The following is a 45,771-nucleotide window of genomic DNA, read 5'->3' as shown; positions in this document are numbered from 1 at the left end:
TTCAATAAGTTAATAGCATTACCCCTATATTTTATGGTGTTTCACAGCTAACTAAACTCGCGCAATATGATCCATATCAATTTTCACGCTATACTGCTTTGCTAGTATCTCGTTGTGCTTTATTAACCCTTAAGAGAGAGTTAGTGTGAAAGCTGACAACCCCTTCGATGCATTATTACCTGCGGCAATGGCTAAAGTAGCCGAAGATGCCGGTGTCTATAAAGCCACCAAGCATCCGCTAAAAACCTTTTATTTAGCGATTACTGCTGGTGTGTTTATTTCAATTGCGTTTGTTTTTTATATTACAGCGACTACCGGTACTGCTGGCGTGCCTTTCGGCTTTGCCAAATTGGTTGGTGGTATTTGTTTCTCCCTGGGGCTAATGTTAGTGGTGGTGTGTGGGGGTGATCTCTTCACATCGACCGTACTCACAACTGTCGCTAAAGCCAGCGGCCGTATCACATGGCGTCAATTGGCATGTAACTGGGTTAATGTCTATATTGGGAATCTGTTCGGTGCACTGTTCTTTGTGTGTCTTATTTGGTTCGCAGGCCAACATACTGTGGCGAATGGTCAATGGGGTCTGAATGTTTTGCAAACAGCCGACCATAAATTGCACCATACTTTTATTGAAGCAGTGTGTTTGGGTATTTTAGCTAACCTGATGGTCTGTCTGGCGGTATGGATGAGTTACTCCGGCCGTACCATAATGGATAAAATGTTCGCAATGATCTTACCGGTGGGGATGTTTGTTGCCAGCGGCTTTGAGCATAGCATCGCAAATATGTTTATGATTCCTATGGGCATTGTGATTAAAAATTTCGCTTCGCCTGAGTTTTGGCAATCCATAGGATCAACACCTGAGCAATTTGCTCACTTAACCGTAAGTAACTTTATTATTGATAACCTGATCCCAGTCACCATCGGTAACATCATTGGTGGCGGATTATTGGTTGGGTTGACTTATTGGGTAATTTATCTGCGCGGTGACCAGCAACATTAATATGTGGCCGCTACGTCTGGTTTTCGAAGAAATTAACATTAAAAGGTAGATGCATTATGACCGAACTTAATGAAAAATTGGCCAAAGCATGGCAAGGTTTTACCAAGGGTGACTGGCAGAACGGTGTAAACGTTCGTGACTTCATCCAGAAGAACTATACCCCTTATGAAGGCGATGAGTCCTTCCTTGCCGGCCCTACCGATGCGACCGACAAACTGTGGGCGCAGGTTATGGAAGGCATCAAACTGGAAAACCGCACCCATGCGCCAGTTGATTTCGATACCGACGTAGCTGCAACCATCACATCTCATGATGCTGGCTATATTAATAAAGATCTGGAAACCATCGTTGGCTTGCAGACTGAAAAACCATTGAAACGTGCACTGATCCCATTCGGTGGCATTAAAATGGTAGAAGGCTCTTGCAAAGTTTATGGTCGTGAACTTGACCCACAACTGAAAAAAGTCTTCACCGATTACCGTAAAACACACAACCAAGGTGTGTTCGACGTTTATACCAAAGACATCTTGAACTGCCGTAAATCTGGTGTACTGACTGGTTTGCCAGATGCCTATGGCCGTGGCCGTATCATCGGTGACTATCGTCGTGTAGCCGTTTACGGTATCGACTTCCTGATGAAAGACAAACTGGCTCAGTTCAATTCATTGCAAGATGATTTGGAAAACGGCAAAGACCTGGAAATGACTATCCAGTTGCGCGAAGAAATTGCTGAACAGCATCGTGCTCTGGCTCAAATCAAAGAAATGGCGGCCAAATACGGCTGTGATATCTCAGGTCCGGCAACTAACGCCCGTGAAGCAGTACAGTGGACCTACTTCGGCTATTTAGCTGCGGTTAAATCCCAAAACGGTGCGGCAATGTCCTTCGGTCGTGTATCTACCTTCCTTGACGTGTACATCGAACGTGACATGAAAGAAGGTAAGCTGACTGAAATTGAAGCGCAGGAATTGATTGACCATTTGGTTATGAAACTGCGTATGGTTCGCTTCCTGCGTACCCCTGAGTATGATGAACTGTTCTCTGGTGACCCAATCTGGGCAACTGAGTCTCTGGCCGGTATGGGCGTTGATGGCCGTACTCTGGTGACCAAAACCAGCTTCCGCTTCCTGAACACCCTGTACACCATGGGGCCGTCTCCAGAGCCGAACATGACCATTCTGTGGTCTGAAAAGCTGCCACTGAATTTTAAAAAGTATGCGGCTAAAGTCTCCATCGATACTTCATCTGTGCAATATGAAAACGATGATCTGATGCGCCCTGACTTCAACAACGATGACTATGCTATCGCTTGTTGTGTTAGCCCGATGATTGTCGGTAAACAAATGCAGTTCTTTGGTGCCCGTGCCAACCTGGCGAAAACCATGTTGTACGCAATCAACGGCGGCGTTGATGAAAAAATGAAGATCCAGGTTGGCCCGAAAGAAGCGCCAATGATGGATGACGTGCTGGACTATGACAAAGTCATGGAACGCATGGACCACTTTATGGATTGGCTGGCTAAACAATATGTTACCGCGCTGAACATCATCCATTACATGCATGACAAGTACAGCTATGAAGCTGCGCTAATGGCACTGCATGACCGTGATGTTTACCGTACTATGGCATGTGGTATTGCAGGTCTGTCTGTTGCTGCTGACTCCCTGTCTGCTATCAAGTATGCCAAAGTAAGCACCATCCGTGATGCTGACGGCCTGGCTATCGACTTCAACATCGAAGGCGAATATCCACAGTTTGGTAACAACGATTCACGCGTTGATGATATCGCTTGTGACCTGGTTGAGCGCTTTATGAAGAAAATTCAGAAGCTGCGTACTTACCGTGGTGCAGTGGCAACTCAGTCCGTGCTGACCATCACCTCTAACGTGGTTTATGGTAAGAAAACCGGTAACACCCCAGATGGTCGCCGTGCTGGTGCACCATTCGGTCCAGGTGCTAACCCAATGCATGGCCGTGACCAGAAAGGTGCTGTTGCCTCTCTGACTTCGGTTGCTAAACTGCCGTTTGCTTACGCGAAAGATGGTATCTCTTACACCTTCTCTATCGTGCCAAACGCATTAGGCAAAGATGACGAAGTACGTAAAGCTAACCTGGCCGGTCTGATGGATGGTTACTTCCATCACGAAGCGTCCATCGAAGGTGGTCAACACCTGAACGTGAACGTAATGAACCGTGAAATGCTGTTAGACGCGATGGAAAACCCGGAAAAATATCCGCAGTTGACTATCCGTGTATCGGGTTACGCAGTACGTTTCAACTCGCTGACCAAAGAACAACAGCAGGATGTAATTACTCGTACCTTTACACAGTCGATATAATTCCCTGCCGCAGTAAAATGGCATAAACTTAAAGGCTCCACTTTAGTGGGGCCTTTATTCATCCAGCGTTGGAGAAATCCTGCTATGTCAGTACTTGGTCGTATTCACTCATTCGAATCCTGTGGCACTGTTGACGGCCCGGGTATCCGATTTATCGTATTCTTCCAGGGCTGCTTGATGCGTTGCCTGTATTGCCATAACCGTGATACTTGGGATACCCACGGCGGTAAAGAAGTTACCGTTGAAGAATTAGTCAAAGAAGCCATCACCTATCGCCACTTTATGAATGCATCTGGCGGCGGTGTGACTGCATCAGGTGGCGAAGCTATTTTGCAGGCCGAGTTTGTGCGCGATTGGTTTCGTGCGTGTCATGAAGTTGGTATCCATACGTGTCTGGATACCAATGGTTTTGTACGCCGTTATGATCCGGTCATCGATGAGTTACTTGATGCCACAGATTTAGTGATGCTGGATTTAAAACAGATGGATGACAGTGTGCATCAGAATCTGGTGGGGGTATCGAATCATCGAACACTGGAGTTTGCCCGTTACTTGGCAAAACGTAACCAGAAAACCTGGATCCGCTATGTGGTGGTGCCGGGTTGGTCAGATGATGATAAATCGGCGCACATGTTAGGCGAGTTTACCCAGAACATGACCAATATCGAGAAAATCGAATTACTGCCTTACCATGAGTTGGGTAAGCACAAATGGGTCGCCATGGGTGAAGAATACAAACTGGATGGGGTGAAGCCCCCTACCGCAGAGATCATGGATCGGGTGAAAGGCATTCTCGAAAGCTATGGTCACAAAGTAATATATTAAGTCATTACAGTTGCAAGCAGCTAATGGTGCGGCAACTTCAAACAAGAAGGGGGGCGTAGTCAGTTAATTAACGCATCCCCATAGATACCGCCAAATTGAGTTATGCCACTGGCGGTATTTTTTTGGTTGTTATATGGCAGCGTAAGGGGTCTGTTGTTTACCTGGCTTACGCAGCAACATCATCAAATACACTAAGGCGACAGCGGCTATCATGATAAACAGTAAATTATCGGAATAGCGCTGCATCAGCAGCGAAGTCATGGTTGGGCCGGTCAGGCTGCCGAGGGTATAACTCATCAGTAATGCCTGATTCATCGCCACTAACTCATCAGCACTGGCTTTTTCACACGCCCAGGCCATGGCGACCGGATAAAGGGTAAAACCGGCACATCCCAGAATAAATAATGCCGGAGCCAGGGCATAATTACCTAAAATGGCTACACTGCCGAGGATGACGACAAACACCTGAATACGCAGCACCAGTAAACGACCATAACGGTCCGCCATTTTGCCTATCGGCCATTGACCGATAATGCCTGAGCTAACCAGTAAAGCCATCCACCATCCAACGCTGGCATCACTCATGCCCTGATGTGATAGATAGAGCGGCAACAGGCCATAGAGCGAACCTAACAGTATCCCTGAGATAATGCAGCCATTAATACCCAGGCGAGCGCTACGGCGCTTAAGCATCGGCCAAATGGCAATGTGTGAGGACTCACTGCTACCCTGATGCGAGAAGTGGGCAAACAACAGCGGCAGCATGGCCGTAATGACCAATGTACTGACCCAAGGGATAACATTGAGTAATTGCGTTGACACGACACCTAATAATAATTGCCCGGTGACGGTTCCCAGATAATAGACCATCATATAAGCCGCCAGCAGTTGCCCACGATTGGTTAACGTGCCACTACGCAGTAACGCACTCTCAACAATGACCCAAATCAGAGCGCAGGCGACGCCCGCCAAAAAGCGCCATCCCAGCCAACTCCAGAAATCCACTGATAGCATTAATCCGCAAGTCGCCAACGCAAATAAAAAACAGGCGTAATGGTAGCTGCGATTAAATCCAAATTGCTGGATCAAGCGCCCCGCAATCAATGTCCCAACCAGATTCCCACTAAAATAAGACGAGCTAACCATCCCCACCTGCCAGGTTGGCAATTGTTGATGAGATAACCATAAGGGAACCAATGTATTTAACACCGCGATAGAAATCGTAAACAGCAAAAGCCCACAGAGCAGAAGCAGAACCGGGCGAGAATATGCGGACATAATAAGACAGGAGCCGTCGGGACGATAAAAGTGAGCGCATCATGCCACCGGCGATATAAAAGTCAATTACTGCGCGGGAGGGGATAGCACAATATGTTGGAAGCACCTACTGACAATCTTCAGCCTTTACTCTGGCTATACGCCAAAAAGAAAAAGCGCCCTGAGGCGCTTTCTGCATATTGGATTAGTGATTAATCCGTATGTTATTAACCGATAAAGTCCAGGCCACCCATATATGGGCGTAATACTTCTGGAACCTCAATTCGGCCATCTGCCTGCTGGTAGTTTTCCAGCACTGCAACCAGGGTGCGGCCAACCGCCAAACCAGAACCATTCAGGGTATGAACTAAACGGGTTTTTCTATCGGTTTTATTGCGGCAACGAGCTTGCATACGGCGCGCCTGGAAATCCCACATGTTAGAACAGGAAGAGATTTCACGGTAAGTATCCTGCGCTGGCAGCCATACTTCCAAATCGTAAGTCTTGCTGGAACCAAAGCCCATATCACCAGTACACAGCAGCACTTTGCGGTATGGCAAGTCCAGTAATTGCAGAACTTTCTCTGCATGACCGGTCAACTCTTCCAGTGCCTCCATCGAATCTTCCGGGCGAGTAATCTGCACCATCTCAACTTTGTCGAACTGATGCATACGAATCAAGCCACGGGTATCACGACCATAGGAACCCGCTTCAGAACGGAAGCATGGGGTATGGGCCGTCATTTTCAATGGCAGAGTGTCTTCTTCCAGAATCTCATCGCGTACCAGATTGGTCAGCGGCACTTCAGCGGTCGGAATCAGTGCATAGTTACTGCTATCTGACTCTTCTTCCAGCGGTTTGGTGTGGAATAAATCTTCACCAAACTTAGGTAACTGGCCAGTACCGTACAAAGTGGCATGGTTAACCAGATAAGGAACATAAGCTTCTTGATAACCGTGTTTTTCGGTATGCAGGTCCAGCATAAACTGGGATAACGCACGGTGCATACGGGCTATTTGCCCTTTCATTACCACAAAACGCGCACCGGTCAGCTTCACTGCGGCAGCAAAATCAAGGCCACCGGCCATTTCGCCCAGCGAGACGTGATCTCTCACTTCAAAATCATACTTACGCGGCTCACCCCAACGGCTGACTTCAAGATTGTCTTTCTCATCTCTACCCACAGGGACAGAATCATCCGGCAGGTTAGGAATAGACAACGCCAGTAAGCGGATTTCGTTTTGCAGTTTGTCCAGCTCGGCCTTAGCCGCATCCAGCTTTTCACCCAGCGCATTTACTTCCAGACGTAATGGCTCGATATCTTCGCCACGCGCCTTGGCCGCACCAATCAATTTCGATCGGGAGTTACGTTCTGCTTGCAGACTTTCTGTTTCAACCTGTAAAACTTTGCGGCGCTCTTCTTGTTGGCGCAACATCTGAACATCAAGTTTAAAACCTCTGCGAGCAAGTTTTTCGGCGACTGCGTCTAGCTCATTGCGCAGCATATTGGGATCGAGCATGCTAGTCCTGTGCTTGTAGTTATAGAATGCCTTTCATCTTTGAAGTTGCAGCGGTATTAGCAGCGTTCTCTCACCCGAATCACTTACCTCAGTAAACTCATCGAGACTCGCTTACTTGCTGCCTACCTGCCACTTCAACTATTTTGGGCATAATGGTTATTAAAGGAGAATTTCATGACATAAGCGGTATAAACAGCCACTTACCATATAGCGCTAACCTTACCGCAACAGCAAGACTAGCGGTAGCGTTTTATCGGGCTATTTTGATCCTGCTCAGCCAACCATGCCAGCTTTTCACCGATTTTACCTTCCAGACCACGGGATGAGGGTGAATAGTAGCGAGTCGCGGCCATTTCTGGCGGGAAATAGTTCTCACCCGCAGCATAAGCATGCTGTTCATCATGGGCATATCGGTACTCCGCCCCAAGCCCCATCTCTTTCATCAGTTTGGTCGGTGCGTTACGTAGGTGTTCTGGCACATCAAAGTCAGGCTTATCACGCGCGTCCTGCATCGCTGCTTTAAACGCGGAATAAACCGCATTACTTTTTGGTGCACAAGCCAGATAAACAATGGCCTGAGCAATCGCCCTTTCACCTTCTGCCGGACCGACTCGAGTAAAACAGTCCCACGCTGATATAGCCACTTGCATGGCGCGTGGATCCGCATTACCGACATCTTCCGAGGCAATAGCCAATAAACGGCGGGCGACATAAAGGGGATCCCCCCCTGCGGTGATAATACGCGCATACCAATATAGCGCCGCATCCGGGGCCGAGCCGCGAATGGATTTATGCACCGCCGAGATCAGATCATAATAACGATCACCTTTGTTATCAAAACGGGCGCTCCGCTCGCCAGACACTTCTTTCAGCAAATCAGGGGTTAATACTCGCACCCCGTTGGCATCTATTTCTGCCATATCTGCCATCATCTCAAGGCTGTTTAACGCGCGACGAGCATCACCACCAACCAGCTCCGACATCATGCGGCGGGTCTCGTCCGGCAGTTTGATATTCTGCCCACCGTAGCCACGGCTGCCGTCTGACATCGCTTGATCGATCACTTTCTCGATATCTGCGGCGGTTAATGCCTTAAGCAAATAAACCCGCGCTCTGGAGAGCAATGCCGAATTCAGTTCAAACGAGGGGTTTTCAGTCGTAGCACCGATAAAGGTAATAGTGCCATCCTCAATATGCGGCAAAAAAGCATCCTGCTGGCTTTTATTGAAACGATGGACTTCGTCAACAAACAAGATAGTGCGCCGACCAGCATCACGGTTTTGCCGTGCGCGTTCGATGGCCTCACGAATCTCTTTAATACCGGAGGTCACGGCAGAAATGCGTTCCACATCAGCTTGACCGTAACGACCAATAATTTCGGCCAATGTGGTTTTGCCCGTTCCAGGTGGCCCCCAGAGGATCATGGAGTGTAACTGCCCCGCAACGATTGCCCGTGGTAGCGGTTTACCCGGTGCCAGCAAATGTTGCTGACCAATATATTGATCCAACGTCAAAGGCCGCATCCGCGCGGCCAGTGGCTGAAACTCATTTTGGGAAAAGTCGAGGGACATATTACTCACACAAACCTCACTGCCGCTGGTCGTCCAGCGTCACCCCTTTTGGTAGGGTAAATTTAAATTTGCTGGCGTCAGCCGAGCTATTTTGCTGGCCTTTCAGGGTGTAAGCACTGCGCTGCCCATCTTGCTCAACCGCAGTAAAACTCTTGATAGTCCCCGTTGGCGTAACTGTAATGGCAAATTGCTTCAGATTACCGCTGGCACTTTTAGGTGTCAGTTCAAAATCATCACCTTTCTGCTTAACATTGTACTGTTTCCAGTCATCCGGGTTGTTGCGGGTAATCAGCATAAACGGGGTGTTACCGGTTGCATTCTTCAACCAGGTTGCCGTGGCCTGCTCAACAAAAGGGTTGTAGAACCACAAGGTTTCCCCGTCTGAGATAAGTACGCTTTCATCCGGTGAGGTCATATGCCAGTTAAACAGATTTGGCCGTTTCACCCACAGCTCCCCTTCACCTTCCTGCACCGTCGCGCCATCAGCGCTGGTCACTTTTTGCGAGAAATTAGCATGAAAACTGTTCACCTTACTCAGACGACCTTGCAAATCGGTACTGACATCCGCCAGAACTGAAGCTGAAATTAAACCCGATAACAGACAGCAAGCAACAAGCAGTTTTTTCATTATTCTAAATACCTTATAAAATTCTCTGATAAATACGGGGTTATGCTTCTTTGCATAAGGGCCGCAAAGCGGCCCTGTCTATACTCGTCATCTTTCAAGATGCAGGGGTGTTGGCTGCCATCACTACTCGGCCCGTCCATGGACCTCGCCTCTGCGAGGCCGCGGCAAGCAGCGTTCAAATCTGCTCCTGACAGATTTGTCACCCAACTCATTGAGTTATCTCAACTCCTTGGGTTCATTTCGTTGCCGCCTACCTGCAACTCGAAATCTATTGGGTATATGTTAACTTCCTCAGAGCAAAATATGACTATTCATGTGGCGGCGGGGCCAACACTTCACGATTACCATTATGGCCCGGCGTACTCACAATCTGCTGGGCTTCCATCTGTTCGATAATACGTGCAGCACGGTTATACCCAATACGGAATTGGCGCTGCACGCCAGAAATTGACGCCCGGCGCTTCTCTAACACAAAGTTCACGGCCTGATCAAATAGTGGGTCCAGCTCTTCATCACTGTCCAATCCAAGACTACCGCCTTCCCCTTCTTCACTACCACTAAGAATGCTCTCAATGTATTGAGGACGACCTCGAGCTTTCCAATCATTAACCACGGCATGCACTTCCTGGTCACGGACAAAGGCACCGTGCACACGTACCGGAATCGAAGAGTTTGGAGCCATATACAGCATGTCCCCCATCCCCAGCAGTGATTCCGCGCCGCCCTGATCGAGGATAGTCCGTGAGTCGATTTTACTGGAAACCGTAAATGCGATACGGGTTGGAATGTTAGCTTTTATCAAACCGGTGATGACATCTACCGATGGGCGCTGGGTAGCCAGCACCAGATGGATACCGGCAGCACGGGCTTTCTGTGCCAGACGTGCTATCAGCTCTTCAACTTTTTTGCCCACTGTCATCATTAAATCGGCAAACTCATCCACCATCACCACGATATAAGGCAGTTTCACCAGCATCGGCGGTGAGATGTCCATGCTATCGGATGGCTTCCAGAATGGGTCAGGGATTGGCCGCCCCATAGCTTCAGCCTGAGCTACGCGCTCGTTATAGCCTGCGAGATTACGCACGCCCAGCGCCGACATCAATTTATAGCGCCGTTCCATCTCACCGACACACCAGCGCAATGCATTCGCGGCATCCTTCATATCGGTAACCACTTCGGTTAGCAGATGAGGAATGCCTTCATACACCGATAACTCCAGCATTTTCGGGTCAATCATGATAAAGCGCACCTCATCCGGTGTAGCTTTATACAAGATACTGAGGATCATCGCGTTCACCCCAACCGACTTACCAGAACCGGTAGTACCAGCCACCAGCAAGTGTGGCATTTTGGCTAAGTCTGCCACCACCGGCTGCCCGGCAATATCTTTACCAAGCACAATAGCAAGCGGAGAAGGGTTATCACGGAATTTGGCACAGTCGAGCACTTCCCTCAGGTAGACCGTTTGACGATGCTTATTCGGCAATTCAAGTCCGACATAAGGTTTGCCCGGAATAACTTCCACTACACGCACGGCGATAGCTGATAGAGAACGGGCCAAATCGCGGGAAAGATTGGAAATGCGCGACGCTTTAACACCTGGAGCCAAATCCAACTCAAAGCGAGTAATGACTGGCCCTGGAGAAATACCCACTACTTCCGCTTTTACCCGATAATCACCTAAACGTGCTTCAACCAGACGAGCCGTTTGCTCTAAAGCAAACATATCAACGGGTTCTTCCTCCGCTGGCGGAGAAGAAAGTAAATCAAGCGTAGGCAGTGGTGTGGTCGGTTTAATCAACGGCTGATCATTACGCATCAGGAACGGGTGAATCAAGCTGTCCATTGCTGGCGTTGGTTGCACCGGGGCGACAGGTGGTACCGGTATTGTTGGCTCAACAGCAGACGGGGCTATTACCGGAGCATGTGCTGTTGTCGGTGCATAAGTAGGCGTTGCCGCAGACTGCGTATAGGGTGCTGGCACCGATGTGACTTGCCCTGAATGCGTTTGATGCACTGATGGCTGCTGATATTGCGCTGGTTGCTCAGGCGAAATAGCGTCTGGAGAAGCGGTGGATTCCCCTTCATCGACATAGGGAGAAAGCGTAAACAAGGGCTCACGAGGGCTATCATCAACAAGATCTGCGACCGGCGAGAATGTATAGGCGCGGCGGATATCAACAGGCTGCATTCCTTCTGCGGCACTGTTTTTGTGATGAGTAGCGTCTTGGTGATGAATAGCGTCTTGGTGCTGAACCGCCCCATAACGATGCTGTTGTTGTGCTGCGAATGCCTGCCGTAATGCGGCTTCTTCTAAAGCTTGCTCATCTTCTGGCTCAGGGGCGGTGAACGTATTACCCCCTGCGTCTGATGATTGCTCGTAACGCTCGGACTGCTGGTCGGCAAACGCTTTACGCAATATAGCCTGCTGCAACGCATCATCATCTTCTGATAGCGGCTCGCTGTCGAACGACGCTGCATTAACCTGAGGATTTTGCGCTTCTTGTTCGCGTTGTTCCTGCTCCGCCATACGTTGTGAAGGCAACTTGATACCGTAAGAGGCCAACTCACGCCGCGTTGGAATACGCACTGGGTTAGGCCGTGGTAACTCAGGACCGATGCCCTGTTTTACCTGAGAACCGGTGTCACTAGTAGCAGTAAATGCTGGCATAAACGTCGCTGCTGCACTCGCAGCGGCGATGGCTGTTCCCGACAAACCGTGATGAGACAATGGGTTATTTGACAAGCTGCTATTGATAAACGGGTCACTAATCAGTGGATCACTGGCCGAACTTACTGCGGCCAAACCATCAAGGGCACGGCCAAAACCAGTGTTCGTATTAGGAACGCTATCGACCTGATCACTATGGCGCTGTGCTGTTGAGAAATCGAACGGCGAATGGCTGACAGGTGCAGGTGGTACATCCCATGCCCCCATTTGTGGCTCTGGCCGCTCAACAGGCGTGGCAACACGAGTCTGAACTGGTGATGGCGTCTCTTGCGGAATTTCAAACGAATATAACGGCGGTGTCGCTGTCGAGTTAGCCGTCATCGGTGCCGTGCTATGGCTGCTAACAGACTCGGCTATCGCCCCAGGAGCAGGTTGATAGTCATCATCTGTTGCCCGCAGGCTGCTTAATAGAGGATCATAGTCGCCATTGGACCCAGGCACTGGGGATAAGGCCGGCTCAGGCACATTGGCGATGGCGTCGGTTGCTGATGGCGCGGAGAATAGCACGTCGTCGTCAGCATGAGCCGCAGATGCCGCAAGTGCGGCGCTAGCCGCGCCTACTGCTAGCGCTTTATTTGAAGCCGCCCCCTGCTCTTGTTCAGCAACGTCGGAATCTTCAACCTGATAATCGTCATCTTCATCGTCATAGCGTTCTTCACGACGTGAGCGATTAGTCATAAATGTCAGTGAGCCTAAGACCACCCCGCCAATTTTCTCAGCAATGACCAACCATGACCAGCCGGTAAACAGCGTCAGGCCAACAGCCCAGATACAGAGCAATGTCAGTGTTGCCCCGACACCATTGAACCACGGCAACATGGCATTACTGAACAAGCTGCCAATTACCCCACCAGAGGCAAAGTAATAAAGATCGTCAACATTCAATGCAGCCAGGCCACATGACGTTAAAATCAGGGCTAATGTGCCAATCAGGCGTAAAGAAAGAGCAAAGTAATCGACGTGTTCATTGGCATCGCGCTGACGGAAAGCCGCCCAGCACAACATCACCATAATCACAGGGATTGCGTAAGCCAAAACACCAAAGGTGAAGAACAGTGTATCGGCCATCCAGGCACCAATACCCCCACCAAGATTGTGGATAGGCTCGTGCCATGCAGTCTGGGACCAGCTTGGGTCCGAAGGATTAAAACTGAGCAGCGCCGCCATCAGGTAGGCTGCCAAAATTGTCACCACAATCAAAACCGCCTCAAGTAAACGACGCCCGCTGCTGAGTTTTTTCAGGGTAACTTCTTTATCTTCTGTATATTCCTGGCTCAAGAAAGGCTCTCCAGGTTCCTGTTAACTGGTATGAGTGACAACGCCGAGAACCCTCCCGGCGTTGAAACTGTATGAATAAACAGGAGTGTAACCAAATTACTCAGGTTTTGCACCTGCCTGTTTACCGCGTTTTAATGACTAGGCGGTTACTCTGCTTCACTTCTTCCATGACCACATAGGTACGGGTGTCATTGACGCCCGGCAGGCGAAGCAAGGTCTCACCGAGTAATGTACGGTAAGCAGACATATCAGGTACGCGGGTTTTCAACAAATAGTCGAAATCGCCGGAAACCAGGTGACACTCTTGAATTTCCTCAAGATTTTTAACAGCGGCATTAAATTGCTCAAACACATCCGGAGCGCCACGATTCAGAGTAATCTCAACGATAACCAGCAGCGACGCATCCAAATACTGTGGATTAAGCAGTGCTGTATAACCATGGATGAAGCCCTGACGCTCTAAGCGGCGAACCCGTTCCAAACATGGTGTTGGTGATAATCCTACTCGTTTTGAAAGCTCAACGTTAGAGATACGCCCATCCTTTTGTAATTCATTCAGGATGTTACGATCTATACGATCAAGCTCTTTCCCCGGGCGTTTTTTATTATCTATCATCTTATAGTCTCTCTTAATTTCCTTGAGTCTGTGACATGCTCTCATCGTGCTTATACTTCGAGCCTGCTACAGACAACGACCCGCAGCCTGTTTTATGCAAATATATCAACACGTTGTTATCTCACACCCTGTCTGTCCAACTGTATGCGAGGTACTCGATGATTATTAGCGTTGAGGAAGAGATAGCACATCACGAACCGCCGTAGAAACTCCCCCCTACAGTTGTTCGAGAACTTACTTCACACGCCATCCAGCATTAATCGAAAACGTTCCAGGGTTTTCGCTTGGCATCACTGATACCAAATCTGAAATTTATGGCGCGCAGATAATTTCTTCTTCCACTGATGTTTTCGCAAATGCACAGCCGATTGTCAAAGTAAAAGAAGTTAAATCAGTAGAACGTGCCAGAATTAAAATCCCAGAGTGTTTCCCTTAGCTATTTTTTCGCCCTAAATTTGCTATAAAATGGTGCAAAAAGGTGGTTTAGTGTCATGGCTATTTTTTGCTCAATCGGCTTGCAAGCCACATGTTTTATAGGGTCAAAGCTTTTCAGCGCGAGTTGGCGCGTAACGTAAAAATTAATTTGGGTCCAATTTGCCCGTAGCCTGACGTCGCTTCACCGCTAACTGCCGATTCTTAATACATTTAGTTCATTAAATAGGCATCACCTATCAAACAAATCGCTAACAACATTTTTGTCTGCTTTTTTTAATGCCCAATTTTCCCTACAATCGCTAACATTGTCCGCCATTGTGGGAAAGAGGTATTCATGAGCACGGCTAAACATAGCAAATTGATTATTCTGGGTTCTGGCCCTGCGGGTTACACTGCGGCGGTTTATGCTGCACGCGCCAACCTGAAACCTGTATTGATTACCGGAATGGAGAAAGGCGGTCAGTTAACCACCACCACCGACGTGGAGAACTGGCCTGGTGATCCTGAAGGCTTGACTGGCCCTGCTCTGATGGAGCGGATGCATGAGCATGCAGAAAAATTCCAAACAGAGATTCTATTCGATCATATCAATAGCGTGGATTTGCAAAATCGCCCATTCCGCCTGTTTGGTGATGGTGCTGAGTACACCTGTGACGCGCTGATTATTGCTACAGGGGCTTCTGCCCGCTATCTGGGAATGGCGTCAGAAGAAGCCTTCAAAGGCAAAGGGGTCTCTGCCTGCGCGACTTGTGATGGTTTCTTCTATCGGAATCAGAAAGTGGCGGTAGTCGGTGGCGGTAATACTGCGGTTGAAGAGGCGTTGTATCTGGCGAATATCGCAGCTGAAGTTCATTTAATTCATCGTCGTGATAGCTTCCGCTCAGAGAAAATCCTGATTGATCGCCTGATGGAAAAAGTAAAAAACGGCAACATCGTATTGCACACTGATCGCACCTTGGACGAAGTTTTGGGTGATGACATGGGTGTCACCGGTGTCCGCCTTAAATCCACCAAAAACAGTGAGACAGAAGAGATTGCTGTTGCTGGCGTCTTCATTGCGATTGGCCACAGCCCAAATACCGCCATCTTTGATGGTCAACTGGCACTGGAAAACGGCTACATCAAAGTTCAGTCAGGTCTGCAAGGTAATGCCACACAAACCTCCATTCCGGGTGTGTTCGCTGCAGGCGATGTTATGGACCATATTTACCGCCAGGCAATTACCTCCGCCGGTACCGGCTGTATGGCGGCACTGGATGCAGAACGCTATCTGGATGGGCTAGTAAACGATAAGTAACGATTCCGCATGGGGATCCAAGCGCTATGTGGCGGGTGGTTTACGATAAGTGAACCACCCGTTTTTTATTTTCACTCGCCCGCATCCCAATTAAAAACAGTAAATTACTCCTGTTGTGGAATGCGGCGACTATCACAACCTAATGGTTTCACCTCTCGTCATGACAAGGTAATATTGCCTTTCGCGAGTTTGCCACCGTCAACGGTGACAAACACTTTTTGATATTTTCTAGCTCCCTGCGCAGATAAATTGCCTGATGAATAAAACAAGACAGTATGAGTTGATTCGTTGGCTGAAAAAACAAAGCGCCCCCGCGCAACGTTGGCTCCGCCTGTCCATGTTACTTGGCCTCCTCAGCGGGTTATTGATCATCGCTCAGGCATGGTTACTGGCCACCCTGCTGCAATCTCTGATTATCGACCAACTCCCCCGATCGGCATTGACTGCTGATTTTTGGCTACTGGCCGGAACCTTTGCATTGCGCGCCGTGATCAGTTGGTTGCGCGAACGGGTGGGATTTATCTGCGGAATGAAAGTTCGCCAGCAGATCCGTAATGTCGTTTTAGACCGATTAGAACAGCTCGGCCCTGCGTGGGTGAAAGGTAAGCCCGCGGGCAGTTGGGCAACCATCATTCTGGAACAAATTGAAGATATGCAGGACTACTACTCCCGCTATCTGCCACAGATGTATCTGGCCGTATTCATTCCATTGCTTATCCTGATTGCCGTCTTCCCTATCAACTGGGCGGCAGGTTTGATCTTGTTTGTCACCGCGCCATTGATCCCGCTGTTTATGGCACTGGTCGGGATGGGTGCCGCCGACGCCAATCGGCGTAACTTTGTCGCACTGGCACGGTTGAGTGGCAACTTCCTTGATCGCTTACGCGGATTAGACACGTTACGGTTATTTAACCGCGCTAAAGCAGAAACCGACCAAATTCGTGATGCCTCAGAAGATTTCCGCCGCCGCACCATGGAAGTGCTGCGTATGGCATTCTTATCTTCAGCCGTATTAGAGTTTTTCGCCGCCATCTCTATTGCCGTGGTTGCCGTCTACTTTGGTTTTTCCTATTTGGGTGAACTGAATTTTGGTAGTTATGGTTTTGGCGTCACCCTGTTTGCGGGTTTTCTGGTATTGATCCTGGCCCCTGAATTCTTCCAACCGCTGAGAGATTTAGGCACGTTTTACCACGCAAAAGCTCAGGCAGTTGGCGCAGCAGAATCGCTGGTCACATTTTTGAGTAGTGAAGGCGAAGCGATTGGCCAAGGTGACCAAGTGCTGCCGGGTAACCAAGCTATCACCCTAGAAGCCGACCAACTGGAAATTCTGGCCCCTAATGGCACCCGGTTGGCCGGACCGTTGACGTTCTTATTACCCGCAGGCAAACGCGTTGCCATTGTTGGTCTGAGTGGCGCAGGTAAAAGTTCATTACTCAACCTGCTGCTGGGCTTTTTACCCTATCGCGGCTCACTGAAAGTGAACGGGGTTGAATTACGCGAACTGGAAGCACCAGCGTGGCGTAGGCAATTAAGCTGGGTTGGCCAAAACCCACATTTGCCGGAACAGACGCTGGCGGCCAACATTTTGCTGGGCCAGCCAGATGCGTCACACAGCCAATTGCAACAGGCGGTAGAGCGTGCTTATATCAATGAATTCCTGGCTGATTTGCCACAAGGGCTGAATACTGAAGTCGGCGACCATTCTGCACGTCTCTCCGTTGGGCAGGCGCAACGTGTTGCCGTTGCCCGCGCCTTACTGAATCCGTGCCGCTTATTGCTGCTGGATGAACCCACCGCCAGCCTTGATGCTCACAGTGAACAATTGGTGATGAAAGCACTAGAGGAAGCCTCTCGCAGGCAGACGACGCTACTGGTTACCCATCAGTTAGAAGATACGCTGGGTTATGATCAAATCTGGGTAATGGATAGTGGCCTTCTGATTCAGCAAGGTGATTACTCCACCCTCAGCCAGTCTGACGGTTCATTTGCCAATCTGCTGTCCCATCGCAGTGAGGAGCTTTAATTATGCGCGTACTTCTTCCTTTTTTGGCGTTGTATCGCCGCCATTGGTTCCTGATTTGTCTGGGTATCGTGCTGGCAATTGTCACGCTGCTGGCCAGTATCGGCTTGCTGACATTATCAGGTTGGTTCCTTGCGGGTACCGCCATCGCTGGCCCTGCTGGATTATATACGTTTAACTACTTGCTACCGGCTGCCGGTGTCCGAGGGGCCGCAATTACCCGTACGGCGGGCCGCTACGCAGAGCGAGTTGTCAGCCATGACGCGACATTCCGTGTACTGGCACATCTGCGGGTCTTCGCTTTCCAGAAGATCCTACCACTCTCCCCTGCCGGTATTGCCCGTTTTCGCCAAAGTGAACTGCTGAACCGGTTGGTCGCCGATGTTGATACCCTCGATCATCTCTATCTGCGCGTCATCTCACCGCTGGTGGCCGCCATCGCAATTATTGCTGCCGTGACGTTTGGTTTGAGCTATCTGGATGTCAATCTGGCCCTGACACTCGGTGCAATTCTGCTGGGGTTATTACTACTCGTCCCATTGATCTTCTATCGTGCCGGTAAGCCCATTGGTCGTGACCTGACGGACCTGCGTGGTCTTTATCGTTCGCAACTGACCTCTTGGTTACAGGGGCAGGCAGAGTTATTGGTATTCGGTGCGTTACAGCAATTCCGTGCCTCGTTGCAGGATATTGAACAACGCTGGATGAGACGCCAACAACAGCAAGCATCCTTGGCTGGTTTAGCGCAGGCGCTAATGATTCTGGCTACTGGCCTAACGGTCACGCTAATTTTATGGCTCGCCGCTGGAGGTATTGGCGGGAATAATCAACCAGGCGCATTACTGGCGCTCTTTGTTTTTACCTCTTTAGCCGCATTTGAAGCCTTGCTGCCGGTGGCTGGTGCATTCCAACACTTGGGACAAGTTATCGCTTCTGCGACCCGCGTTGCGCAATTGATGGAACAACAGCCTGAAGTGACATTCCCGACCAATGGTCCAGAGGTGGCCGCACAGGTGGCGCTAGAAGTGACAGGGTTGAGTTTTACCTACCCACAGCAGCCCTTACCCGTTTTGCAGAATATATCGCTGTCACTGGCCGCAGGGGAGCATATTGCGCTACTTGGGCGCACAGGCTGTGGAAAATCCACACTGTTACAATTATTAACCCGGGCCTGGGATGCCAGCCAAGGCAGTATCACGCTTAATGGGGAACCATTGGCCAATTATGACGAAAATACCTTGCGCCAGATGATGACAGTGGTCAGCCAGCGGGTACATGTCTTCAGCAGTACATTACGTGAAAATCTGTTGCTGGCTTGCCCTACGGCGTCTGATGCACAGTTGAAAACAGTTTTGGAACACGTCGGGTTAGCCAACTTACTTGATAATAGTGAGGGACTGAATGCCTGGATGGGGGATGGCGGCCGGCCACTCTCTGGCGGTGAACAGCGTCGTTTAGGAATTGCCCGTGCCTTGCTACATCCTGCGCCTCTTTTGCTACTTGATGAACCTACCGAAGGGTTAGATGCTGAAACAGAACAACAAATTCTGGCTCTGCTGCGCCAACACTGTCAGCACAAGAGCCTGATCATGGTCACTCATCGTTTATACGGTCTGGAATATATGGATCGAATCTGCGTGATGGATGGTGGCAAGATAGTCGAGCAAGGCAATCACCACAGTTTATTGCAACACAAAGGGCGCTATTACCAATTCCATCAACGCCATTGAACACTGGGCTGCGTGAATTGTGAATGAGTCACCTGATGCGAGCAGGTAATTAGCATAATTCGCGCTAATATGAATAAAAACCACTGAAGAAAAAGTGGTATTCATTGTTATTTATTATACCCAGCGAACTTAGCGTAGCAGCTAACAACGCTGTGGCTTCAAGTACGAAGGCTATGAGCCTGAAGATATCATCAGGGGGATTTATGCGCATTACACAGCTATCTTCTCAGTCATTTGCATTCCCCTCACCTGAGCTGGCTCTGCGCGAACCTAATGGTTTGCTGGCTCTTGGGGGCGATTTAGCCGCTCCTCGCCTGCTGGCAGCTTACCAGAAGGGAATTTTTCCTTGGTTTAGCCCCGGAGAGATGATCCTATGGTGGTCGCCGGACCCGCGCGCGGTGTTATTCCCGGAAGATTTGCATATTAGCCGCAGCATGCGCCGCTTTCTGCGCCGTTGTCCTTATCGCCTCACACTTAACCATGCTTTTGCCGATGTGGTCAGCGCTTGTGCTGCGCAACGTGATGAGGGGACGTGGATTGGCGAGGATGTACAGCAAGCTTATTGCCAATTACATGCATTAGGGCACGCGCACTCAGTTGAAGTTTGGTTGGAAAATGAACTGGTTGGCGGATTATATGGCATTGCAGTGGGTAAACTGTTTTGCGGAGAATCGATGTTTAGCCGAGCTGACAATGCTTCAAAAAGCGCATTAATGGTTTTTTGTCATCATTTTACCCGTCAAGGTGGAGAACTGATTGACTGTCAGGTCCTCAACGCTCACACTGCGTCGCTGGGTGCGATTGAGATCCCACGAAACTTTTTTATGCAGCAGTTGAGTCAACTCCAGTTTAGTCCACTACCGGCTGAATGCTGGTTACCGCAATCGTTGAATTTTTCATCCGCGATGCAGTAAAGATCAACCGTTGAGAAAGTACCCCACATTAGGCTTTATCCCCTCTTACCGGCAGACTAATTTTGCTGAAATGGTGCGATGACCGCCAACACTTCTTTACATAATGTGGGTTTTTCGGCATTATCTTGCCGGTTAAAAACTAAGGTAGTAACACCTAGAGGATTCGATGGCCAAAGAAGACAATATTGAAATGCAGGGCACCGTTCTTGATACGCTGCCGAACACCATGTTCCGCGTTGAATTGGAAAACGGGCACGTGGTAACCGCTCATATCTCCGGTAAAATGCGTAAAAACTATATCCGCATCCTGACGGGTGACAAAGTCACTGTAGAGCTGACCCCGTACGACCTGAGCAAAGGCCGCATTGTCTTCCGTAGCCGTTAATCGGCTAATCTGTCGCCAGTTTAAGACTGGCGAGCTCTGAGGATGTAGTCCCCCTCCGGCGCCCTTCCCATTTATGGCAAGGGCGTTTTGCGTTTTCTTTTTTTTATCGATTGAGTAGGTTTATTCATCGTGAAATCAACAGCAAAATGCAAAAGTCACTAATTGTGGAAAACAAAAAGGGCGATAAGTTTATAGCTTATCGCCCTTTTTTATTGCCCGGTATACTTGACACAGTAGCCGTGTAACGCCGATATCCCCCGAATCACTCAATACTCGCTCATCGGGAATCTTTCATTTGCCATCGACTGCAACGCCACTTATTTCGGACATCTTACATTTAATGAACGGCACCTTCAGTTTTGCGTTTCTGCGCACTCTGAAACTCATAAGCCAGTTGTTGTTTTTCTTTATCCAGCCCAACAGTGACCGAGCCACCATCAACCAGAGAACCAAACAACAGCTCGTTTGCCAGTGGTTTCTTCAGATTCTCCTGAATCACCCGCGCCATTGGTCGTGCACCCATCGCTTTGTCATAGCCTTTATCAGATAACCAATTACGGGCTTCTTCACTGACTTCCAGTGATACGCCTTTAGCATCTAACTGCGCCTGCAACTCAACGATAAATTTATCGACCACCTGCTGAATAACGGTAGGTGATAAGTGGTTGAACCAAATAATGTTATCCAACCGGTTACGGAATTCCGGGGTAAACACTTTTTTGATCTCTTCCAGTGCGTCAGTGCTGTTATCTTGCTGTTTAAAACCAATTGAGGTCCGTTGCGTTTCACGCACACCAGCATTGGTGGTCATCACCAGAATGACGTTACGGAAATCAGCTTTACGCCCATTGTTATCCGTCAGAGTGCCGTTATCCATCACCTGTAGTAACAGGTTAAACACATCTGGATGGGCTTTTTCAATTTCATCCAGCAGCAGAACTGCATGAGGATGTTTGATAACCGCATCGGTCAACAGACCACCTTGATCGTAACCTACATAACCCGGAGGCGCACCAATCAGGCGGCTAACAGTATGGCGCTCCATATATTCAGACATATCAAAACGCAGCAGTTCGATATCCAGTGCTTTGGCCAATTGCACCGTAACTTCCGTCTTACCTACCCCTGTTGGGCCAGCAAACAGGAACGATCCGACCGGCTTATGCTCATGCCCTAATCCTGCGCGGCTCATTTTGATCGCCTCGGATAGCGCATCAATAGCTTTATCCTGACCGAATACCAACATATTCAGCCGATCACTCAGATTTCTCAGCACATCGCGATCACTGGCAGAGACGGTCTTCTCAGGAATACGGGCGATACGAGCCACCACGGATTCAATGTCCGACACATTGACAGTTTTCTTACGTTTGTTAAGTGGCATCAGGCGGCTACGAGCACCAGCCTCGTCAATCACATCAATGGCTTTATCCGGTAAATGGCGGTCATTAATATACTTAACCGACAACTCCACCGCTGCGCGTATCGCTTTCGCGGTATAACGCACATCATGATGTGCTTCATATTTCGGTTTCAGGCCGTTAATAATCTGAACGGTCTCTTCCGGTGTCGGCTCAGTAATATCAATTTTCTGGAAACGCCGTGCCAGTGCGCGATCCTTTTCAAAGATATTGCTGAATTCCTGATAAGTGGTAGAGCCAATGACCCGGATCTTGCCACTAGAAAGCAGTGGTTTAATCAGGTTAGCTGCATCCACTTGCCCACCGGAGGCAGCACCTGCGCCGATAATGGTATGAATTTCATCGATAAACAGGATGCTGTCTTTGTCATTTTCTAACTGTTTCAGCAGCGCTTTGAAACGCTTTTCAAAGTCACCACGGTATTTGGTTCCGGCCAGCAGTGAACCGATATCCAGTGAGTACAGAGTGCATTCCGACATCACTTCAGGAACATCGCCCTGCACGATACGCCAGGCCAGGCCTTCCGCGATAGCCGTTTTACCGACACCGGATTCTCCGACCAACAGCGGGTTGTTTTTACGCCGACGGCACAATACCTGAATAGTCCGTTCCAGCTCTTTGTCGCGACCGATAAGTGGGTCAATGCCCCCCACGCGAGCCAGTTGATTCAGATTGGTGGTGAAGTTTTCCATACGGTCTTCCCCTCCTGCCTGCTCTTCATTTACCGGGTTTTCTGCATTCGGTGCTTGACCCGGTTCGTCCTTACGAGCGCCGTGGGAAATAAAGTTCACTACATCCAGACGGCTGACATCATGCTTACGCAGCAGGTAGGCCGCCTGAGACTCTTGTTCACTGAAGATGGCGACCAACACGTTGGCACCCGAGACTTCATTGCGCCCAGAGGACTGGACGTGGAAAACTGCACGTTGTAACACGCGCTGGAAACTGAGCGTAGGCTGGGTGTCACGCTCTTCTTCGCTAACAGGTAATGTTGGTGTGGTTTGTTCGATAAACGCTTCCAGCTCCTGGCGTAACGCTACCAGATCAACCGTACACGCCTCCAGCGCTTCCCGCGCAGCCGGATTGCTTAGCAATGCCAGCAATAGGTGCTCCACGGTCATAAACTCGTGTCTGTGCTCACGCGCTCTGGCGAAAGCCATATTGAGACTGAGTTCAAGTTCTTGATTGAGCATAGGCACCTCCCAATAATTGCCTTAATCAGGCTTTTTCCAGCGTACAAAGCAATGGATGCTCGTTCTCCCTGGCGTATTGATTTACATGTGCGACTTTCGTCTCTGCAACTTCAGCAGTAAAAACACCGCAAATCGCCTTTCCTTGATAATGCACATTGAGCATCAGTTGTGTTGCACGTTCAATATCATAAGAAAAGAACTTTTGCAGAACGTCAATCACAAATTCCATCGGTGTGTAATCGTCGTTGTTAAGTATAACTTTATACATAGACGGCGGTTTGAGCGCCTCTTTCTGTTTATCTTTGACTAAATGTTCAAAATTCAGCCAATCGTTGTTGTTACCCATTGCCTGCCCATCGTTTCACAGAACCATACAGGAGCAATACCTCACTCCGGTTATAAGACCATTTCATGCAGATATCTATTATTATTTTAACATCACTTATGCCATAACGCCGCCAGAGAAAGAAGTCGGTTTTTTTGCGTTAAAAGTGATTAAATTGTAACCAGATAAACACAATAGCGTTAGCTACATCAAACTTTGAATAACTGCCTTGGTCAGACAAAAGCCCTCCCCTTGACGTTAAGGCCATTTCCACTAGAGTGTATTTTCGTGAGCTGTTGGAGTTTTAACCAATTCGCGCTCACTTTAACCAGTTATTACCTCATCTCAAACTAGAATAGCCTTGCGAGGAACGTAGAAGTATGGAGACGGGTACTGTTAAATGGTTCAACAATGCCAAAGGTTTTGGCTTTATTTGCCCTGAGGGCGGCGGCGAAGATATCTTCGCTCACTATTCAACTATTCAGATGGATGGCTACCGCACATTAAAAGCCGGTCAGATGGTTAACTTTGATGTCCATCAGGGACCAAAAGGAAACCATGCCAGCCTAATAGTTCCACTCGGGTTAGATGTCCTATTGCAAGAAGCCATACCGCAGGAGCTCGCTGCAATGGCCTGACACCACGCATTCACTCGCCTGCACCTGCCCATCAGCGAAACAGTCTGGTGCCAACGGTATTTCCCGGGCGGCGTGTTGCTACTAACATCGATTACGTTTCAAAATGCCAGCCAACGATGACTGGCATTTTTATTTCTCATACTTCTAATATGCGGCCATATGAACCAAGTTCAATCCTTTGACTGATCTATTCACCAGCTAATTTATTCTCGAGCTAATGCATCAATCGGATTTAGTCGAGCAGCACTGCGGGCCGGTAGATAACCAAACACCACACCTATCACTGTAGAGCACAAAAATGCGCTGAACAATGCAACCGGCGGGAAAGCTATCTGCCAGTTAGGCAGAAACATCTCTACAACCAGACCGATGGCAAAGGATAGTGTGATACCCAGAGCTCCACCGACCAGGCAAACCAGAATCGCTTCAATTAGGAATTGCTGCATAACATCACTGGATCTCGCCCCTACAGCCATGCGAATACCGATCTCTCGAGTGCGTTCTGTCACCGAAACCAGCATAATATTCATCACCCCAATTCCCCCTACCACTAATGAAATTACTGCCACCAGTGTCAGGAACAATTGCATGGTACGGGTAGTTTTTTCCGCCGTTTGCAACAAACTATCCATGTTATAGGTGAATATGTCTTTCTTGCCGTGGCGCATCGTCAACAACCGCACTAGCTGCTGCTCAGCTTCTTTGCTGCTATACCCCTCTTTAATGCGGATAGTTATCGAATCAAAGTAGGCACGCCCCATCAGACGGCTCGCCATGGTGCTGTAAGGTACCCATATTCGCAGCGCTTTACTGCTACCAAACATAGATTGCTTTTCTTCTACCACCCCAACCACGGTGGCAGGCATATTCCCCACCAAGATGACCTGCCCTACGACGTCTTTCATATGCGGGAACAAGCGGCGCTGGGTATTACGGTCAATAACAGCAACTTGCGACTGGCGTTCAACCTGCTCACGGGTAATGGCCGTTCCCTGTTCGAGTTTCATACCATATACACGGAAATACTGTTCACTGACCCCCGATACGCTGGCGGCAACATCAATATTGCCATAGCGGAGCCGCATACTGCCTGCGATGGTCGGGGATACAGCACTGACGTAGGACTGTGCTTTCAGTGCTGCCATGTCGTCATAAACCAATGCCTGCCGGGTACTGGGGTCGTCATCGCCGAAATCTTTGCCGGGATAAACATCAATAGTATTAGTGCCAATAGCCCGGATATCAGCAAGAACGAGTTGTTTGGCCGCATCCCCAACTACCAAGATAGAGACAACAGAGGCAATACCGATAATGATGCCCAGCATGGTCAAGGCCGTGCGCATTTTATTGGCCGACATCGCACGCCAGGCCATTAATAAAGCCTCGCGGAAACGACCCGCCAGTTGCTGCCATGATGGAGCGGGTGGCGTCAGACTAATTGCCTCAGAAGCGGCCACTGCTTGCACCGTTTTCGAGCCTGAATCCGCCATAATGCGGCCATCTTTTATTTCGATAACCCGCTCAGCTTGAGCCGCAACAGTAGGGTCATGAGTCACAATAATAACCGTGTGCCCCTGCTGCTGTAGCTGTTTCAGAATAGCCATAACTTCAACGCTGGAATGACTATCCAGTGCACCGGTTGGCTCATCAGCCAAAATCACCTGCCCACCATTCATCAGGGCGCGGGCGATACTGACACGCTGCTGCTGCCCACCAGATAGCTGGTTGGGTTGGTACCCGACACGGTCGCCCAGCCCCAGGCGGGTGAGTAACATATTGGCCCGCTCGCGGCGTTCATTTTTACCCAAACCGGCATAGACCGCCGGGACTTCCACATTGTGGGCAGCACTGAGATGCGGCAGCAAATGATAACGCTGGAAAATAAAGCCAAAGTGCTCACGGCGCAGAGCCGCGAGTGCATCATTATCCAATACCGCCACATCCTGCCCTGCGACGCGGTAAACACCAGCACTAGGCTTATCCAGACAGCCCAGAATGTTCATCAGCGTCGATTTACCCGAACCGGAGGCGCCGATAATTGCCACTAACTCACCGGCATTAATTGTCAGTGAGACATCCTGCAATACATCCACGGTCTCTTCACCGGACTGATAGCTACGACGGATGCCTTTTAACTCAAGCAATGCCGTCATTACGTCTCCTCCGTGCCACCGCGGCTAACGATGACCTCATCACCGATATTCAAACCAGAAATCACCTGGGCATCAACGTTATTACGGATACCAATCGTCACTTCACGTTTCTCTTCTTTACCGTCTTTCAGCACCGCGACCTGATAACGGTTAGTCCCTAACTCATCACCCAAGGCCGATAACGGAATAACCATTGCCTGTTTTACGTTGGCAAGTTGAATTGAAACCTGCGCAGTCATTTGCAGGCGCAATAAGCGATCTGGATTCGGCACCTCAAAACGTGCCGAGTAGAAAATGGCATCATTTACTTTTTCTGGTGTTGGTTGAATGTCTTTTAACACCCCATCAAAGTGTTTCCCAGGATCACCCAGCACGGTAAATGAGGCTTTCATCCCCGGTTTAAGATGAATGACATCCGCTTCGGATACCTGCGCATTCACCAACATAGTGCTCATATCCGCCAACGTCAGAATATTAGGCGCTTGTTGCGCGGCGATCACTGTTTGCCCCTGCAAGGTGGTGATTTGCACCACATCGCCATCCATTGGCGCAGAAATTTTGGTGTAATCGAGATTAATATTGGCTGTATCCAAACTGGCTTTAGTCTTATTAATTTGCGCATTAATCGTCTCTACCTGCGCTTTTTTCACTGCCAGCGTGGTACTGGCCTGATCCAAGTCTTGGCGTGATACCACCTGTAATTTTGCCAGATCCTGTTGACGGCGCAGGGTGACCGCGGCCAGTTGCATTTCAGCCTTCGCCTGTGCCAACTGAGCATTCAAATCCTGTAATGTCGCCTCTACTTCTTTAATTTGGTTCTGTGCCTGTTGCGGGTCGATCATCGCCAGCAATTGCCCTTGCTTAACTTGATCGCCAATCTCCACATACAGTTTTTCCAACTGGCCACTGACCTGTGCACCCACATCAACTTTACGCACCGCATCGAGTTTGCCGGTTGCCAGAACATTCTGTTGCAAGTCACGATTGGCAACTTTTACTGTTTGGTATTGCACCGGGGCTGGGGCCGTCAGATGTCTGATGAGGAAAAAACCCCCGATAATTAACACGGCAATTATGGTAAGCCATCGGCGCTGACTGCGACTGAACTGCATCAAATCAATTACCTTCCTTATTCGTCAATTTTTCAATCTGCTGAAAATAGCATCAGAAATTCTCATTTAACTAAACCAAATATCAATACAACCGTGCTATAGGCGAAATCTAAGATGCATTGAGCCTCTGTTTAGTTCCCGTTTGTTTGAATAGCGCCAGAAACACAGCGATATTACGGATTTAATCATGCATAACATCAATAACACAGCATCAATCCCCAACAATATTAACCGTTGGGGGTTAATTACATTGCTATTCAAAGGTAGTCAGGCTCTGGGCGGCTCATGGCAAAAGTTGCAGTTTCGGCTTAAATTTATCGCCCGGACCCTTATCAGCCCAAAACTGACCTTTCGTTTATTGGGTGTACTGGTAAAACAACCGTTACTAAACAGTATACTGCGCGCACAACCCGATTTGCCTTGTAAGTTGCATCGTCCTTATCTGACTAACACGCTCAATAATCGTCAAAAACTGGGGGTGCTACAGGATCATTTCCTCTTGGTAAACCAATGTATGCCTGCGGCATTACGTCGCAACTACTTGCATACTTCGCCCTATAAACTGGCTGAATTAATTGGCAAGAATGAGGAAAAGTATTCTCTTTATTTGGGTGTTATTCCAAAACTCAATAAGGAGGGAGAAATTACGCTGATGCTGGCAAATGAGCAACAGCAAACGCTGGCGGTGCTGACTTTCAGCCTGTTTTACTATCAACAGCAAAAAACATTGTTTATTGGTGGGTTACAAGGTGCCGATAATGGAACACCACACAGCGCAATTCACACCAGCACTAAAGCTTGTCATGGTTTATTCCCTAAACGTTTGGTATTGGAAGCCGCATGCTGTCTGGCAGAGTTAATGGGAATAACACAAATTAAAGCCGTGGGGAATGAAACGCACATTTATCAAAACTGGCGCTATCGGGCCAAGAAAAAAGAGAAATTGCATGCTGACTATGACAGTTTTTGGTTGTCTGTTGGCGGAGAAGCGTGCACAGAAGGCCATTTCAATTTACCAACCAAAATCGCGCGTAAACCGATTGAAGATATTGCTAGCAAAAAACGGGCAGAATATCGCCGCCGCTATGAGTTACTTGCACAACTGGAGGGTGCGTTAGCCGCGCATTTTACTCACGACGTGGCGTGATCCGTGTTGAAGTGATCTGGTGCTAATCGGCTCGACCACGCGCCAGCCAAACTACGCGAGAGAACATTTTTTTCAGTAATAGGGGGACAGATTCTACCCCCCTCTCTTTGGCCTGACTGGCAACCTCAATAGCCAGATCCGGCTTGGAGGTACGGTGAATCGCCTTTTCAATCACCCTACGCGGCTGCATTTTGGCATTGGCAGGAATTGCTGAGATCCGATGATAGACATCATCAAAACCAGCGCGATATAAAAAGTGTTCCATATCTGGTGCTGGCAATATAGTCAGACGATCCCGTTCATGATCGCGCCCGTTGTCCGCCATATTACGCACCGTGGCGGCATACTTTTTACCGGCATCATCGCCATCAGTCAGAACATGCCATTGAATGCCCATCCGGTTGGCAAACTTAAGCAGCGGGCGCAAACCACTCTGAGCGAACTCAATCACTTTTACCCCTTCAGCTTCAAAGTGGTAACCACACTGGCGAGCAAACTCATTGAGTAACCAGATCTCTGTTTCACCTTCCACCAGCAGCCAGCAACGGGCAAACAGGGCTGAGGGCCGATTGAAACGAATATGGAAAGCGATACGGCGGCTATCTTCAGGGCTCATGCCACGAGAGCCAATACGATAAGTCGCGACTTTTGCCGATTCGCGCACCAATCGGCAAATGCTCTCTATCGGCACTAATGACACTAACTCACCGGAATTTGTCGTGGTAATCCGTTGCAGAGGGAGCTGGCTGAGCAACCCCCAGGCGACGGACAGCATTATCGGATGCAAGCGGGTTTCAGGGTCTTCTACCAGTAGCAATGGCCGAGAATGGGGATCGAGACTCAATGGCCCTTTAGCCTGTAATAACGTTGAAAACATCCCTAAAAGTATCAACCGCATACTGCGGCTGTTCGGCTCAGCCACCATCCGGTTTATATTGTCGAGGGCCAGCCAGGCTTCACGTTCCGGTTGTGGCCGATAACGGTGATTACGCAAACCGGCGGACTGCGATCCAGACTCGGCAAAGTAGTGTTCCAGCAGTTGGCGCATCGCCTCCAAGCCCTGGCGTAATTCTGAATTAGTCAGTTTCTGTGGGTTACGGACCAACTCACGGCTTAATTGATCCAATTGCTGGTTCAACGCCACTTTATCAGGTGCATGGCTGTTTTCAGTGCTGCTACGGAGCCGGCGCATAAAGCGCGCATCACGCAATCGCAATACCGGGTGGATACGAATAACGCCACGTGCCAACTTCTCAATATCGTGCAAAGACAGTGGCTGGCCTTCTAAATCAAGGAACGTACGCCAGGTACACACCGTGCCATCATCAGCCAGTTCCCCCTCGACCCGATAATAAATACGATGCAGACCATCATCATTTTTTATCCATAATGGGGCTAAATGGCGGTAACGTGGGGAGTGCCAATGACCAATGTCTTTCTCACAAAAGGTAAAAATAACCTGTAAATGGCGCTCTTTAGCCGTCTCGTCCCCTGCCGGATAATAAAAATCCTGCACGGTAAAATGATAGAGTTGAGGTTCGGGAGACAACAGCAGCGTGAGCGCATCTAATAAGCTGGATTTACCCCAGGCGTTCTCACCGATCAGCACAGTATTATCGTCAAGGCTCAATGAAATACGATTAATACCGCGAAAACCGACAATATCAACACGTTCAAGATACATGCTACGCCTCCGGTGCGAATTTATTCATACTGATACTACAGATAACACTGTTAACTCAGCAATCATAGTCGATTGTCTTGACGCCAGACGCAAAAAAACCTTACGGGTCAAGTGCCGCGGCCCGTGCGTACTGCTTTACTCTGTCTCTGATTTTAGATAGCTTATTGCGCCACAGCTCATTATTCATCTGCTCATGATAACCAAAGTCATTGGCGTTACAACAAGTCCACAAACGAATGATTAATCGGTCTCGAACCGATTTGCACAACATTCATGCTCGTTCACAGGGTGAGTCTCAAGGAGGTTCATTCATTCCGATGAGCTTACATCGATAAGTGATTCGGGTGGGCAAGTGCAGCTAACACCACAGTAACGTCAATGAAGAAGGGTATAGGACGGTATAACTCGTGTATTCAGGATTGTTGATCATACTTTTGCCGTTAATTATTGGTTATCTGATCCCACTTAGTCGCAAACCATTAATTCAATTAATCAACCGTCTATTAAGCTGGATGGTTTACGTTATTTTATTTTTTATGGGGATCAGCCTGGCCTTTTTGGAAAACCTCAGCGCTAACCTGCTGCTCATTTTCCAGTACACCGGCATCTTTTTTCTGTGTATTTTTTGTGCCAATTTGCTCGCACTGTTTTTGCTCGAACGCAAAATACCGTGGAAGAATACTCATCGGCAGGAAGCATTACCCTCACGGCTGCATATGGCACTAGAGTCATTAAAACTGTGCGGCGTGGTCATTGTTGGCTTCCTGTTGGGTCTAAGCCAATGGGAGTGGTTGCAGTTTGCCGCCAAAGGCAGCGAGTTGGCACTGATTTTCCTGCTGTTCTTAGTGGGGATTCAATTGCGTAACAGTGGTATGACACTGCGCCAGATAGTGTTGAACCGCCGTGGCACCATGGTGGCATTGGTGGTAGCAATCAGTGCCTTACTCGGTGGTATGCTTGCTGCACTACTGATCGGTTTGCCGGTTAAAACCGGGCTGGCGATGGCCTCTGGCTTTGGTTGGTATTCACTGTCTGGTATTTTGCTGACTGATGCGTTCGGCCCAGTAATTGGTAGTGCCGCATTCTTTAACGATTTGGCGCGTGAATTAGTGGCCATCATGCTGATTCCAACCTTAGTCCGCAGTAGCCGCTCCACGGCGCTTGGCTTATGTGGCGCCACTTCTATGGACTTCACCTTGCCGGTATTGCAGCGCAGTGGTGGGCTGGAGATGGTCCCTGCCGCTATCGTCCACGGTTTCTTGCTAAGCTTACTGGCCCCGGTATTGATCGCTTTCTTTTCTTAATCACTTTATTACCCAGCGCAGTGGATCAGCCGATTCACTGCGCGCTCTTCCTGCCTAATAGTGAATAAATTCTCATTCGCAGCAAAAGTTGCGCCAAATCAAAACAAGTGAAAGTTGCATTAAAAAAGCCTTTTTAAACCTCGGATGCACCTCTATGCTTTTAAACACGCATTACAAATGCAACTTTAAAAGGAAAAATAATTATGTTCTGTGTGCAATGTGAACAAACTATCCGAACACCTGCGGGTAACGGCTGCTCTTACGCGCAGGGGATGTGCGGGAAAACCGCCGAAACCTCTGATTTACAAGACCTATTAGTTGCTGTACTGCAAGGGCTTTCCGCATGGGCATTGACCGCCCGCGAACTTGGTATTATCGATCATCAGATTGATAGCTTTGCACCCAGAGCTTTTTTCTCGACCCTGACCAATGTGAATTTCGACTCAGACAGAATCGTCGGTTACGCGAAAGAAGCCATCTTATTGCGCCAATCATTGGCCATTCGTTGCCGCTTGCTTGATAGTACTATCACGGTTGATCACCCACTGGCTGAGCTACAACTACTGTCCGACGATATCCCTACCCTGCAACAACAATCGCTGCAATTTGCGCTGAACAACGATAAAGCTGACGTTGGTGACGATATCCACGGCTTGCGCATGCTGTGTTTGTATGGACTGAAGGGGGCGGCGGCCTATATGGAACATGCCCATGTCCTGGGGCAGTTCGATGAGCAGATTTATGCTGATTATCATGCTTATATGGCCTGGTTGGGTACCCAACCGCGTGATGTCGACACGCTACTGAATAATGCAATGGGTATTGGCAAAATGAACTTCAATGTGATGGCCATTTTGGACCACGGCGAAACCCAAGCCTATGGCGATCCGCAGCCAACATCGGTGAATGTGCGCCCGGTTGCCGGTAAGGCTATCTTGATCTCCGGTCATGATCTCAAAGACTTACAAATGCTGTTGGAGCAAACTCAGGGAACCGGCGTTAATATTTATACCCACGGTGAAATGCTGCCTGCTCACGGCTACCCTGAGTTAAAACGCTATCCACATCTGGTGGGTAACTACGGCAGTGGCTGGCAGAATCAGCAGACCGAATTCGCCAAATTCCCCGGTCCGATCCTAATGACATCTAACTGTATCATTGACCCGAACGTCGGCAATTACGGTGATCGTATTTGGACTCGCAGTATTGTTGGCTGGCCGGGTGTTAATCACCTGGATGGGGAGGATTTCACCCGCGTCATTGAACAGGCATTGGGGATGGCTGGCTTCCCGTATAATGAGCTGGAACACCTGATTACTGTCGGTTTTGGCCGCCAGACCTTGCTGAATGCGGCAGATACCGTTATTGATTTGGTCGCCACTAAAAAGCTGCGTCATGTATTCCTGGTCGGGGGATGTGACGGTAGCCGTACAGAACGTAGCTATTTCACTGATTTTGCCCGCAGTGTGCCACAAGATTGCATCATCATGACACTGGCTTGCGGCAAATATCGCTTCAACAAACTGGATTTTGGTACCTTGGAAGGCTTGCCACGCCTGCTGGATGTCGGCCAGTGTAATGATGCTTACTCCGCCATCATGCTGGCGGTTAAATTATCAGAAAAACTGGGTTGTACCGTCAATGACCTGCCACTCAGTCTGGTACTGTCATGGTTTGAACAGAAAGCTATTGTCATTCTCCTGACCCTGTTGTCATTGGGTGTCAAAAATATTTATACCGGCCCGACCGCGCCAGGTTTCCTGACTGACAACCTGATGGCCATCCTCTACGAGAAATTTGGTATGCGTCCTATTACCACCGTAGAGCAAGATATGAGTGCGATTTTGGGGAATTAAGTCGATATTTTGGCTCATTAAGTAATGGCACGTTGCCCGGCCAGAGTGGTTTATTGCCACTGGTCGGGCACTATTAATGGCTTTTTTGCCCGAAAATGACCTGATTCGTTGTGAGGTTTTGATGACTGATTTTATCCCAACCGCTGATTTTATCCCAACAGACTGTCCTACCGCCCTGTGCCCTAACCGCATGCAAGTTCATTCCATCTGGCAAGAAACACCCGATGTCTGGAGCCTGCGGTTAATTAATCACGATTTTTATCCTTATTTACCGGGCCAATATGCCTTGGTAAGCATTCGCAATAGTGATGAAACTCTGCGGGCATATACGCTTTCCTCGACACCCGGTTTAAGTCCGTTTATCCAGCTCACCGTGCGCTGTTTAGCGGATGGGGAAGGATCACGCTGGTTGACCCAGCAAGTCAAGGTGGGGGATTACCTGTGGCTTTCCGATGCTCAGGGCGATTTTACTTGTGCTCACGCTGATGATGACCACTACCTGATGCTAGCTGCTGGCTGTGGTGTCACTCCCGTGATGTCGATGTGTCGTGACTTACTGGCATGGCGTGCACAAGCAGATATCCGGGTGATATTTAATGTGCGCTCACCAGCAGATGTCATTTTTGCCGCTAGCTGGCAAGCCTTGTTACAGCGCTATCCACAACAATTACAGCTCACATTGATGGCTGAATCAGAGGCCAGCGATGGGTTCGTTGCAGGCAGAATCAATGCACAAATAATGCAACAGGTAGCACCTGACATTGCCCACCGCCGGGTGATGACTTGTGGACCCGCGCCCTATATGGATTGGGTTGAGCAGTATTGCCGCGAACAATCAGTTCCAGCAGATCATTTCCAGAAAGAGCAGTTCCGCACCCGTGATGACGCTGTCGATAGCGGTAATGAATTGACGATGACCATCAGCCATCCTTTGCGCAGTGTTAAAGTCCCGGTGGGTACGTCCCTGCTATTCGCCTTGGAACAACACAAAGTACCAGTGATGGCCGCCTGCCGCGCGGGTGTTTGTGGTTCTTGTAAAACCCGTATTCTGCATGGCAAATATACCACCAGCAGCACCATGACGCTGACAGCAGAAGAGATTGCTCAAGGTTATGTGTTAGCTTGTAGCTGCCAGTTACAAGGTGATGTCCAACTGGCCTGAATGCCGATTAGCCCCCATTAATGGCGCAATTATTGCCAAACGCGCCATACTTTGACCTCATAGAATAATGACTCGCCATTAATCCTTGAGGGAACACAACTATGAAGCAAACTGTGGCAACACTGGTCGCAAAAACGTTGGAACAAGCAGGTGTTAAGCGAATATGGGGTGTAACCGGCGACTCGCTCAATGGCCTGAGTGATAGTCTGCATCGGATGGGCACTATCGAATGGCTGGGTACTCGCCATGAAGAGGTGGCCGCCTTTGCCGCCGGGGCTGAGGCACAACTCACCGGGCAGTTAGCAGTCTGTGCCGGCTCCTGTGGCCCGGGTAATTTGCATTTGATTAATGGCCTGTTTGACTGTCATCGTAATCATGTCCCCGTATTGGCTATTGCCGCACATATTCCCTCCAGTGAGATTGGCAGTGGTTATTTCCAGGAAACCCATCCGCAAGAACTGTTTCGCGAATGCAGCCACTATTGTGAGCTGGTTTCTAACCCGGAACAGCTGCCACGGGTGCTGGAAATCGCCATGCGTCAAGCCATCCTCAATCGCGGCGTTTCAGTGATCGTATTGCCAGGTGACGTGGCGTTACAACCTGCACCAGAAGATGCCGCCATCGTGTGGCAAACCCCCAAATTACCGCTAGTTCAGCCGCTGATGAGTGAGTTGAACATTTTGGCGCAAACGCTTAATCAGGCGAAAAATATCACGCTAATGTGTGGTAGCGGCTGTGCTGACGCCCACGATGAAGTGGTGAAGTTAGCTGAAATGCTGCAAGCCCCGGTAGTACATGCCCTGCGCGGGAAAGAACATATTGAGTGGGATAACCCTTACAGCGTTGGCATGACAGGGCTGATTGGTTTTGCCTCCGGCTATCATGCCATGCTCAATGCCGATACCCTGATTCTGCTGGGAACACAATTCCCCTACCGTGCATTCTATCCAACCAACGCCAATATCATCCAAATTGATATCAACCCCGGCAGTATTGGTGCACATTGCCCGGTCAATATGGCGTTGGTCGGCGATATCAAAACCACGCTTAGCGCGCTGTTGCCACAACTAGAAGTCAAAAGTGACAGCACATTTTTGCAAAAAGCGTTAGAGCACTACCGTACCACCCGTAAAGATCTGGATGGTTTGGCAACCGCCAATGATAATCAACCCATCCACCCGCAATATCTGGCACAACAGATTAGCCGCCATGCCACTGATGACGCAATATTCACCTGTGATGTCGGCACACCGACGGTATGGGCGGCCCGCTATCTGGAAATGAACGGTAAGCGGCGTTTACTGGGATCGTTTAACCATGGATCGATGGCCAATGCCATGCCGCAAGCCATTGGCGCGCAAGCAACGGCCCCTGACAGACAAGTGGTTGCCTTATGCGGTGACGGTGGTTTCACCATGCTGATGGGGGATTTTCTCACGCTGGCACAATTAAAACTGCCGGTGAAAATTGTGGTGTTTAACAACAGTGTTCTGGGGTTTGTCGCCATGGAGATGAAAGCCGGTGGCTATCTGACCGATGGCACTGACTTGCATAATCCAGACTTTGCCGCCATTGCCAATGCCGCCGGTATCAAAGGGATTCGGGTCGAGAAAGCCTGCGAATTAGATGCCGCACTGGAGAGTGCTTTCGCTCATCCGGGGCCGGTTTTGCTCGATGTGGTCACCGCCAAGCAAGAGCTAGCGATGCCACCACAAATCAAATTTGAGCAAGCCAAAGGATTCAGCCTTTACATGCTAAGGGCTATCATTAATGGCCGTGGCGATGAGGTGGTCGAGCTGGCAAAAACCAACTGGCTCCGCTGATTCTCAAAGCCATCTGGTAACAGAATAATTAGCAATGAAAGTGGTTATTTAATCACTTTCATTGTTCCCCCCTTCAGTTCCTGATTGAGACAGAAATTATCCTTATATTTTATGTGTCATAAACGACATTTTTTACTCGCCACCCAGCAAAATAGCAAATAGAGGCGTACTGTCTTTTAATCAGTGGTTGCCATTATTTATCAGGATAATTGTTAGTAGCTATATAAGCAGCACGCTAACTTTATTTATGGTGGTGTCATTATGTCAAAGAGAACCAAATCAGGGACTTCGGCTACGGCTGAATTAACCTGTTTACTGCGGGCAAAGTCATACGGTGATAAACGGCCTTATTTTAAAAGTGATGATTACGTGGCGGTTATTCTAAGCCAGACTTTCCATTCATTCTTTTCTATGATGCAGAAAACCTTTCTATTGGGCGATGATAGTTTACATATCGCTACCCCGGCAGGAATTTACCCTTATATTGTCGCCAGAACCTTGTATATCGATGATCTATTTAAGAAAACCGCGGGTCGATTTAGTAAAATATTTATTCTGGGTGCGGGCTTTGATTCAAGAGCGATTCGTTTCTATCACGCACTGCAACATAGCCGGGTTTATGAGATAGATCATCCAGCCATGCAACAATCTAAAATAGAGAAACTCCGTGAGTGTGATATCACCCCACCTACCAATCTAACTTTTTTACCCCTTGATTTTAATCTGCAAAGTCTGGCGGACATGCTGGCGGATATCCCGTTACAAGCGGGTGAAAAATGCCTGTTTCTGCTGGAGGGGTTATTGATGTATCTCGAGCCAGAACAGGTAAAAACACTGTTTAGTGCCATAAGTGACTACTGCAATGAAGGTAGCCAAATTATCTGCGACTTTGTTTATGCTCATCTGTTGACGGAACTCTCGGTATTAACCGACGAAGAAGGCTTACCCCAGCACAACCCGGAATATGGCGCAAAAGAGAGTGTTGAACGTGTGCGCAGTATTGGCGAAGAGTGGACGTTTGGTATCACTACCCGCGGCATAGATACCTTGCTGGAGCAATACGGTTTCATATTATTGGATAAGGCTGATGCCCACGAACTGGAAACGCGTTTTTTTACCGATAAACAAGGCAAATGCCTGGAGGAAATTAATACATCTTCGTGTTTGGTCTATGCTCAGCGAGAAAAATCCTAATAAATCAGCCAATAATGCCGATTCGAATTAATTATCAGTTATCACGATAAATATTACTCACCAAATAGCTAAATAATACCTTTCACTCCTTTCTTGTTTTATCAATCTGGCTATGATGAAGAATATCTTCTTATTCTGACCGCGAGAAAATTATGCTGATCGATTTACGTAGTGACACAGTAACTCAACCTGACACCGCAATGCGCAATGCGATGGCTAACGCTGAAGTGGGTGATGATGTCTATGGCGATGACCCAACGGTTAATGCCTTGGAAGCTAAAGCCGCCAGCCTGTCAGGTAAGGAGGCGGCACTGTTCCTGCCAAGCGGCACCCAGGCCAATTTGGTGGCACTATTAACCCACTGCCAGCGGGGTGAAGAGTATATTGTCGGTCAGAAAGCCCATAACTATCTGTATGAAGCCGGTGGCGCGGCGGTGCTTGGTAGCATTCAGCCACAACCTATTGAAGCCAATGATGACGGTACCCTGCCACTGGATAAAGTGTTGGCAGCCATCAAACCCGATGATATTCATTTTGCTCAGACCCGGCTGTTGAGTTTGGAAAATACCCATAGCGGCAAAGTGTTGCCTCTTCGTTATTTACAGCAAGCCTGGGCGCTGACTCGAGAGAAGAAGCTGGCACTGCATATCGATGGCGCACGTATTTTTAATGCTGCCGTCGCCTTAAATGTGCCACTAAGCGAGATCAGCCAGTATTGCGATACCCTGACGATTTGCCTCTCAAAAGGGTTGGGCACACCAGTGGGTTCCCTGTTGTGCGGCAGTGCTGAGTATATTCAACGCGCCCGCCGCTGGCGTAAAATGACCGGTGGCGGTATGCGTCAAGCGGGTATTCTGGCCGCGGCAGGCTTGTATGCCTTAGAGCACAATGTCAGCCGGTTAAAAGATGACCATGACAATGCAATATGGCTAGAGCAGCAACTGCGCGCATTGGATATCGAAATTGCAGCACCCGGAGCACAGACCAACGTACTGTATATTAAGCAATCCGCCGAGGCTGCCGCCAAGCTTGGCCCTTGGATGCGTGAACGCGGTGTATTGATCAGTGCAGGCCCGGTAACTCGAATGATTACTCACCTTAATATCAGCCGCCATGATCTGGAGAAAGTGGTTGCACTGTGGCGTGAATTTTTGACCGAGCAGCGCTCATGACACCGCAACGGATATTGGTATTAGGTGCCAGTGGCTATATCGGCCAGCACCTGGTTCCAAAGCTTAGCCAACAAGGACACCATGTCATTGCCGCCGCCCGCCGCATTGAGTGGTTAAAAGAGCAACAGTGGCCGGGAGTCGATTGTCACTTTGTTGATCTTTATCAGCCAGCCACCCTCAGTGCTGCGTTGCAAGATATTGATGTTGTTTATTATCTGGTTCATGGTATGGGCGACGGGCAGGACTTGATTGAACAGGAACGTATTGCTGCTAATAATCTGAAAACGGCGCTACAACACAGCGCCGCAACCTCATCGTCCACGGTGAAACAGATTATTTATTTAGGTGCCTTACAACCCGAGGATAACAGCTCGCCTCATCTGATTGCGCGCAAGTTAACCGGTGAGCTGCTGGGCCAAAGCGGCATTCCGGTCACCGAACTACGGGCCAGTATTATCGTCGGCCCCGGTTCGGCCGCGTTTGAAGTGATGCGCGATATGGTTTATAACCTGCCCATCCTCACCCCGCCACGCTGGGTTCGTTCTAAATCTTCGCCCGTTGCACTGGATAACCTGCTGGTGTATTTGACTGAATTACTCAACCATCCGGCACAAGATGACCGAATTTTCGAGGTTGCCGGGCCGGAATACATCAGTTATCAGACTCTGTTTGAGCGCTTTATTGCGATCAGTGGTAAACGGCGTTGGCTGATTCCGATCCCACTCCCTACCCGGTTTATTTCGGTTTATTTCATCAATCTGGTCACCTCGGTACCCACGCCGATTGCCAGTGCATTGATTGCCGGATTGAACCATGATTTACCAGCCAATGGTGAAGCTTTGCAGGCGCTTATCCCACAACAGCTGATAAGTTTTGACGACGCGGTCAAAGAGACACTGCGCCGTGAAGATGAAGTGGTCGACTCCGCCGATTGGGGCTACGACCCCGAGGCCCGCGCCCGCTGGCGGCCCGGCTACGGATTTTACCCTAAACAGGCCGGTTGCCAGCTATCGACCACCGCCTCCAGCGAGGCGCTGTGGCACGCGGTGCAACAAATCGGCGGTAAAGAAGGTTATTTTTATGGTAATCCGTTATGGAAAATCCGCGCCTGGATGGATGACATCGCCGGTGGTGGCGTGGTATATGGCCGCCCAGAGCGGGAAACACTGGCATTAGGTGACCTGATTGATGGTTGGAAAGTCATTACGATCAAACCATTACGCCAGTTAGCCATGATGTTCGGCATGAAAGCGCCGGGTCTGGGCCGTCTCACTTTTACTATCAAGGATTTAGGTGGCTGCCGAAGCATTGATGTGCGGGCGTGGTGGCATCCGGCCGGTTTTAGCGGTTTACTGTACTGGTTTGTCATGATGCCAGCACACCTGTTTATTTTCCGTGGAATGGCAAAACGCATCGCGGCGCTGGCCGAGCAATATGATCGTGAACCTACCGCACCCGCGCACAACGAATCAGAGCCTTAAATCAAACGGCGTGATGCATCCCCTATTTAATGGGCGTTGCAGCTAATAACGCTGCAAATTCAAGTAAGCAGGGGATTCTGATTGCATAGCACCGCATTTCACGAAAGAATGGCATCTTATTTGCTGGGCGAATGATTCCAAACGCTAGCATTCTGATTTTTGGTGGGAACCGAATTCGCTATGAAGGTATTGGTCACCGGTGCAACCTGTGGGTTAGGCCGAAATGCCGTTGAATATCTCCGTCGTCAGGGTATTAAAGTCATCGCCACCGGCAACAATCCGGCGATGGGCGCATTGTTGACAAAAATAGGTGCTGAATTTATTCATGCAGATTTGACAAACCTGGTCTCCTCGCAGGCGAAAGCCATGCTGGCAGACGTCGATACCCTATGGCATTGCTCTAGTTTTACCTCTCCTTGGGGCACCGAACAGGCGTTCGAACTGGCTAATGTGCGCGCCACACGCCGTTTGGGGGAATGGGCCGCAGCCTATGGTGTGGAGAATTTTATTCATATCTCCTCACCGGCTATTTATTTCGATTATCACCACCATCGAAATATTCAGGAGGACTTCCGCCCGGCACGTTTTGCTAACGAGTTCGCCCGCAGTAAAGCTGCCGGTGAAGAGGTTATCAAACAATTAGCACTTTCCAATCCACAAACACATTTCACTATTTTACGCCCGCAGGGGTTATTTGGCCCTCACGACACCGTGATGCTGCCGCGCCTGTTACAGATGATTAAGTATTATGGCACTTTGCTGTTACCCCGTGGCGGTGATGCGTTGGTGGATATGACTTACCTGGAAAATGCGGTGCATGCGATGTGGCTGGCGACTCAACGTGAGAACACGCTGTCCGGTCGCGCTTATAATATTACCAATCAGCAGCCCCGCCCATTGCGCACCATCGTGCAACATTTACTGGAAGAGTTGGATATGACATGCCGTATCCGCTCCGTGCCCTACCCGATGATGGATATCATGGCCAGAGCCATGGAGAAACTGGGAAATAAAGCAGAAAAAGAGCCGGTGCTGACACATTATGGCGTCGCTAAGCTCAATTTTGATCTAACGTTGGATACCCACCGGGCTGAAGAAGAATTAGGCTATCGGCCCATTGTCTCACTGGACGAAGGGATTATCCGTACCGCCCGCTGGCTGAAAGAGCACGGTAAGTTATGCGCTAAGTAAAACAGCACCCTAGGTAAAAATTGGTGGAAATGGTTGATTTACTGACCAACTGCAACTCTGATGACTTTGGGTATATACTGAAATAACTTTCATAACAGATTCTTTCACCTAAGGTCATCATATGAAAAAGAAAAATATTGCCCTTGTTCTTCCTCTTGCCATTCTGCTTAGCGCCTGTACCAGCACCGTTGATCCCGCTTATAAGGATATCAGCAGCCGTGCTACACCTTGTGTTGAAGGTGGGCCGGATACCGTAGCGCAAAAATTCTATGACCTCCGCGTGCAACAAATTGGTCATCAAAGTGGCTTACCTGATGATAATCTCTCGGCCCAATTTCGCCCTTATTTGAGTCAGGCGTTGTACGAGCAAATTCAGATTGCCAGAAAACAGATTGGCAACCGCACTACGACCCAGGTGAATAAAACTCAAACCATAAACGGCGATATTTTCACCAGCCTGCGGGAAGGGAGTACCAGTGCCGACGTTGCCAGTGCCTCAACCATTCCCAATACCGATGCCAGAAATATTCCGCTGCGGGTTAATTTGACGCATCAAACTGCGGGTGGCCAATCGGTGATGTGGCAAGACGAAGTGCTGATGATACGTGAAGGGACATGCTGGGTTGTCGACGATATCCGTTTTATGGGGGTATCTGCACCGGCAGGGAGCTTGCGGCAGCTACTGGGTGATCACTAACCAGCCCAAAATGCCGCCAACACCCCTGTAATTTGAAAGAAAATGAGCATCCCCTATAGATTTCGAATTGCAGGTAGGCGGCAAAAGAGTGCATCCCGATGAGCTTACACAGTCAAGTGATTCGGGTTAGCGAGAGCAGCCAACCCCCCTGTAATTTGAAAGAAAATGAGTATCCCCTATAGATTTCGAATTGCAGGTAGGCGGCAAAAGAGTGCATCCCGATGAGCTTACACTGGTAAGCGATTCGGGTTAGCGAGAGCAGCCAACCCCCCTGTAATTTGAAAGAAAATGAGTATCCCCTATAGATTTCGAATTGCAGGTAGGCGGCAAAAGAGTGCATCCCGATGAGCTTACACTGGTAAGTGATTCGGGTTAGCGAGAGCAGCCAACACCCCTGCAATGTGAAAGATGACGGGGATAGCTCTGTCAGATTTATGCATCGCGTGACAAATTCCCTCGGATATCAGTCAAATCCAAATGTTATGCTATTTTGCTGGGTTTATTCTGGTTATTAATAAATTTTAACGCACAAAGATTGCATAAGTATGCCGCGGAAGTTACCATTCACCGCATCATTGGCTATTCAGATTTGGCGCATGAGTATTCAACTTAACGGAATTAACTGTTATTACGGCGTACATCAGGCGCTGTTCGACATTACATTAGACTGCCCGGCTGGCGAGACCTTAGTGCTATTAGGGCCAAGCGGTGCAGGTAAAAGCTCATTACTGCGCGTACTGAATCTGTTGGAAATGCCCCGTTCAGGGACTTTGCAGATCGCCGGTAATCACTTCGACTTTACTCAGGCTCCCGGTGCAAAAGCGATTCGCGAATTGCGCCAGAATGTGGGTATGGTCTTTCAGCAATATAATCTTTGGCCACATCTGTCAGTGGTACAAAACCTGATTGAAGCCCCTTGCCGTGTGCTGGGTCTATCAAAAGATGAAGCCATGGCACGTGCGCAGAAGCTGCTGTCACGGTTGCGTTTGACTGATTTTGCTGACCGCTTCCCCCTGCACCTTTCTGGTGGCCAACAACAGCGAGTAGCGATTGCCCGCGCGTTGATGATGGAGCCGCAAGTTTTGCTGTTTGACGAACCCACAGCGGCACTTGACCCGGAGATTACCGCACAAATCGTCAGTATCATCCGTGAATTGGCCGGCACCGGCATCACTCAGGTGATTGTTACCCATGAGGTTGAAGTGGCCCGTAAAACGGCCAGCCGTGTGGTTTACATGGAAAACGGTCATGTGGTGGAACAAGGTGATGCCAGCCACTTTACACAACCAACAACCGAAGCTTTTGCCAGCTATCTGTCACATTGATATCTATTTGGGAATTTGCGATGAAAAAATTAATAATAGCGGCCATCCTTGCCAGTATCAGTCTGTCCGCCTCTGCCGCGGAAACTATCCGTTTCGCGGCTGAAGCCACTTATCCGCCATTCGAATTTATTGATGCCAATAATAAAATGCAGGGCTTCGATATCGATCTGGCTAATGCGCTGTGTAAAGAGATGCAAGCCGAATGTACCTTTACCAACCAAGCCTTTGACAGCTTGATCCCAAGCCTGAAATTCAAACGTTTTGATGCGGTGATTTCAGGTATGGACATTACCCCTGAGCGCCAAAAACAAGTTGCCTTTACTAAACCTTATTACGATAACTCCGCACTGTTTATCGCTGAGAAAGGTAAAGTGGCTGATTTGGCGGCCCTGAAAGGCAAACGCGTCGGGATGCAAAATGGTTCTACCCATCAGAAATACCTGATGGAAAAACACCCTGAAATTACCGCCGTACCTTATGACAGCTATCAGAATGCTATTCTTGATTTGAAAAATGGCCGTCTGGACGCAGTATTTGGCGACACCGCGGTCGTCAACGAGTGGTTGAAGCAGAATAACCAACTCGCTGCGGTGGGTGACAAAGTGACTGACGCTGACTATTTCGGTACCGGTTTAGGTATCGCAGTGCGTCAGAACAACACCGAGTTACAGGGTAAGTTAGATGCTGCACTGGCGAAAGTTAAAGCAGATGGCACCTATCAGACAATTTATAAAAAATGGTTCCAGCAGTAATCTAAGCACCCATGAATGAATTTCAACCTTTAGCAAGCGCCGCCGGTATGACCGTCGGCCTTGCCGTTTGTGCACTGGCCCTCGGTCTGGTTCTGGCGATGCTGTTTGCCGTCTGTGAATCATCACGGGTGAAAGTGGTCAGCTACCTGACTACCGGCTGGGTCACCATTTTGCGTGGGCTACCGGAGATTCTGGTGGTCCTGTTTATCTATTTCGGCTCCTCCCAGTTGTTGATGATGCTGTCGGACGGTTTTACCCTAAATCTTTATCTGTTTGAGCTACCCATTAAGCTCAATATCGATAATTTTGAGGTGAGTCCGTTCTTGTGTGGTGTTATCGCACTCGCCCTGCTCTATTCTGCTTACGCCTCGCAAACCTTACGCGGCGCACTGAAAGCAGTGCCTATCGGGCAGTGGGAGTCAGGTCAGGCATTGGGTTTGAGTCAGGCGGCCATCTTCTTCCGTTTAATCATGCCGCAGATGTGGCGTCATGCATTGCCAGGCTTGGGCAATCAGTGGTTAGTGTTGCTGAAAGATACGGCGTTAGTGTCGCTTATCAGCGTCAATGACCTGATGCTACAAACCAAAAGTATTGCAACCCGGACCCAGGAACCTTTCACTTGGTATGTAATTGCAGCGGCAATCTACTTGGTGGTGACTCTGCTGAGCCAGTATGTGCTCAAATGGATTGAACTCCGTACCACTCGTTTTGAACGGAGCCCATCCTGATGCTGGAATATTTACCCGAGATCCTTAAAGGGCTGCATACCAGCCTGACGTTGACGATTGCATCACTGTTGGTGGCACTGGTGTTGTCGCTGCTGTTTACCATTGTGTTAACGCTAAAAACACCGATTATCACGCCACTGGTTAAAATTTATATCACACTGTTCACCGGCACCCCGCTGCTGGTGCAGATCTTTTTGATCTATTACGGTCCAGGTCAATTCCCTGCTATCCGTGAATATCCGTGGTTATGGAGCTTATTGTCGCAACCTTGGTTGTGCGCAATGATTGCGTTGGCATTGAACAGTGCGGCCTATACTACGCAACTGTTCTACGGTGCAGTTAGGGCAATTCCATCGGGTCAATGGCAATCTTGCGAAGCATTGGGGATGTCAAAAGCCCAGTCGTTACGCATCCTACTGCCATTTGCCTTTAAGCGCGCATTATCATCCTATTCCAATGAAGTGGTCCTGGTATTCAAAAGTACCTCATTGGCTTATACCATCACATTGATGGAAGTTATGGGCTATAGCCAACTGATGTATGGCCGTACCTATGACGTGATGGTGTTTGGTGCCGCCGGGATTATCTATCTGTGCGTGAATGGTTTGCTAACGTTGCTGATGAGATTGGTGGAACGCAGAGCACTGGCGTTTGAGCGGCGGAATTAAGATTATTCTTTTGATTTTGTGACCAATTTGGTTGTTAGCTGTTTAGTGATCATATTCGGCTGTTAGGGCTTCACAGCTCACCTGACCTCCAATGAACCAACCGGCAAAGGGGCCATAAGCGTGGCCCCTTATGCAATCCCGCGCGAACCCAAACCTCTAGTTTGTCCTTCCTGTAATTAAAATAAAAAAACAA

34 protein-coding genes are annotated in these 45,771 nt (G+C 49.0%); 23 read left to right on the top strand and 11 right to left on the bottom strand.

Features of this window, described 5'->3' with window-relative positions:
- Positions 1 to 145 precede the first annotated feature (145 nt).
- From focA to pflA, 3 genes are all read left to right on the top strand, one after another.
- Positions 146 to 1,003: a formate transporter FocA gene (gene focA / locus V2A85_RS04735; protein ID WP_050084953.1), complete on the top strand. Its 858-nt coding sequence runs from the start codon at positions 146 to 148 to the stop codon at positions 1,001 to 1,003.
- Between the two features lie 56 nt (positions 1,004 to 1,059).
- On the top strand, positions 1,060 to 3,342 hold the full coding sequence (pflB, locus tag V2A85_RS04730) for a formate C-acetyltransferase (RefSeq protein ID WP_083158433.1): 2,283 nt from the start codon (positions 1,060 to 1,062) through the stop codon (positions 3,340 to 3,342).
- Positions 3,343 to 3,426: 84 nt separating this feature from the next.
- Positions 3,427 to 4,167: a pyruvate formate lyase 1-activating protein gene (gene pflA, locus V2A85_RS04725; protein ID WP_372559339.1), complete on the top strand. Its 741-nt coding sequence runs from the start codon at positions 3,427 to 3,429 to the stop codon at positions 4,165 to 4,167.
- Between the two features lie 129 nt (positions 4,168 to 4,296).
- Here pflA and V2A85_RS04720 read toward each other — a convergent pair whose 3' ends face one another.
- The 6 genes from V2A85_RS04720 to lrp form a co-directional block, all read right to left on the bottom strand.
- On the bottom strand, positions 4,297 to 5,445 hold the full coding sequence (locus V2A85_RS04720; protein WP_372559340.1) for an MFS transporter: 1,149 nt from the start codon (positions 5,443 to 5,445) through the stop codon (positions 4,297 to 4,299).
- Positions 5,446 to 5,651: 206 nt separating this feature from the next.
- A complete protein-coding gene (gene serS, locus V2A85_RS04715; protein WP_372559341.1) occupies positions 5,652 to 6,944 on the bottom strand; it encodes a serine--tRNA ligase in 1,293 nt (430 codons plus the stop codon).
- Positions 6,945 to 7,180: 236 nt separating this feature from the next.
- Positions 7,181 to 8,524 (bottom strand): replication-associated recombination protein A, encoded by a 1,344-nt coding sequence (locus V2A85_RS04710; protein WP_372569320.1) that lies wholly within the window; start codon positions 8,522 to 8,524, stop codon positions 7,181 to 7,183.
- Positions 8,525 to 8,531: 7 nt separating this feature from the next.
- Complete coding sequence (gene lolA / locus V2A85_RS04705; RefSeq protein WP_083158429.1) at positions 8,532 to 9,143, bottom strand: outer membrane lipoprotein chaperone LolA; 612 nt, start codon at positions 9,141 to 9,143, stop codon at positions 8,532 to 8,534.
- Positions 9,144 to 9,450: 307 nt separating this feature from the next.
- Positions 9,451 to 13,155: a DNA translocase FtsK 4TM domain-containing protein gene (locus V2A85_RS04700; RefSeq protein ID WP_420070959.1), complete on the bottom strand. Its 3,705-nt coding sequence runs from the start codon at positions 13,153 to 13,155 to the stop codon at positions 9,451 to 9,453.
- A gap of 121 nt (positions 13,156 to 13,276) precedes the next feature.
- On the bottom strand, positions 13,277 to 13,771 hold the full coding sequence (gene lrp, locus V2A85_RS04695; protein ID WP_002211340.1) for a leucine-responsive transcriptional regulator Lrp: 495 nt from the start codon (positions 13,769 to 13,771) through the stop codon (positions 13,277 to 13,279).
- A 769-nt stretch (positions 13,772 to 14,540) separates the two neighbouring features.
- Between lrp and trxB the strand changes: the two genes are divergently transcribed.
- From trxB to infA, 5 genes are all read left to right on the top strand, one after another.
- Positions 14,541 to 15,503, top strand: a complete 963-nt coding sequence (trxB, locus tag V2A85_RS04690; RefSeq protein ID WP_372559344.1) for a thioredoxin-disulfide reductase — start codon at positions 14,541 to 14,543, stop codon at positions 15,501 to 15,503.
- Positions 15,504 to 15,759: 256 nt separating this feature from the next.
- Entirely contained in the window at positions 15,760 to 17,526 is a 1,767-nt protein-coding gene (gene cydD / locus V2A85_RS04685; protein WP_372559345.1) for a heme ABC transporter permease/ATP-binding protein CydD, read from the top strand.
- Positions 17,527 to 17,528: 2 nt separating this feature from the next.
- Positions 17,529 to 19,253: a heme ABC transporter ATP-binding protein/permease CydC gene (gene cydC / locus V2A85_RS04680; protein WP_420070958.1), complete on the top strand. Its 1,725-nt coding sequence runs from the start codon at positions 17,529 to 17,531 to the stop codon at positions 19,251 to 19,253.
- 203 nt (positions 19,254 to 19,456) lie between these two features.
- Positions 19,457 to 20,167 (top strand): leucyl/phenylalanyl-tRNA--protein transferase, encoded by a 711-nt coding sequence (gene aat, locus V2A85_RS04675; RefSeq protein ID WP_083158424.1) that lies wholly within the window; start codon positions 19,457 to 19,459, stop codon positions 20,165 to 20,167.
- 166 nt (positions 20,168 to 20,333) lie between these two features.
- Positions 20,334 to 20,552 carry a translation initiation factor IF-1 gene (infA, locus tag V2A85_RS04670; RefSeq protein WP_002211347.1) on the top strand — a complete coding sequence of 73 codons (219 nt, stop codon included), beginning with the start codon at positions 20,334 to 20,336 and terminating at the stop codon, positions 20,550 to 20,552.
- A 337-nt stretch (positions 20,553 to 20,889) separates the two neighbouring features.
- Here infA and clpA read toward each other — a convergent pair whose 3' ends face one another.
- Together clpA and clpS are read right to left on the bottom strand one after the other, a co-directional pair.
- Positions 20,890 to 23,166, bottom strand: a complete 2,277-nt coding sequence (clpA, locus tag V2A85_RS04665; RefSeq protein ID WP_050084965.1) for an ATP-dependent Clp protease ATP-binding subunit ClpA — start codon at positions 23,164 to 23,166, stop codon at positions 20,890 to 20,892.
- A 25-nt stretch (positions 23,167 to 23,191) separates the two neighbouring features.
- Positions 23,192 to 23,512 carry an ATP-dependent Clp protease adapter ClpS gene (gene clpS, locus V2A85_RS04660; protein ID WP_005184739.1) on the bottom strand — a complete coding sequence of 107 codons (321 nt, stop codon included), beginning with the start codon at positions 23,510 to 23,512 and terminating at the stop codon, positions 23,192 to 23,194.
- A gap of 359 nt (positions 23,513 to 23,871) precedes the next feature.
- On the opposite strand from clpS, the gene cspD reads away from it, so the two are divergent.
- A complete protein-coding gene (gene cspD, locus V2A85_RS04655) occupies positions 23,872 to 24,129 on the top strand; it encodes a cold shock-like protein CspD (protein WP_372559347.1) in 258 nt (85 codons plus the stop codon).
- Positions 24,130 to 24,332: 203 nt separating this feature from the next.
- Here the strand turns inward: cspD and macB are convergent, their stop codons facing one another.
- Together macB and macA are read right to left on the bottom strand one after the other, a co-directional pair.
- Entirely contained in the window at positions 24,333 to 26,282 is a 1,950-nt protein-coding gene (macB, locus tag V2A85_RS04650) for a macrolide ABC transporter ATP-binding protein/permease MacB (protein WP_083158422.1), read from the bottom strand.
- Positions 26,282 to 27,394 (bottom strand): macrolide transporter subunit MacA, encoded by a 1,113-nt coding sequence (gene macA / locus V2A85_RS04645; RefSeq protein WP_193784808.1) that lies wholly within the window; start codon positions 27,392 to 27,394, stop codon positions 26,282 to 26,284. Before macA ends, macB begins: the two co-directional genes overlap by 1 nt.
- 187 nt (positions 27,395 to 27,581) lie before the next feature.
- Here macA and V2A85_RS04640 point away from each other — a divergent pair, with 187 nt between their 5' ends.
- Complete coding sequence (locus V2A85_RS04640) at positions 27,582 to 28,541, top strand: VirK/YbjX family protein (protein ID WP_372559348.1); 960 nt, start codon at positions 27,582 to 27,584, stop codon at positions 28,539 to 28,541.
- A gap of 22 nt (positions 28,542 to 28,563) precedes the next feature.
- Here V2A85_RS04640 and V2A85_RS04635 read toward each other — a convergent pair whose 3' ends face one another.
- Positions 28,564 to 30,225, bottom strand: coding sequence for an ATP-dependent endonuclease (locus tag V2A85_RS04635; protein ID WP_372559349.1), 1,662 nt, complete (start codon positions 30,223 to 30,225; stop codon positions 28,564 to 28,566).
- A gap of 407 nt (positions 30,226 to 30,632) precedes the next feature.
- Between V2A85_RS04635 and V2A85_RS04630 the strand changes: the two genes are divergently transcribed.
- The 13 genes from V2A85_RS04630 (at position 30,633) to artM (ending at position 45,578) form a co-directional block, all read left to right on the top strand.
- Positions 30,633 to 31,529, top strand: a complete 897-nt coding sequence (locus V2A85_RS04630) for a lysine exporter LysO family protein (RefSeq protein WP_372559350.1) — start codon at positions 30,633 to 30,635, stop codon at positions 31,527 to 31,529.
- Positions 31,530 to 31,732: 203 nt separating this feature from the next.
- Positions 31,733 to 33,385, top strand: coding sequence for a hydroxylamine reductase (gene hcp, locus V2A85_RS04625; RefSeq protein WP_372559351.1), 1,653 nt, complete (start codon positions 31,733 to 31,735; stop codon positions 33,383 to 33,385).
- 190 nt (positions 33,386 to 33,575) lie between these two features.
- Complete coding sequence (gene hcr, locus V2A85_RS04620; protein ID WP_420070960.1) at positions 33,576 to 34,547, top strand: NADH oxidoreductase; 972 nt, start codon at positions 33,576 to 33,578, stop codon at positions 34,545 to 34,547.
- Between the two features lie 101 nt (positions 34,548 to 34,648).
- The gene (poxB, locus tag V2A85_RS04615; RefSeq protein WP_420070957.1) at positions 34,649 to 36,370 is read left to right on the top strand and encodes a ubiquinone-dependent pyruvate dehydrogenase; all 1,722 of its coding nucleotides are present in this window, start codon (positions 34,649 to 34,651) and stop codon (positions 36,368 to 36,370) included.
- 261 nt (positions 36,371 to 36,631) lie between these two features.
- On the top strand, positions 36,632 to 37,564 hold the full coding sequence (locus V2A85_RS04610) for a class I SAM-dependent methyltransferase (RefSeq protein WP_420070956.1): 933 nt from the start codon (positions 36,632 to 36,634) through the stop codon (positions 37,562 to 37,564).
- Between the two features lie 152 nt (positions 37,565 to 37,716).
- Positions 37,717 to 38,736 carry a low-specificity L-threonine aldolase gene (ltaE, locus tag V2A85_RS04605; protein WP_420070955.1) on the top strand — a complete coding sequence of 340 codons (1,020 nt, stop codon included), beginning with the start codon at positions 37,717 to 37,719 and terminating at the stop codon, positions 38,734 to 38,736.
- Complete coding sequence (locus V2A85_RS04600) at positions 38,733 to 40,217, top strand: DUF2867 domain-containing protein (RefSeq protein WP_420070954.1); 1,485 nt, start codon at positions 38,733 to 38,735, stop codon at positions 40,215 to 40,217. Before ltaE ends, V2A85_RS04600 begins: the two co-directional genes overlap by 4 nt.
- 180 nt (positions 40,218 to 40,397) lie before the next feature.
- Positions 40,398 to 41,408, top strand: a complete 1,011-nt coding sequence (locus V2A85_RS04595) for an NAD-dependent epimerase/dehydratase family protein (protein ID WP_372559356.1) — start codon at positions 40,398 to 40,400, stop codon at positions 41,406 to 41,408.
- A gap of 121 nt (positions 41,409 to 41,529) precedes the next feature.
- Complete coding sequence (locus V2A85_RS04590) at positions 41,530 to 42,105, top strand: lipoprotein (protein ID WP_372559357.1); 576 nt, start codon at positions 41,530 to 41,532, stop codon at positions 42,103 to 42,105.
- Positions 42,106 to 42,701: 596 nt separating this feature from the next.
- Entirely contained in the window at positions 42,702 to 43,430 is a 729-nt protein-coding gene (gene artP, locus V2A85_RS04585; protein WP_050074082.1) for an arginine ABC transporter ATP-binding protein ArtP, read from the top strand.
- Between the two features lie 20 nt (positions 43,431 to 43,450).
- Positions 43,451 to 44,182 carry an arginine ABC transporter substrate-binding protein gene (gene artJ, locus V2A85_RS04580; RefSeq protein WP_420070953.1) on the top strand — a complete coding sequence of 244 codons (732 nt, stop codon included), beginning with the start codon at positions 43,451 to 43,453 and terminating at the stop codon, positions 44,180 to 44,182.
- A gap of 11 nt (positions 44,183 to 44,193) precedes the next feature.
- Positions 44,194 to 44,910, top strand: a complete 717-nt coding sequence (artQ, locus tag V2A85_RS04575) for an arginine ABC transporter permease ArtQ (protein ID WP_005184781.1) — start codon at positions 44,194 to 44,196, stop codon at positions 44,908 to 44,910.
- Complete coding sequence (artM, locus tag V2A85_RS04570; protein WP_420070952.1) at positions 44,910 to 45,578, top strand: arginine ABC transporter permease ArtM; 669 nt, start codon at positions 44,910 to 44,912, stop codon at positions 45,576 to 45,578. Before artQ ends, artM begins: the two co-directional genes overlap by 1 nt.
- The last annotated feature ends 193 nt before the right edge of the window (positions 45,579 to 45,771 follow it).

Source organism: Yersinia sp. 1252 StPb PI (assembly GCF_048593885.1).
Taxonomy (GTDB): domain Bacteria; phylum Pseudomonadota; class Gammaproteobacteria; order Enterobacterales; family Enterobacteriaceae; genus Yersinia; species Yersinia enterocolitica_E.
This window is presented reverse-complemented; position numbering and strand designations above follow the sequence as displayed.

What these genes read in the sequence shown, in the direction of transcription:
- serS (WP_372559341.1), bottom strand. Translation starts at nt 6,944, where the DNA reads ATGCTCGATCCCAATATGCTGCGCAATGAGCTAGACGCAGTCGCCGAA.
- infA (WP_002211347.1), top strand. Translation starts at nt 20,334, where the DNA reads ATGGCCAAAGAAGACAATATTGAAATGCAGGGCACCGTTCTTGATACG.
- hcr (WP_420070960.1), top strand. Translation starts at nt 33,576, where the DNA reads ATGCAAGTTCATTCCATCTGGCAAGAAACACCCGATGTCTGGAGCCTG.
- clpS (WP_005184739.1), bottom strand. Translation starts at nt 23,512, where the DNA reads ATGGGTAACAACAACGATTGGCTGAATTTTGAACATTTAGTCAAAGAT.
- V2A85_RS04610 (WP_420070956.1), top strand. Translation starts at nt 36,632, where the DNA reads ATGTCAAAGAGAACCAAATCAGGGACTTCGGCTACGGCTGAATTAACC.
- cydC (WP_420070958.1), top strand. Translation starts at nt 17,529, where the DNA reads ATGCGCGTACTTCTTCCTTTTTTGGCGTTGTATCGCCGCCATTGGTTC.
- cydD (WP_372559345.1), top strand. Translation starts at nt 15,760, where the DNA reads ATGAATAAAACAAGACAGTATGAGTTGATTCGTTGGCTGAAAAAACAA.
- aat (WP_083158424.1), top strand. Translation starts at nt 19,457, where the DNA reads ATGCGCATTACACAGCTATCTTCTCAGTCATTTGCATTCCCCTCACCT.
- V2A85_RS04635 (WP_372559349.1), bottom strand. Translation starts at nt 30,225, where the DNA reads ATGTATCTTGAACGTGTTGATATTGTCGGTTTTCGCGGTATTAATCGT.
- pflB (WP_083158433.1), top strand. Translation starts at nt 1,060, where the DNA reads ATGACCGAACTTAATGAAAAATTGGCCAAAGCATGGCAAGGTTTTACC.
- V2A85_RS04590 (WP_372559357.1), top strand. Translation starts at nt 41,530, where the DNA reads ATGAAAAAGAAAAATATTGCCCTTGTTCTTCCTCTTGCCATTCTGCTT.
- hcp (WP_372559351.1), top strand. Translation starts at nt 31,733, where the DNA reads ATGTTCTGTGTGCAATGTGAACAAACTATCCGAACACCTGCGGGTAAC.
- artP (WP_050074082.1), top strand. Translation starts at nt 42,702, where the DNA reads ATGAGTATTCAACTTAACGGAATTAACTGTTATTACGGCGTACATCAG.
- artJ (WP_420070953.1), top strand. Translation starts at nt 43,451, where the DNA reads ATGAAAAAATTAATAATAGCGGCCATCCTTGCCAGTATCAGTCTGTCC.
- clpA (WP_050084965.1), bottom strand. Translation starts at nt 23,166, where the DNA reads ATGCTCAATCAAGAACTTGAACTCAGTCTCAATATGGCTTTCGCCAGA.
- ltaE (WP_420070955.1), top strand. Translation starts at nt 37,717, where the DNA reads ATGCTGATCGATTTACGTAGTGACACAGTAACTCAACCTGACACCGCA.
- pflA (WP_372559339.1), top strand. Translation starts at nt 3,427, where the DNA reads ATGTCAGTACTTGGTCGTATTCACTCATTCGAATCCTGTGGCACTGTT.
- V2A85_RS04720 (WP_372559340.1), bottom strand. Translation starts at nt 5,445, where the DNA reads ATGTCCGCATATTCTCGCCCGGTTCTGCTTCTGCTCTGTGGGCTTTTG.
- V2A85_RS04640 (WP_372559348.1), top strand. Translation starts at nt 27,582, where the DNA reads ATGCATAACATCAATAACACAGCATCAATCCCCAACAATATTAACCGT.
- poxB (WP_420070957.1), top strand. Translation starts at nt 34,649, where the DNA reads ATGAAGCAAACTGTGGCAACACTGGTCGCAAAAACGTTGGAACAAGCA.
- lrp (WP_002211340.1), bottom strand. Translation starts at nt 13,771, where the DNA reads ATGATAGATAATAAAAAACGCCCGGGGAAAGAGCTTGATCGTATAGAT.
- cspD (WP_372559347.1), top strand. Translation starts at nt 23,872, where the DNA reads ATGGAGACGGGTACTGTTAAATGGTTCAACAATGCCAAAGGTTTTGGC.
- macA (WP_193784808.1), bottom strand. Translation starts at nt 27,394, where the DNA reads ATGCAGTTCAGTCGCAGTCAGCGCCGATGGCTTACCATAATTGCCGTG.
- macB (WP_083158422.1), bottom strand. Translation starts at nt 26,282, where the DNA reads ATGACGGCATTGCTTGAGTTAAAAGGCATCCGTCGTAGCTATCAGTCC.
- lolA (WP_083158429.1), bottom strand. Translation starts at nt 9,143, where the DNA reads ATGAAAAAACTGCTTGTTGCTTGCTGTCTGTTATCGGGTTTAATTTCA.
- trxB (WP_372559344.1), top strand. Translation starts at nt 14,541, where the DNA reads ATGAGCACGGCTAAACATAGCAAATTGATTATTCTGGGTTCTGGCCCT.
- V2A85_RS04600 (WP_420070954.1), top strand. Translation starts at nt 38,733, where the DNA reads ATGACACCGCAACGGATATTGGTATTAGGTGCCAGTGGCTATATCGGC.
- artQ (WP_005184781.1), top strand. Translation starts at nt 44,194, where the DNA reads ATGAATGAATTTCAACCTTTAGCAAGCGCCGCCGGTATGACCGTCGGC.
- V2A85_RS04595 (WP_372559356.1), top strand. Translation starts at nt 40,398, where the DNA reads ATGAAGGTATTGGTCACCGGTGCAACCTGTGGGTTAGGCCGAAATGCC.
- artM (WP_420070952.1), top strand. Translation starts at nt 44,910, where the DNA reads ATGCTGGAATATTTACCCGAGATCCTTAAAGGGCTGCATACCAGCCTG.